Origin of the sequence: Nonomuraea sp. ATR24 (assembly GCF_041950485.1) — a bacterium.
Lineage (GTDB): Bacteria > Actinomycetota > Actinomycetes > Streptosporangiales > Streptosporangiaceae > Nonomuraea > Nonomuraea ceibae.
Map to the genome: position 1 here is coordinate 398469 of NZ_JBGNUU010000003.1, position 57017 is coordinate 455485.

50 protein-coding genes and 1 other RNA gene (1 of these 51 only partly in view) are annotated in these 57017 nt (G+C 73.1%); 29 read left to right on the top strand and 22 right to left on the bottom strand.

The genetic code is table 11. The features are described 5' to 3' along the window. Positions 1 to 16 precede the first annotated feature (16 nt). Positions 17 to 1354, bottom strand: coding sequence for a sensor histidine kinase (locus ACBI99_RS09455; RefSeq protein ID WP_375072106.1), 1338 nt, complete (start codon positions 1352 to 1354; stop codon positions 17 to 19). Between the two features lie 160 nt (positions 1355 to 1514). Between ACBI99_RS09455 and ACBI99_RS09460 the strand changes: the two genes are divergently transcribed. The 3 genes from ACBI99_RS09460 to ACBI99_RS09470 are packed head-to-tail and all read left to right on the top strand — an operon-like array spanning position 1515 to position 5172. Continuing rightward, a complete protein-coding gene (locus ACBI99_RS09460; RefSeq protein ID WP_375072107.1) occupies positions 1515 to 2681 on the top strand; it encodes an acyl-CoA dehydrogenase family protein in 1167 nt (388 codons plus the stop codon). After that, on the top strand, positions 2678 to 3709 hold the full coding sequence (locus ACBI99_RS09465; RefSeq protein ID WP_375072108.1) for an acyl-CoA dehydrogenase family protein: 1032 nt from the start codon (positions 2678 to 2680) through the stop codon (positions 3707 to 3709). Before ACBI99_RS09460 ends, ACBI99_RS09465 begins: the two co-directional genes overlap by 4 nt. Further along, the gene (locus ACBI99_RS09470) at positions 3709 to 5172 is read left to right on the top strand and encodes an AMP-binding protein (protein WP_375072109.1); all 1464 of its coding nucleotides are present in this window, start codon (positions 3709 to 3711) and stop codon (positions 5170 to 5172) included. Before ACBI99_RS09465 ends, ACBI99_RS09470 begins: the two co-directional genes overlap by 1 nt. Here the strand turns inward: ACBI99_RS09470 and ACBI99_RS09475 are convergent. The 6 genes from ACBI99_RS09475 to ACBI99_RS09500 form a co-directional block, all read right to left on the bottom strand. Further along, complete coding sequence (locus ACBI99_RS09475) at positions 5144 to 6271, bottom strand: C45 family autoproteolytic acyltransferase/hydolase (protein WP_219517161.1); 1128 nt, start codon at positions 6269 to 6271, stop codon at positions 5144 to 5146. The genes ACBI99_RS09470 and ACBI99_RS09475 overlap by 29 nt on opposite strands. Before the next feature lie 34 nt (positions 6272 to 6305). Continuing rightward, entirely contained in the window at positions 6306 to 7268 is a 963-nt protein-coding gene (locus tag ACBI99_RS09480) for a YafY family protein (protein ID WP_357587219.1), read from the bottom strand. A 42-nt stretch (positions 7269 to 7310) separates the two neighbouring features. After that, positions 7311 to 8744, bottom strand: a complete 1434-nt coding sequence (locus tag ACBI99_RS09485) for an Nramp family divalent metal transporter (RefSeq protein ID WP_375072110.1) — start codon at positions 8742 to 8744, stop codon at positions 7311 to 7313. Positions 8745 to 8801: 57 nt separating this feature from the next. After that, complete coding sequence (locus tag ACBI99_RS09490; protein ID WP_246646676.1) at positions 8802 to 9512, bottom strand: GNAT family N-acetyltransferase; 711 nt, start codon at positions 9510 to 9512, stop codon at positions 8802 to 8804. A 125-nt stretch (positions 9513 to 9637) separates the two neighbouring features. Next, positions 9638 to 10666 carry a dipeptidase gene (locus ACBI99_RS09495; protein ID WP_375072111.1) on the bottom strand — a complete coding sequence of 343 codons (1029 nt, stop codon included), beginning with the start codon at positions 10664 to 10666 and terminating at the stop codon, positions 9638 to 9640. 74 nt (positions 10667 to 10740) lie between these two features. Continuing rightward, positions 10741 to 12171, bottom strand: a complete 1431-nt coding sequence (locus ACBI99_RS09500; RefSeq protein WP_375072112.1) for a flavin-containing monooxygenase — start codon at positions 12169 to 12171, stop codon at positions 10741 to 10743. Between the two features lie 112 nt (positions 12172 to 12283). Between ACBI99_RS09500 and ACBI99_RS09505 the strand changes: the two genes are divergently transcribed. From ACBI99_RS09505 to ACBI99_RS09540, 8 genes are all read left to right on the top strand, one after another. Then, complete coding sequence (locus tag ACBI99_RS09505) at positions 12284 to 13084, top strand: Nif3-like dinuclear metal center hexameric protein (RefSeq protein ID WP_357587215.1); 801 nt, start codon at positions 12284 to 12286, stop codon at positions 13082 to 13084. Positions 13085 to 13086: 2 nt separating this feature from the next. Continuing rightward, on the top strand, positions 13087 to 13827 hold the full coding sequence (locus ACBI99_RS09510; RefSeq protein WP_219517174.1) for a zinc ribbon domain-containing protein: 741 nt from the start codon (positions 13087 to 13089) through the stop codon (positions 13825 to 13827). Continuing rightward, entirely contained in the window at positions 13824 to 15089 is a 1266-nt protein-coding gene (locus ACBI99_RS09515; RefSeq protein WP_375072113.1) for a bifunctional RNase H/acid phosphatase, read from the top strand. Before ACBI99_RS09510 ends, ACBI99_RS09515 begins: the two co-directional genes overlap by 4 nt. A 147-nt stretch (positions 15090 to 15236) precedes the next feature. Then, an RNA gene (gene rnpB / locus ACBI99_RS09520) (RNase P RNA component class A) lies at positions 15237 to 15641 on the top strand. 42 nt (positions 15642 to 15683) lie between these two features. Next, on the top strand, positions 15684 to 16127 hold the full coding sequence (locus tag ACBI99_RS09525; RefSeq protein WP_375072114.1) for a MarR family winged helix-turn-helix transcriptional regulator: 444 nt from the start codon (positions 15684 to 15686) through the stop codon (positions 16125 to 16127). A 216-nt stretch (positions 16128 to 16343) separates the two neighbouring features. Next, a complete protein-coding gene (locus tag ACBI99_RS09530) occupies positions 16344 to 16820 on the top strand; it encodes a hypothetical protein (protein ID WP_357591606.1) in 477 nt (158 codons plus the stop codon). A 2-nt stretch (positions 16821 to 16822) separates the two neighbouring features. Further along, complete coding sequence (locus tag ACBI99_RS09535) at positions 16823 to 17086, top strand: hypothetical protein (RefSeq protein WP_357591604.1); 264 nt, start codon at positions 16823 to 16825, stop codon at positions 17084 to 17086. Between the two features lies 1 nt (position 17087). Further along, on the top strand, positions 17088 to 17750 hold the full coding sequence (locus ACBI99_RS09540) for an HD domain-containing protein (protein ID WP_375072115.1): 663 nt from the start codon (positions 17088 to 17090) through the stop codon (positions 17748 to 17750). A gap of 2 nt (positions 17751 to 17752) precedes the next feature. On the opposite strand, the gene ACBI99_RS09545 is transcribed toward ACBI99_RS09540, so the two are convergent. Further along, positions 17753 to 18367 (bottom strand): TetR/AcrR family transcriptional regulator, encoded by a 615-nt coding sequence (locus tag ACBI99_RS09545; protein ID WP_375072116.1) that lies wholly within the window; start codon positions 18365 to 18367, stop codon positions 17753 to 17755. A 55-nt stretch (positions 18368 to 18422) separates the two neighbouring features. Between ACBI99_RS09545 and ACBI99_RS09550 the strand changes: the two genes are divergently transcribed. Then, positions 18423 to 19040, top strand: a complete 618-nt coding sequence (locus ACBI99_RS09550) for a maleylpyruvate isomerase family mycothiol-dependent enzyme (RefSeq protein ID WP_375072117.1) — start codon at positions 18423 to 18425, stop codon at positions 19038 to 19040. Positions 19041 to 19119: 79 nt separating this feature from the next. Continuing rightward, positions 19120 to 19782, top strand: coding sequence for a hypothetical protein (locus tag ACBI99_RS09555; RefSeq protein WP_364169368.1), 663 nt, complete (start codon positions 19120 to 19122; stop codon positions 19780 to 19782). A gap of 10 nt (positions 19783 to 19792) precedes the next feature. On the opposite strand, the gene ACBI99_RS09560 is transcribed toward ACBI99_RS09555, so the two are convergent. The 3 genes from ACBI99_RS09560 to ACBI99_RS09570 form a co-directional block, all read right to left on the bottom strand. Next, positions 19793 to 21970, bottom strand: a complete 2178-nt coding sequence (locus ACBI99_RS09560) for a SulP family inorganic anion transporter (RefSeq protein ID WP_375072118.1) — start codon at positions 21968 to 21970, stop codon at positions 19793 to 19795. Positions 21971 to 22303: 333 nt separating this feature from the next. Next, positions 22304 to 23815: a hypothetical protein gene (locus ACBI99_RS09565; RefSeq protein WP_375072119.1), complete on the bottom strand. Its 1512-nt coding sequence runs from the start codon at positions 23813 to 23815 to the stop codon at positions 22304 to 22306. A 198-nt stretch (positions 23816 to 24013) separates the two neighbouring features. Continuing rightward, entirely contained in the window at positions 24014 to 24583 is a 570-nt protein-coding gene (locus ACBI99_RS09570) for a YbhB/YbcL family Raf kinase inhibitor-like protein (RefSeq protein ID WP_357591592.1), read from the bottom strand. Between the two features lie 93 nt (positions 24584 to 24676). Between ACBI99_RS09570 and ACBI99_RS09575 the strand changes: the two genes are divergently transcribed. After that, positions 24677 to 28165, top strand: a complete 3489-nt coding sequence (locus tag ACBI99_RS09575) for a BTAD domain-containing putative transcriptional regulator (protein WP_375072120.1) — start codon at positions 24677 to 24679, stop codon at positions 28163 to 28165. A 35-nt stretch (positions 28166 to 28200) separates the two neighbouring features. Here the strand turns inward: ACBI99_RS09575 and ACBI99_RS09580 are convergent, their stop codons facing one another. Together ACBI99_RS09580 and ACBI99_RS09585 are read right to left on the bottom strand one after the other, a co-directional pair. Beyond that, positions 28201 to 29007, bottom strand: coding sequence for an ABC transporter permease (locus tag ACBI99_RS09580; RefSeq protein ID WP_219507727.1), 807 nt, complete (start codon positions 29005 to 29007; stop codon positions 28201 to 28203). Further along, on the bottom strand, positions 29004 to 29969 hold the full coding sequence (locus ACBI99_RS09585; RefSeq protein WP_219507728.1) for an ATP-binding cassette domain-containing protein: 966 nt from the start codon (positions 29967 to 29969) through the stop codon (positions 29004 to 29006). Before ACBI99_RS09585 ends, ACBI99_RS09580 begins: the two co-directional genes overlap by 4 nt. Before the next feature lie 96 nt (positions 29970 to 30065). On the opposite strand from ACBI99_RS09585, the gene ACBI99_RS09590 reads away from it, so the two are divergent. Further along, a complete protein-coding gene (locus ACBI99_RS09590; RefSeq protein WP_219507730.1) occupies positions 30066 to 30587 on the top strand; it encodes a PH domain-containing protein in 522 nt (173 codons plus the stop codon). 95 nt (positions 30588 to 30682) lie between these two features. Then, positions 30683 to 32350, top strand: coding sequence for a PH domain-containing protein (locus ACBI99_RS09595; RefSeq protein WP_375072121.1), 1668 nt, complete (start codon positions 30683 to 30685; stop codon positions 32348 to 32350). A gap of 261 nt (positions 32351 to 32611) precedes the next feature. Here the strand turns inward: ACBI99_RS09595 and sepH are convergent, their stop codons facing one another. From sepH to ACBI99_RS09620, 5 genes are all read right to left on the bottom strand, one after another. Further along, positions 32612 to 35110 carry a septation protein SepH gene (gene sepH, locus ACBI99_RS09600; RefSeq protein ID WP_375072122.1) on the bottom strand — a complete coding sequence of 833 codons (2499 nt, stop codon included), beginning with the start codon at positions 35108 to 35110 and terminating at the stop codon, positions 32612 to 32614. A gap of 161 nt (positions 35111 to 35271) precedes the next feature. Further along, on the bottom strand, positions 35272 to 36213 hold the full coding sequence (locus ACBI99_RS09605) for a protease inhibitor I9 family protein (RefSeq protein ID WP_375072123.1): 942 nt from the start codon (positions 36211 to 36213) through the stop codon (positions 35272 to 35274). An 87-nt stretch (positions 36214 to 36300) separates the two neighbouring features. After that, complete coding sequence (locus ACBI99_RS09610; protein WP_357591576.1) at positions 36301 to 37578, bottom strand: D-arabinono-1,4-lactone oxidase; 1278 nt, start codon at positions 37576 to 37578, stop codon at positions 36301 to 36303. Between the two features lie 38 nt (positions 37579 to 37616). Continuing rightward, positions 37617 to 38312, bottom strand: a complete 696-nt coding sequence (locus ACBI99_RS09615) for a polysaccharide deacetylase family protein (protein ID WP_246645342.1) — start codon at positions 38310 to 38312, stop codon at positions 37617 to 37619. A gap of 78 nt (positions 38313 to 38390) precedes the next feature. Beyond that, on the bottom strand, positions 38391 to 39596 hold the full coding sequence (locus ACBI99_RS09620; RefSeq protein ID WP_219507736.1) for an MFS transporter: 1206 nt from the start codon (positions 39594 to 39596) through the stop codon (positions 38391 to 38393). 90 nt (positions 39597 to 39686) lie between these two features. Between ACBI99_RS09620 and ACBI99_RS09625 the strand changes: the two genes are divergently transcribed. Next, positions 39687 to 40844: a lytic transglycosylase domain-containing protein gene (locus ACBI99_RS09625; protein WP_375072124.1), complete on the top strand. Its 1158-nt coding sequence runs from the start codon at positions 39687 to 39689 to the stop codon at positions 40842 to 40844. Here the strand turns inward: ACBI99_RS09625 and ACBI99_RS09630 are convergent. After that, the gene (locus tag ACBI99_RS09630; RefSeq protein ID WP_219507737.1) at positions 40835 to 41782 is read right to left on the bottom strand and encodes a ferrochelatase; all 948 of its coding nucleotides are present in this window, start codon (positions 41780 to 41782) and stop codon (positions 40835 to 40837) included. The genes ACBI99_RS09625 and ACBI99_RS09630 overlap by 10 nt on opposite strands. A gap of 56 nt (positions 41783 to 41838) precedes the next feature. Between ACBI99_RS09630 and ACBI99_RS09635 the strand changes: the two genes are divergently transcribed. Both ACBI99_RS09635 and ACBI99_RS09640 read left to right on the top strand, forming a co-directional pair. Beyond that, on the top strand, positions 41839 to 43842 hold the full coding sequence (locus ACBI99_RS09635) for a prolyl oligopeptidase family serine peptidase (RefSeq protein WP_375072125.1): 2004 nt from the start codon (positions 41839 to 41841) through the stop codon (positions 43840 to 43842). Beyond that, entirely contained in the window at positions 43842 to 44639 is a 798-nt protein-coding gene (locus ACBI99_RS09640; RefSeq protein ID WP_219507739.1) for an inositol monophosphatase family protein, read from the top strand. Before ACBI99_RS09635 ends, ACBI99_RS09640 begins: the two co-directional genes overlap by 1 nt. Positions 44640 to 44720: 81 nt before the next feature. On the opposite strand, the gene ACBI99_RS09645 is transcribed toward ACBI99_RS09640, so the two are convergent. Next, complete coding sequence (locus ACBI99_RS09645) at positions 44721 to 44885, bottom strand: hypothetical protein (protein ID WP_219507740.1); 165 nt, start codon at positions 44883 to 44885, stop codon at positions 44721 to 44723. Between the two features lie 199 nt (positions 44886 to 45084). Here ACBI99_RS09645 and ACBI99_RS09650 point away from each other — a divergent pair, with 199 nt between their 5' ends. From ACBI99_RS09650 to ACBI99_RS09665, 4 genes are all read left to right on the top strand, one after another. Further along, positions 45085 to 45738, top strand: coding sequence for a response regulator transcription factor (locus ACBI99_RS09650; protein WP_219507742.1), 654 nt, complete (start codon positions 45085 to 45087; stop codon positions 45736 to 45738). A 38-nt stretch (positions 45739 to 45776) separates the two neighbouring features. Next, the gene (locus ACBI99_RS09655; RefSeq protein ID WP_219507813.1) at positions 45777 to 47045 is read left to right on the top strand and encodes a HAMP domain-containing sensor histidine kinase; all 1269 of its coding nucleotides are present in this window, start codon (positions 45777 to 45779) and stop codon (positions 47043 to 47045) included. A gap of 282 nt (positions 47046 to 47327) precedes the next feature. Then, on the top strand, positions 47328 to 47627 hold the full coding sequence (locus ACBI99_RS09660; RefSeq protein ID WP_049570503.1) for a DUF4193 domain-containing protein: 300 nt from the start codon (positions 47328 to 47330) through the stop codon (positions 47625 to 47627). 15 nt (positions 47628 to 47642) lie between these two features. Beyond that, positions 47643 to 48443 (top strand): hypothetical protein, encoded by an 801-nt coding sequence (locus ACBI99_RS09665; RefSeq protein ID WP_308125866.1) that lies wholly within the window; start codon positions 47643 to 47645, stop codon positions 48441 to 48443. Here the strand turns inward: ACBI99_RS09665 and ACBI99_RS09670 are convergent. Continuing rightward, positions 48432 to 49013, bottom strand: a complete 582-nt coding sequence (locus ACBI99_RS09670; RefSeq protein WP_357591568.1) for a TetR/AcrR family transcriptional regulator — start codon at positions 49011 to 49013, stop codon at positions 48432 to 48434. The genes ACBI99_RS09665 and ACBI99_RS09670 overlap by 12 nt on opposite strands. An 81-nt stretch (positions 49014 to 49094) precedes the next feature. On the opposite strand from ACBI99_RS09670, the gene paaN reads away from it, so the two are divergent. From paaN to ACBI99_RS09695, 5 genes are read left to right on the top strand one after another with little or no spacing between them, the layout of a single operon-like run. Continuing rightward, positions 49095 to 50738 (top strand): phenylacetic acid degradation protein PaaN, encoded by a 1644-nt coding sequence (paaN, locus tag ACBI99_RS09675; RefSeq protein WP_219507743.1) that lies wholly within the window; start codon positions 49095 to 49097, stop codon positions 50736 to 50738. Further along, positions 50735 to 51544 carry a 3-hydroxyacyl-CoA dehydrogenase family protein gene (locus ACBI99_RS09680; protein WP_219507744.1) on the top strand — a complete coding sequence of 270 codons (810 nt, stop codon included), beginning with the start codon at positions 50735 to 50737 and terminating at the stop codon, positions 51542 to 51544. The genes paaN and ACBI99_RS09680 overlap by 4 nt, the downstream gene beginning before the upstream one ends. Beyond that, positions 51541 to 52500, top strand: coding sequence for an MBL fold metallo-hydrolase (locus ACBI99_RS09685; RefSeq protein ID WP_219507817.1), 960 nt, complete (start codon positions 51541 to 51543; stop codon positions 52498 to 52500). Before ACBI99_RS09680 ends, ACBI99_RS09685 begins: the two co-directional genes overlap by 4 nt. A 13-nt stretch (positions 52501 to 52513) precedes the next feature. Next, on the top strand, positions 52514 to 54046 hold the full coding sequence (locus ACBI99_RS09690; RefSeq protein ID WP_375072126.1) for an FAD-dependent monooxygenase: 1533 nt from the start codon (positions 52514 to 52516) through the stop codon (positions 54044 to 54046). Positions 54047 to 54067: 21 nt separating this feature from the next. Further along, entirely contained in the window at positions 54068 to 55501 is a 1434-nt protein-coding gene (locus ACBI99_RS09695; protein ID WP_219507746.1) for a trehalose-6-phosphate synthase, read from the top strand. Here ACBI99_RS09695 and ACBI99_RS09700 read toward each other — a convergent pair. Then, positions 55434 to 55718: a DUF4235 domain-containing protein gene (locus ACBI99_RS09700; protein WP_219507747.1), complete on the bottom strand. Its 285-nt coding sequence runs from the start codon at positions 55716 to 55718 to the stop codon at positions 55434 to 55436. The genes ACBI99_RS09695 and ACBI99_RS09700 overlap by 68 nt on opposite strands. Before the next feature lie 109 nt (positions 55719 to 55827). On the opposite strand from ACBI99_RS09700, the gene valS reads away from it, so the two are divergent. Next, positions 55828 to 57017, top strand: the 5' end (the start) of a protein-coding gene (valS, locus tag ACBI99_RS09705; RefSeq protein ID WP_219507748.1) for a valine--tRNA ligase. 1312 nt of this gene lie beyond the right edge of the window; the window shows 1190 of its 2502 coding nt (coding positions 1–1190); its start codon is at positions 55828 to 55830; its stop codon lies beyond the right edge, outside the window.

A 57017-nucleotide genomic window follows, 5' to 3' on the forward strand; every position in this document is an offset into this window, starting at 1 on the left:
ACAAAAAGGACGAGCATTACGTTTCCCGGAGCGGAAGGCGCAGAACGAACCGAGCGCCGGTCTCGGAATCCTCGATCGTGAGCGTTCCGTGATGGGCGGCGGCGATCTCCCGCGCGATCGGCAGGCCCAGCCCGGTGCCGCCCGCGTCGCGGCTGCGCGAGGCGTCCAGCCGGGTGAACCGGTTGAAGACCATCTCCCGCTTGTCCGGCGCGATGCCGGCGCCGTCGTCCAGCACCTCCAGCATCGCCTGGCCGTCCTTCCTGACGGTGACGATGACCGTGCACTCGGCGTGGCGGTCGGCGTTGTCGAGCAGGTTGGTGAGCAGGCGGGCCAGGCGCAGCCGGTCGCCGGTGACGACCACGCCGGGCTGGACGGTGACGACCACCCGGTGCGCGCGGGGCCTGCGGGTCTCGGCGGTGACCAGCTCGCCCAGGTCCACCGGCTCCAGCCGGGGCGGCTCGCCCGCGTCCAGCTTGGCCAGCGTCAGCAGGTCGCTGACGATCGCCTGCAGCCGGTCCAGGCTGGCCAGCAGCGCCTCGCCGGTCTGCGGCCAGTCGGCGTCGTGCGGGTGCAGCATCGCCTCCTCCACCTGGGCGCGCATGGCGGTGATGGGGCTGCGCAGGTCGTGGGAGGCGTCGGAGGCGAAGCGGCGCTGCTGCTCGGCGGCCTCCTCCAGCCGGTCGAGCGTCTGGTTGGCGGTCAGGGCCAGGTCGCGGATCTCGTCGTCGGTCTCCGGCACCGGCACCCGCATGCCGCTGCGCGTGGCGCTGACGTCGGCGAGCTTGGCGCGGATCCGGTCCACCGGCGCGAGCGTCCTGGCCACCACCCGGGACACGCCGAGCCAGGTCAGGGTCACCAGCCCGGCCGACAGCCCGAACAGGAAGAGCGGCACCTGCGGCGTGACGTACCAGGGGACGGTGGCGTCGCTGACGTACACCAGCCAGTCGCCCTCGGGCTGGTAGACGCGGAAGACGGCCAGCATCTGGCAGCCGTCGGGCAGCGCGGGCACGTCGCAGATGACGTCGACGTGGTTGACGCTGTTGGCGTGCGGCGACAGGTGGCTGATGCGCGGCGCCCCGGTGAGGTGCTCGCCGGCGGCGATCACCCGGCCGGAGGCGTCGACGACCTGGACGCCGTCCATCCCGGAGCTGATCCTGTCGGGCAGCCGGTTCCGCTTGATCATGTGGACGACGTGCAGCGCGTAGTCGACGACCTCGACGCGCTTGTACTCGACGGTCGCGTTGTAGAGCGCGTACAGCACGAAGGAGTTGACCACGACGCAGATCAGCGCCATGGCCAAGCTGGCGAACAGTGCCAGCCGGCTGCGCATGGAGCCGCCGATCCGCGTGATCACACCTCCCCCTCCGGTAATCAGGTGATCACATTAGGTCACGGCAATGCTAATTAGCGGAGATTCAACGACAAATCCCCCTAAAACACCTCCAGATCAATGCTCTGTACGCCCCGCCGCGCGCTGGTTAGAGTAAGTGAGCACTGATTGCCGAGGAGTCGATGTGAATCTCGCTGATTACCGGCGTGCGGCCAGGGACTGGCTGCGGGAGAACGCACCATCGGACGACGAACCCGGCGGCGACCCGATCGCCCGGGCGAAGGACTTCATGGCCCGGCTGCACGACGCCGGCTACTCCGGCATCACGTGGCCGGAGCGGTGGGGCGGCCAGGGCCTGACCCAGGCGGAGGAGCGGGCGTTCGCCGCCGAGGCCAAGGACTACACGCTGCCCACCTACGTCTTCTCGATCGGCCTGGGCATGACCGGCCCGACGATCGTCGACCGGGGCACCGACGAGCAGCGCGAGCGCTTCCTGCGCCCGCTGCTGCGCGGCGAGGAGATCTGGTGCCAGCTCTTCTCCGAGCCGGGCGCCGGCAGCGACGTGGCCGCCCTCCAGACACGGGCCGTGCGCGACGGCGCCGGCTGGGTGGTCAACGGGCAGAAGGTGTGGACGTCGGTCGCCCAGCACGCCGACTGGGGGCTGCTGCTCGCCCGCACCGACGTGGACGTGCCCAAGCACCGGGGCCTGACGATGTTCGTGGTGGACATGCGCCACCCGGGCGTCACCGTGCGGCCGCTGCGCGACATGAGCGGCCGCGCCAACTTCAACGAGATCTTCTTCGACGACGTGCACATCCCCGACGAGCACCGCATCGGCGAGGTGAACGACGGCTGGAGCGTCGCCGTCACGACCCTGCTGCACGAGCGGCTGTCGATCTCCGCCGGCGTCGGCATGAGCGGTCAGCGTGACAACCCCGCCTCGCTGGAGGCGCTGCGCCGCACCCTCGACACCAGCGACCCGCTGGTCCGCGACGAGCTCGTCGAGCTGCACATCCGCACCCGCGCGCTGGCGCTGTTCAACCAGCGGCTGGCCCAGGAGACCAGCGCCGGGCAGTTCCCCGGCGCCCGGGGCAGCGCCGCCAAGCTGCTGCTGGCCGAGCTCTACCTGTTCCAGGCCGACCTGGCCACCCGCCTGACCGGCCCCGAGTCGGTCGTCGGCGACCACCCGCTCGGCTTCACGCTCGCCGCCGCCCCCGGCATGGCGCTCGGCGGCGGCACCAACGAGATCATGCGCAACATCGTCGGCGACCGGGTGCTCGGCCTGCCGCCGGAGCCCCGGGTGGACAAGACCGTGCCGTTCAAGGACCTGAAGGTGGGGACGCAGGCGTGAAGCTCGTACTCAGCCAGGAGCAGCAGGAGCTGCGCGCCGCCGTCCGCGCGTTCCTGGCCGCCGCCTCGCCGCTGCCCAAGGCCCGCGAGGGCTACGACCCCGCCGTCTACGCGCGGCTCAACGGCGAGCTCGGCCTGGCGGGCCTGATCGTCGGCGAGGAGTACGGCGGCGCCGGCGCCGGGTTCGCCGACCTGGCCGTCGCCCTGGAGGAGACGGGCGCGGCGCTGCTGCCCGGCCCGTTCCTGGCCACGACGTTCGCCGCGATCGTGCTGGCCGGCACGCCCGACAAGGAGCTGCTGACCGGCATCGCCGAAGGCCGGATCGCCGCCGCCCTCGTCCTGCCCGGGACCGCGATCCCGCTGCGCGACGGCGAGCTCACCGGCACGCTGCCGCAGGTGCTGTCCGGCATGGACGCGGACGTGCTGCTGGTGCCCGCGACGACGGACGGGGGCGCCGTCCTGACGGCCGTCACACTCGACGGGCCGGGCGTCACGCGGACGCCGCTGGAGACCCTCGACCTCACGCGCGGCCAGGCCCGCGTCGAGCTCACGGCGGCCGCCGCCCGGGTGCTCGGCCCCCTTCCGGACGCCGCCGGCGTCGCCGACCGGCTGGCCGTCGCGCTGGCCGCCGAGCAGCTCGGCGTGATGCGCGCCGCGCTCGACGCCATCGTCGCCTACGCCAAGGCGCGGGTCGCCTTCGGCCGCTACATCGGCTCCTACCAGGGCGTCAAGCACAAGCTCGCCGACATGCACGGCAAGCTGGAGCAGGCCGAGTCGATCGTCCGCTACGCCGCCTGGGCCGCCGACGAGTCGCCCGGCGAGCTGCCGGAGGCCGCCGCGCTCGCCCAGGCGTACGTGGGCCGCGCCTGCTTCGAGGTGGCCCGCGACCACCTGCTGCTGCACGGCGGCATCGGCTACACCTGGGAGCACGACGCGCACCTGTACTACAAGCGCGCCAAGACGGACGAGGTGCTGCTGGGGCCGCCGCGCGAGCACCGGGCCAGGCTCGCCCGCCTGCTGGAGCTGTGATGGACGTCAGCGCCCTGCCCGGCTTCTACGCCATCGCCCAGGCCGACCCCGCCCGGCTCGCCGTCATCGGCCCCGACGGCGCCCGCACCACCTACGGGGAGCTGCTCGCCCTGGTCAACCAGGTGTCCCACGGGCTGCGCGAGCGCGGCCTCGGCGGCGGCGACGTGGTGGCGGGCGTGCTGCCCAACGGCCTGGACGCCGTCGTCATGCTGATGGCGACCGGGCAGATCGGCCTCTACTACGTGCCGGTCAACTGGCATCTGACCGAGGCGGAGATCGCGTACATCGTCGGGGACTGCGACGCCAGGCTGGTCGTGACGGCGGAGGAGGGGACGGCGGGGCTGGCCGCAGGGCAGCCCTCGGGCGCGCCCGGCGAGCGGGCGGCCGGGGCGGTCATGTGGTACACCTCCGGCACCACCGGCTTCCCCAAGGGCGTGCAGCGCCCCCTGTCCGGCGCCGAGCCCGAGGCCGTCGTGCCGCTCTACACGTGGTTCCTCGGCGAGGTCGTCGACCTGCGGCCGGGCGACGGCGTCCACCTGGTGACCTCGCCGATGTACCACTCCGCGCCGTGCGCCCACACGCAGTTCGCGCTGCACCTCGGGCACACGGTGGTGATCGCGCCGAAGTTCGGGCCGCAGACCGTGCTGGAGCTGATCGGGCGGCACCGGGTGACGAACGCGATGATGGTGCCCACGATGTTCCACCGGATGCTGCAACTGCCGCAGGAGGTCCGCGACCGCTACGACGTGTCCAGCCTCCAGCAGGTCATCCACACCGCCGCCGCCTGCCCCGTCGCGGTCAAGCAGCAGATCATGGACTGGTGGGGGCCGGTGCTCTACGAGTACTACGGCTCCACCGAGTCGGCGATCGCCTTCGCCGTCAAGCCGCACGACTGGCTGGCCAGGCCCGGCACCGTCGGCAGGCCCGCGCCCACGTTCGAGGCGCGCGTCCTCGACGACGACGGGAACGAGCTGCCGCCCGGCGAGCCCGGCCTCGTCTACGTCAGGTCGAGCCTCGGCTCGTTCGAGTACCGCAAGGACCCGGCCAAGACCGCCGCCAGCATGCGCGGCGACTGGTACACCCCGGGCGACGTCGGCTACCTGGACAAGGACGGCTTCCTGTTCCTGTGCGACCGGCGGACCGACCTCATCGTGTCGGGCGGGGTCAACATCTACCCGGCCGAGATCGAGGCCGCGCTGCTGGAGCATCCGGCGGTGGCCGACGTGGCCGTCATCGGCGTCCCCGACGAGGAGTGGGGCCACAACGTGGTCGCCCTCGTCGAGCCCGCCGAAGGGGTCACGCCGGGCCCCGGGCTCACCGCCGAGCTGCTGGAGCACTGCGGCCCGCGCATCGCCAGGTTCAAGCACCCGAAGGTGATCGCCTACCGCGACAGCCTGCCGCGCACGCCCACGGGCAAGCTGTCACGCTCGAAGGTCAGGCAGTCCTACCTGGACGGGGAGTGAACACCAGCTCCTCGCTGTAGCCGGCCTCGTCGCCCAGGTAGAAGCGGGTCGACAGGGTGCGGTCGTGCGTGTCGAACACGGTGGTCCAGATCGTGCGCCAGGGCCCCTCCGTGCCCGCAGGCACGGCCACCGAGGCCAGGCTCGCGCGCAGGTCGTCCGGCGACATGAGCACGCCCTTGCTCCGCTCGTACAGCGTGCGCAGCCTGCCGTACGTGCCGAAGCTCGCCTCGCCGTCCTGCGGCAGGTTCATCGGGTCGGGGTTGCGGTGCAGCAAATGGTTGGTGACGCACAGCGGCCCGTCGCCGACCTCGATCACGTGCTCGGTGCCGTCCCGGCCGCGCTCCCACACGAACGCGCCGCCGCGCGCGTCGGCGACCAGGTAGTGCAGCGGGGCGCCGTGGTCGTAGTGCTTGGCGCCGAGCAGCGCCTGCTTGGCCTGCTCGACGTTCTCGCAGGTGTCGACGAGGAACCGGGGGAGCTGCACGCTGCCGAGCCCGACCTGCGGGTCGGCCGTCTCCGGCGGCGTCGTGTGCTCGATGTCGGCGATGAGCAGCATCACCGCCAGCCCGGCCTCGTTGATGCCGTCCATGCAGCCGTCCAGCTCGTTCATCGTGATCACGGTCGAGGCCAGGCCCTCGTCCGGCACCGTGGTGATCACGTACGGGCGCGAGGCGATCGGCAGCTCGCCTGGCGTGCTGTCCCGGCCCATGAACTCGCTGGTCGTCAGCGTGAAGAAGTCGTAGTTGCGGCCCGCCCTGCCGTGCCCGTCGGGGGCCGCCGACGGCGGGCACCACAGCGCCGAGCAGCCCGACCCGCCCGGGATCACGCTCAGGCCGTCCAGCGCCAGCTCGTCCTGCTCGGGGTCGAGGCCGAGCGCCTGCGCCGCGCCGTCCATGCGGGCGTGATGCTGCGGCCAGTGCCGCTCGAACCAGGTGCGGCGGGCCCGGCTCACCACCGGGTCGATCCGCTGCGGCTGCCAGCCGAGCCGCCGCGCCTCCTCGGTGAGCCGCCTGCCGATCTCCTCCTGGGAACCGCCGACGGTCAGGTGGTGCACGGTCTGGAAGTCGCCCCTGCCGCCCGCGATCTGCGTGATTGTCATGACCTCACGATGCGCGCGGGGGCTGACCGCCGTCCTACCGCCCGCTGACCGCGCGCCGGTAGCGCTCTGACAGCTCCCGTACGACCTCCGCCAGCTCCGGCGGGTCCAGCACCTCGAAGTCCAGGCCGAGGAAGCCCACCCAGACGGCCATCCCCGTCAGGTCGTCGCCGCCCAGCCGGAGCAGGCAGGTGGCGTCGTCGACCGGCTCCACGTCCAGCCCGGCGGTCGCGCCCAGCTCCCGCACCCGCTCGGCGGGGGCGTGCACCAGCACCGTGCCCCGGTGGCGCCACATCGCCGTGCTGACGGCCCGTTCCACGAACGCGGCCACGTCGCCGTCCTCCGGCAGCTCGCGCGGCGTGAACCGGGGCCCGCCCGGCGTGCGCGGCGTGAGCCGGTCCACCCGGTAGGTCCGCCAGCCGTCGCGGCCCACGTCGTAGCCGAGCAGGTACCAGCGGCCCCGGCGGTGCACCAGCCGGTACGGCTCCGCGTCGCGCTCGCTCTCGGCGCCGTCGTGCCCGGTGTAGCCGAAGCGGAGCCGTTCGCGGTCGCGGGCCGCGTTCGCGATCGTGGTCAGCACGCCGGGCGGCACCGACGGGGCGGCGCCGGGGATCTGCACGGTGTAGGAGTTCAGCGCGCTGACCCGGTGCCGCAGCCGCGACGGCAGCACCTGCTCCAGCTTGGCCAGCGCCCGCACCGACGACTCCTCGATGCCCTCGACGCCGCCGCCCGCCGCCCGGCCGAGCCCGACGGCCACGGCCACCGCCTCCTCGTCGTCGAGCAGCAGCGGGGGCAGCGCGGCGCCCGCGCCGAGCCGGTAGCCGCCGGACACGCCCGGGGTGGCGTGCACCGGGTAGCCGAGCGTGCGCAGCCGCTCCACGTCGTTGCGGATGGTCCTGGTGGAGACCCCGAGCCGCCGTGACAGCTCGGGGCCGGTCCACTCCCTGTGCGCCTGGAGCAGCGACAGCAGCTTGAGCAGGCGGGCCGAGGTTTCCAGCATGCCGACCAGTCTGCCGCCGATCGCGGAAGGAGCGCTTCCGCGTCAGCCGCCGAACAGCTTGCGTCCCTGCTCGATCAGCGTCAGCACGGTCAGCCCGCCGAAGAAGGCCACCGACCAGACCAGCGCGCCGAGCCGGTAGGAGCGCACCTTGATGGCGTCGGGCAGCGCGCCCCGGTTCAGCACGATGAGCAGGATCGAGTAGACGAACATCATCACGGCCGCGACGCTGCCCGACACCACCAGCAGGATGAGCGGCTGGTCGAAGCCCAGGAGGAGGATCGCGGCGCCGGCCAGCGCCATCGCCCACACGACGTAGAAGTAGACGCGGTTCACCGACACGGCCCGCTCGCGCAGGTAGACGGTCTTGATCGTGTCGGAGGCCAGCCGCGAGGTGTAGTCGACGATGCCCATCGCCGAGGCGAACAGCGCCAGCGCGCCGATCAGCCAGAACAGCACGCCGAACCAGGGCCCGACGACCTCCTGCAGCACCTGGCCCTCGATCCGCAGGAAGTCGATGCTGTTGGCCAGCCCCTCCCGGCCGAACACCGTCGAGTAGGCCAGCATCGACATGAACGCGATCGTCAGGAACGACACCAGCGCGAACGTGGCGCCCTGCTCCACGTTGGCGAAACGCCACCACTGCCGCCAGCGCTCCAGGTTCGCCTTCGTCGGCGCGAACTGGTAGCCGGTGGACGAGGCCGCCTCCTCCTGCCCGGTGACCGGGCTGACCAGGCGGGGCACGTACGCGCCCATGCCGAAGCCCTTGTCGCGGATCCAGTTGCTCTGGCACAGGTTCTGGCCGCCGCCCGCGCCGGCGTAGGCGATGGCGCCCATCACCAGCGCGAACCCCAGGTCGTCGGCGGGGAAGCCGGCGTTCACCGTCAGGCCGCGGCCGAGCTCGACCCAGCTCTCGGCGTTGATCGCGAACAGGATCGCGACGACGATCAGCGTGGCGACCAGCGCGATCTTCACGAAGATCACCCGCTCCAGCGCGGTGTAGATCACCGGCGCGAGCGTCAGCCCGAGCGCGATCACCGCCAGCATGCCGACCGCGATCCAGCGCACGCTCTCCGCGCCGGTGCCGGTCAGGTACGTCACCATCGTCGCCGACGTGGTGACCCAGCCGGGCCACAGGTTCGCGCAGAGCGTCATGAGCACGAACACCAGGCCCCAGTGCCGCCACATCCGGCTGAACCCGGTGAGCGCCGTCTCGCCGGTGGCCAGCGTGTAGCGCTCGATCTCCATGTTGAGGAACCACTGCGTGATGATGCCGATCGCCGCCCCCCACAGGAAGATCAGGCCGACCTGGGAGGCGATGTACGGCCAGAGGATGAACTCGCCGGAGGCCAGCCCGACTCCGGCGCCGACCAGGCCGGGGCCGATGACGCGCCAGGTCGAGCGGGGCGGTTCGGGAAGGTCGCGGACGGTGACGGGAGGCAGGACCCGCGTGGGCACGGTGGGGGTGAAGTCCGTCATGCGGAGCTCCTTGCTGCAGTCCTGATCGCCGCGCTTTACGCGGCTTTCGACAGCTTGTTACCCCCGCTCGACCACGTAATCCCCGTCGTCGGTGAACCCGGTGACGCGGGCGCCCCCGGCGAGCAGCCCGCCGAGCACCCGGCGCGTCGCCAGCCGCCACTCCCGGGCCGCGCCCGGGTCGGCGCGGCGCAGCGTCTCCACGTCGTCCGGCGTGGCCACCAGCACCACCGGCCCGTCCGCGTCGGTGACGACCGGCCGCTCGCCCACCGCGTCCAGCAGCCGCGCCGCCCCGGGCGCGGCCCGGCCGCCGCCCGGCGGCCCGGTCAGGTGCCACACCGCCAGCAGCCGGTCGGAGTCGTCGCCCTCGTTGATCGCGTCGGCCATCGCGCCGTAGAAGCTCTCCAGGTACGCCTCGGGCCGCGCGCCCAGCTTGGCCAGGTTGAACCGGGCGTTCCTGCGCACCAGCGGATCGAACGTCCAGGTGATGCGGTCCAGCCCGCGCCGCAGGCACCAGGCGCGCTGGTGCAGCTTGAGCGCGTAGCCGACGCCGCGCCCGACCAGCGCGCCGGTGACGTGCGAGTGCAGGGCGCGGCCGGCCGCCAGGAAGCCGACCGACGCGCCCACGAGCACGTCGTCCTCGTAGGCGCCCGCCACGTAGCCGCCCGCGTGCGCGAAGGCGATCATCAGCTCCAGCGGCACCGGCACGTTGCCCGGGTCGGGATGCCAGATGTCGTCGAACAGCCGCAGCGCCTGCCGGAACTCGGCCATCGCGTGCAGCTCGCGGATCGCCACCCCGCTCCGCGCGGCGGCCCCGGCCGCCAGGTCCTCGCCGGTCAGGTCGGTCACACCCTCACTGGTCACACCCTGGTCGTACCCGTGCTCGCGCCCGCCTGTCACACGAGCAGCTCGGCGAAGAGCCGGTGCACGTTGCCGCCGAGGATCTTCAGCACGTCCTTCTCCGGCACGCCGCGCCCGAGCAGGCCCTCGGTGACCATCGGCAGCCCCGACGGCCCCTCCAGGCCGGGGATGGCCGCCCGCGTGTCGACGCCCCTGAGCTGCAGGTCCTCACAGCAGGGCGGGGTCAGGTCGTCCATCACCTCGCGGATGAAGTCGGGGCCCAGGCCGACGTGGTCGATCCCGGCCACCGAGGCGACGTGCTCGATGTGGTCGAGCAGGTGGTCGAGGGTCGCCTCGTGCTCGCGCTCGGTGAGGAACGGCGCGAAGAAGTTCACGCACACCACGCCGCCCGTGGCCGCCACGGCGCGCAGCTGCTCGTCGGTGAGGTTGCGGTGGTGGTCGCGCAGCGCGCGGGCCGAGGAGTGCGTCGCGATGAGCGGCTTGGTGGTCAGCTCCAGCACGTGCGCGACGCCGGAGGCGCCCAGGTGGGAGACGTCGAAGACGACGCCGAGCCGCTCCATCTCGCGCAGCGCCGCCACGCCGTGCGAGGTGAGCCCGCTGCAGGTGGCGTCCTCGCCGCTGCCGTCGGCCAGCGGGGTGCGGCCCCAGTGCGCGATCGAGGCCACCCGCACGCCCAGCCGGCGCACCGTGGAGATCAGCTCCACGCTCGCGTCCAGGCCCGGCATGCTCTCCAGCGCCAGCACGAGGGCGATCAGGCCGGCGTCGAGCGCGGCGTCGATCTCCGCCGCGTCACGGCAGAGCCGGACGTGCTCCGGGTTGCCCTCGGCGATCACGTGGGCGCACTCGATCATGCGCAGCGTCTGGCGCAGCGCGCCCTCCGGCCGGTACTGGTCGTCGATGAAGACGGGCAGCACCTGGAGGTTCACGCCGCCCGCGACGAGCTGCGGCAGCCAGCGCTCGCGGAAGAAGCCCGCCCACCGCTCCGGCGGGCGCGCCGAGACGGCCATGAGCAGGTCGTTGTGGGTGTCCGCGACGAGCGCGCGCTGATGCAGGGAGGTCGTCATGCGAGGGACGCTACCGCCCCGGCCATGCCGGTGCCATGTGGCATCGTACGGAAATCGCGGCGCGCGTTGGACGCTCACACCTGCCGGTAGGCCGGGCGCGGCGGCCGGGCCGTCAGGCGGCGGTAGAGCGGTGCCGGACCCGGCCAGTTGTTGGTGACGCGGCCCTCGGCGTTCTTGTACCAGCTCCGGCAGCCATCACTCCACACCATGCGGGCCATCGCCGCGTCGAGCTGGGCGCGCCAGGCCGCCATCGCCTCCGGCCGCACCTCCAGCCGCCGCCCGCCCGACAGGTGCGGCAGGCACGCCATGACGTGCGCCACCTGGCATTCGAGCATGAACACGATCGAGTTGTGCCCCAGGTTCGTGTGGGGCCCGTACAGCAGGAACAGGTTCGGGAAGTGCGGCACCGAGATGCCCAGGTACGCCTCCGGGCCGCCGGCCCACTGCTCGGCCAGGTCGCGCCCGGCCCGGCCCGTCACCCGGATCGGCGCCAGGAACTCGGTGGCGCGGAAACCGGTCGCGAAGACGATCGTGTCGGCCTCGTACGCGGTGGTGGCCGTCTCGACGCCCTTGGGCGTGATGCGGGAGATCGGGTCGGTCACCACCTCCACGCCGGCGCGGCACAGCGCCGGGTAGAACGCGCTGTCGATGATCACCCGCTTGCAGCCGGGCGGGTGATCGGGCGTGAGCTTGGCGCGCAGCTCCGGGTCGGGCACCTGGTCACGTAGATGGCCCAGGGCCCGCTTGCGCAGCAGGTCGCGGCTCCAGCCCCCGGCGAGCGCGGGGTAGAGTGCGGCCTCGGCGTAGCGGAAGATCCACTCCCGGTAGGCGCGCTGGAGCCCCGGCACGAACCGGAACGCCAGCCTGGCCGCCGTGCCGAACTCGGCGTCGGGCTTGGGGATCACCCAGTTGGGCGTGCGCTGGAACACGGTCAGCCGCTCGGCGCGCTCGGCCACCCGGGGGATGAGCTGCGCCGCCGACGAGCCGCTGCCGATCACCGCGACCCGCCTGCCGGTCAGGTCGTGGCCGTGGTCCCAGCGGGCGGAGTGGAAGGCGGCGCCCTCGAAGTCGTCCATGCCGGGGATCTCGGGCAGCCGGGGGCGGTTGAGCTGGCCGACGCTCATCACGACGACGTCGAACGCCTCGCTCTCGCCCCCGGCGGTGACCTGCCAGCGGGAGCCGTCGAAGGCGGCGTCGGTGACCTCGGCGTTGAACCTGATTTTCCGCCTGACGTCGTACTTGTCGGCGCAGTGTTCTAAGTAGGCCAGGATCTCGGGCTGTTCCGGGTATCTGCGGGTCCAGCTCGCGTACTTCTCGAACGAGTACGAGTACAGGTGCGACGGGATGTCGCAGCCCGCCCCCGGATAGCTGTTGTCGCGCCACGTGCCGCCGAGCGCGCCCGCCTTCTCGAACACCGTGTAGGAGCCGATCCCGGCCTTCTCCAGCCGGATCGCCATGCACAGCCCGCCGAACCCCGCCCCGATGATCGCGACCTTCGGTGTCATGCGCCCTCCGCCCGAGTCAGGATTCACTTACATTACGCCCGAAGGGATGCCGCGCCCAGCCCCGCGCTCCTCGTTCGGCCGTAGATCCCGATAGTCTTCCCAGGTGGCTGCTGTGACGCTGACTGACGTGATCGACGTGATCGAGGCGGCCTACCCGCCCGCCCGGGCCGAGTCCTGGGACGCCGTGGGCCTGGTCTGCGGCGATCCCGCCCAGCCGGTGGGGCGGGTGCTGTTCGCGGTCGACCCGGTCGCCGCCGTCGCCGACGAGGCGCTGGAGTGGGGCGCCGACCTGATCGTCACCCACCACCCCCTCTATCTGCGCGGCACCACCAGCGTCGCCGCGACCACCCCCAAGGGCCGGCTGATCCACACCCTGATCAAGCACGACATCGCCCTCTACACCGCCCATACCAACGCCGACGTGGCCAACCCGGGCGTCTCCGACGCGCTGGCCCGCGCCGTCGGCCTCACCGGCGGCCTGACGCCGCTGCGGCCGCTGCCCGACGACCCCGCGTGCGGGCTCGGCCGCGTCGGCGACCTGCCGGAGGAGACCACGCTCGGCGACTTCGCCGCCCGCGCCGCCGCCGGGCTGCCCGCCACCTCGTGGGGCATCCGCGTCGCCGGCGACGTGAGCCGCCCCGTCTCGCGGGTCGCCGTCAGCGGGGGAGCGGGCGACTCGCTGCTGGCCGACGCGCGCGCCGCCGGGGCGGACGTGTTCCTCACCGCCGACCTCCGCCACCACCCCGCCAGCGAGTTCATGGAGGCGGGCGGGCCCGCGCTGATCGACGCCGCCCACTGGGCCACCGAATGGCCGTGGCTCGACGGCGCCGCGTCCATCCTGGCCGCCGGTGGCGTTAACGTTGAGACGCGCGTCTCCGCCGCGGTCACCGATGCTTGGACACGAGGATATTGATCATGAAAGCAGCCCCCGAGGCCCAGAAGAGACTTCTCGATCTGGCCGCGCTCGACTCCCAGCTCGACCGGCTGGCCCACCGCCGCCGCACCCTGCCGGAGCTGGCCGAGATCGACGAGCGGTCCAAGCGGTTCGCCAAGCTCGCCACCGAGGTGATCGAGGCCGAGACCGAGGCGGGCGACCTGGCGCGCGAGCAGGCCAAGGCCGAGAGCGACGTCGACACCGTCCGCGCCCGCGCCGACCGCGACCAGAAGCGCCTCGACTCCGGCGCCGTCACCTCCCCGCGCGACCTGGCGAGCCTGCAGTCGGAGATCGCCTCGCTGCAGCGCCGCCAGAGCGACCTGGAGGAGGTCGTGCTGGAGATCATGGAGCGCCGCGAGGCCGCCGACGCCCGCGTCCGCGACCTGGTGGCCCAGCGTGACGAGGTGGCCGCCGGCCTGACCGCCGCCGAGGCCGGCCGCGACGCCGCGCTCGGCGACATCGGCAAGGAGACCGACGAGGTGCAGGGCCGCCGCGACGCCCTCTCCGGCGAGATCCCCGCCGACCTGCTGGCCCTCTACGACAAGCTCAAGGCCCAGTACGGCGTCGGCGCCGCCATGCTGCACGGCGGCCGCTGCCAGGGATGCAAGGTGGCGCTGTCCATCGCCGAGATGAACCGCATCAAGTCCGCCCCGCACGACGAGGTGCTGCGCTGCGACGAGTGCCGCCGGATCCTCGTCCGCACCCCAGAGTCGGGCCTGTGACCTCCTACCTCATCGAGGCCGACGGCGGCTCGCGCGGCAACCCGGGCCCCGCCGGTTACGGCGCCGTCGTCAAGGACGCCGCCGACGGCCAGGTGCTGGCCGAGGCGGCCGAGGCGATCGGCGTCACGACCAACAACGTGGCCGAGTACCGGGGCCTCATCGCCGGCCTGCGGACCGTGCTGTCGCTGGCCGGCGACGGGGCGCGGGTGGCGGTCCGGATGGACTCCAAGCTCGTCATCGAGCAGATGGCCGGCCGCTGGAAGATCAAGAACGAGGGCCTGCGCCCGCTGGCGCTCGAGGCGGGCAAGCTGGCCCGGCGGCTGCGGATCACCGAGTGGACGTGGATCCCGCGCGCCCACAACGCCCACGCCGACCGGCTGGCCAACGAGGCCATGGACGCCGCCGCCAAGGGCCTGGCCTGGTCCGCGGGCGGCTCCACCGCGGGCGCCACCGCCCCACCGGCGACCGGCGACCGCCCGCCCCGGGTGGACGGCGGCGACCGCCCGCCGCCGGCGGGCAGCGACCACCGCCCGCCGCTGGTGGAGCAGACCGACCTGCTCGACCTGTCCGCCCCCGCCGCCTCCGTGGCCGCCTCCGTGGCCGCCCAGGAGAGCACGCCGGGCACCGGCTGGGCCCCGCCCACCCGCGTGGCCACCTCCCTGCTCCTGCTCCGGCACGGCGAGACCCCGCTGTCGGTGGAGCGCCGCTTCTCCGGCCTCGGCGACGCCGAGCTCACGCCCAACGGCCACGCCCAGGCCGAGGCGGCCGCCGCCCGGCTCTCCCGCGACCCGTACCGGCTCGACGCCGTCGTGAGCTCCCCGCTCACCCGCGCCCGCCAGACGGCCGAGGCCGTGGCCGGGCGCACCGGCCTGAGCGTCGAGGTGGACGACGACCTGCGGGAGGTCGACTTCGGCGCCTGGGAGGGGCTGACGTTCACCGAGGTGGGGCGCCGCTGGCCGGACGAGCTCACCGCCTGGCTCGCCGACCCCGCCACCCCGCCGCCCGGCGGCGAGAGCTTCACCGCCGTGGCCGACCGCGTCGAGCGCGCCCAGCGGCGGCTCATGGAGACCTACGAGGGCCGTACCGTCCTGGTGGTCTCCCACGTGACGCCGATCAAGACCCTGCTGCGCCTGGCCCTCACGGCGCCCCCCGCGGCCCTCTACCGCATGCACCTGGACGTGGCCTGCCTGTCGCTCATCGAGCACTACCTCGACGGCCAGGCCGTGGTGAAGTCGTTCAACGACACGTCCCACCTGCGCTGACCGGTTCCGGTCGTGCCGGGCGCCGCCAGAACACCCGGCACGACCACCGGTGCCTCCGCCCCCCTCAGGCGGTGACGGGTCCATCCCATCGCCTCGATCTTGCTATTTGCTTGCGGTTGGCTTGTAGCTGATAGCCTCACCCACAGACGAGCCGGCCGGGCGGCCGCGTCGGGCCCGCACGGGCCCGCCGAGGAAGGTCCGGGCTCCACAGGGCAGGGTGGTCGGTAACGCCGACCCGGGGTGACCCGCGGGACAGTGCCACAGAAAGCAAACCGCCTCCCGGTTTTCCGGGCGGTAAGGGTGAAACGGTGGTGTAAGAGACCACCAGCGCCCACGGTGACGTGGGCGGCTCGGTAAACCCCACCTGGAGCAAGGTCAAGAAGGGTCGCTCTCCGGAGCGGCCCGCGCGCGCCGTCCGAGGGCTGCCCGCCCGAGGCGCGCGGGTAGACCGCTTGAGGCCGCCGGCAACGGCGGCCCTAGATGGATGGTCGCCCCTCCGTCCCCGGTCACGGGGCCGGAGGACAGAACCCGGCCTACAGGCCGGCTCGTCTCCCGGCGTCCGGTGCCGTGGGCGGGGTGCGGGAGACTGGACGGGTGAGCACCGAGAACGACTCCCGCCCCGCGACTCCCGTGAGCAGCACCTCCATCGTGGTGCTCACCCTGGCGCGGCGGATCGAGACCGAGCTCAACGCCGCCCTCGCGCCGCTCGACCTCACCGTCAGCAGGCTCGGGCTGCTCGGCCACATCTCCGCCATGCCCGGGGTGTCGTTCAGCGACCTGGCCCGGATGTCCGGCATCACCGTCCAGAGCGTCCACGGGGCGGTCAAGGCGCTGGCCGGGGCCGGGCTGGTGCGCGACACGACGGCCCGCGCCGGGTCCGCCTCCGCCATCGAGCTCACCGCCGACGGCGCCCGCCTGCTGCGGGCGGCGCGGGCGGCGGTGCAGGAGGTCGACGAGCGGATGTTCGGGCCCGCGGCCGACCCGATCCAGCGGCAGGTGGGCGACGCCGTACGCGCCGCGTTCTCCGGCCTGGCCTGACCCCCGGCACCTCCGCCGGCGGCACGGTCCCTCCGCCACTCCGGCCCCTCCTTCAGGGCCTCCCCTCCGCCATTCCGGCCCCTCCTTCAGGGCCTCTCCTCCATCACTCCGGGCCCTCCTTCAGGACCTCTCCTCCATCACTCCGGGCCCTCCTTCAGGGACCCTGAAGGTTGTCTGCTAAGTTTCAGGCAACCTGAAGGTCCCTGAGGAGAACTCATGGAAGATTTCCTGCTGTCCGTGCACGTGCTGGCCGCCATCGTGTTCATCGGCGGCTCGGCGGTCGCCACCAGCCTGTTCCCCCGCTATGTGCCGGTCGCCGTGCCCGTGGCGGTGGGTGCGGGCTCGCCGGCGCCGCCGCCGGAGGATCGCAGCCGTGCCGTGGCCGTCGCGCTGCACCGCATCACCCGCGGCTACAGCCTCCTGGGCCTCGTGGTGCCCGCCGCCGGGCTGGTGCTCGCCTTCGCCCAGGGGCGCAGCGGCGAGATCTGGATCACGCTCTCGATGATCCTCACCGCCGCCGCCGGCATCCTGCTGGCCCTGCAGATCTACCCCCGCCAGCGCGACGCGCTCGCCACCCCCGGCGACCGCGACCGGCTGCGCCCGCTGTCCATGCTCGCCGGCGTCTACAACCTGCTGTGGGCCGCCGTCGTCGTCATGATGATCGTGCGCCCCGGCGCCGGCGGGGGTGCGTGACCGTGCTGCTCGCGCTCCGGATCGCCGCCGCCGTCGAGGCCGCCAGCCTGGTGGTCCTCCTCACCAACGTCTTCACCGTGCACCACGACGCGATCACGTCGCTCGGCGGCCCGCTGCACGGCTCGGCCTACCTCACCGTCCTGGTGACCACCATCCTGTCGCCCGCCGTGGCCTCGACCGCCACCCGCTGGCGCGCCGCGGTCCCCGGCATCGGCGGCCTGCTCGTGCTCCGGCACATCCGGCGCACCGACCCCCAAGGAGGCTGACGTGCTCGACACGTACGGGAACCTGACCTTCCCCTGGACCGGGCTGACGCTGAACGCCGTCCGCTTCGCCCGCGACCTGGTGGCGCGCCCGATCTTCAACCACTGCATGCGCGCCTACCTCTACGGGCGCTTCCTCGGCGAGCAGCAGGGGCTGCGGCCCGGCCAGGACTACGACGACGAGCTGCTGCTGCTCGGCTGCGTGCTGCACGACGCCGGGCTGAGCGAGCGCGGCGACGGCGACCAGCGCTTCGACCTCGACGGCGCCGACCTGGCCGCCGGGTTCCTCGCCGAGCAGGGCGTCGCGCCGGAGCGGGTCGAGGTCGTCTGGGACGCGATCGCCCTGCACCTGCACCCGCAGCTCGCCGCACGCAAGCGGCCGGAGATCGCCCTGGTCGCGGCCGGGTCCGGGTACGACCTCGGGCCCGACGGGCCGGCCCTGCCGCCGGGTTACGCCGACCGGATCCACGCCGTGCTGCCCCGGCTGCACGCCGCCGCCGTGCTCCACGACGCGATCGTGGGCCAGGCGGCCGCCAAGCCGCAGAAGGCGCCGCCGTACACCATGCCCGGCGAGCTCGTCCGCCAGGCGACCGGGCAGCGCTGGCCCACCTGGCGGGAGCTGATGGAGGCCGGCGGCTGGGGCGACTACGACGGCTACGAGGGCTGAGCTCACGGCGGGCCCAGGACCTCCGGGGTGAGCAGGGCGCGGGCGGCGGCGGCGAAGTACGGCTCCGGGGCCGTGTCGGCCAGGCCGAGCACGACGCCCTGGCTCAGACCCGTCAGCAGCCCCCTCAGTGCCGTCTTCAGGCGCCGCGCCTGCCGCTCGGTGATCCGGGCGCCGTCGTGCGTCCTGCCGGCCAGCAGCGCCACCAGGCGCTCCTCCTGGAGGCGTACGGCCTCGGCGAGCTTGGGGCGCAGGGCGGGCTCGCGCAGCCCGAGATCCTGGAGGCTGAGCTCGAACGAGAGCCGCGCCCGCGCCTCGGAGTCGTCGCACAGGCGGCGGTGGTGGCGGGCGAAGGCGTCGACCGTCCCGGCGAGATCCAGGTCGGGCGGGAAGGCGCGGGCCAGGTCCTCGTACTCGGGGTCGAGGTAGTCGGTGGCCAGCGCGACCAGCAGGCCGTTCTTGCTGCCGAACAGCGAGTAGACGGCCCCGGTGGTGAGCCCGGCCTGTTCGGCGATCTCCTCCAGCTTGGCGCGGTGACCGTCCCTGGCGACGATCCGGCGCGCGGCGTCGAGCAGGGCGCGCCGGTTGCGCTCCTTCGTCTCCGCCCTTGTCATTCTCATAATCCGATTATTACAGTAATCTCGTTAGGAGTCGACGACCAGGGGGAACGGACCTATGGACATCAGGGCGGCCATCGCGGCCGAACGCCGGGAGCTGGCGGACATGCTGGACGGGCTCTCGCCCGGACAGTGGGACGAGCCCACGCTGTGCGCCGGATGGCGGGTGCGCGAGGTCGCGGCCCACATGTCGCTCGGCTTCCGCTACCCGCTGCCCAGGATGGCGCTGGAGCTCGTCAAGGCCGGAGGAAATCTGAACCGGATGACCGACCGGTGCGCCCGCAAGGACGCCGCCGCCCTGTCCACCGCGCAGCTCGCGGCGGCGCTCAGGGACAACGCGCACCACCCGTGGAAGCCGCCCGTCGGCGGCGTGGCCGCGGCGCTCGGGCACGACGTGGTCCACGGCCTCGACATCACCGTCGCCCTCGGCCTGGAGCGCGCCGTCCCCGAGGAGCGCCTGCGCGTGCTCCTCGGCCAGGTCACCCCCAGGACCACCAGGTTCTTCGGCGCCGACCTGGCCGGCGTCGAGCTGCGCGCCACCGACCTCGACTGGTCCTTCGGCGCCGGCACCCCGCTCAGCGGCGCCGCCCAGGACCTCCTGCTGCTCGCCTACGGCCGCAGGCTCCCGCCGGGCCACCTCCAGGGCCAGGTCCGCGACCGCTACACCGCCGTGTGAACGCTCCGCCGCCCGGATGAGGGGCGATCCGCCCGCAGGCTGACGACCGTCCGCGCCCGCGCTGCCTAACGTTCGCGGCATGCTCAACGACCAAGTGACCTTCAGGCGCGTCTCGGCGGGCCTGCTGCTGATCGTCGCGCCGCTGCTCCAGGCCGTGGCCGTCGTCGTCGACCCCGGCACGTGGGGCGACGACCGCGAGGCGGTCAGCTTCGGCGACAACCCGGCCCTCGCCCAGACCCAGTCCGTGCTCTACCACTGGAGCTGGATGCTCATGGCCGTGGCCGCGTTCGGGCTGGTCCACCTCACCCGGCGCAAAGCCGTCACGCTCGGCCACGTCGCGGGCGCGAGCACGGTGATCGGCTACCTGTCGCTGTCCGGGCTGCTGCTCAGCGACCCGGTGGAATGGTGGCTGGGCCAGCGGCACCCGCCGGAGGAGGCGCAGCGCATCCTCGACGAGATGCTCGGCCTGCCGGGCGTCACGTTCGGCTTCCAGCTGCCGTGGATGTTCCTCGGCTTCCTCGGACTGCCTGTGCTCGTCGCCGCGGTCTGGCGGGCGGGGTTCGTCGGCTGGTGGGCGCCGGCGCTGGTCGCCGCCGGCTACGTGGGCTCCTTCACGGTCTCGTACGGGCCCCTCACCGTGATCTTCTGGACCGTGCCGGTCGTCGCACTCGGCTGGATCGGCGTGCGCATGCTGCGCATGGGCGACGAGGCGTGGGCCGCCTACTACCCGGCCCGCGCGTGAATGACGTGATTCAGCTCTTGACCGTGAGCGACGACGGCGCCGGCGGCAGGATGTGCACCCGCGCCGAGCCGATGTCGAAGTAGAGGCCCACCAGCTTCAGCCGCCCCGCCCTGACCTGCTCGTCCACCTTGCGGTAGGTGCGCAGGTTCTCCAGCTGCTGCTGGACGTTCACCCGGCACAGCACGTCCAGCGCGCCGCCGTCGAGCCGGTCGCCCTCCGTCTCGATGAACCTGGCCAGACTGTGGTTGCCGTGCCGCAGCCAGCGCCGCATTCCCGGCAGGCTGCCCGCCTTCACCCCGCCGCTCAGCAGCCCGGCCATCGCCCCGCAGCCCGAATGCCCGCACACGGTGATGGTGTGCACGCCCAGCACCTGCGTCGCGTACTCGATCGCCGCGCTCACCGAGTCGTCGTTCGGCTCGGCGCCCCGGCGCGGCACCAGGTTGCCGATGTTGCGCACGGTGAACAGGTCGCCGGGGCCGCTCGACGTGATCAGACTCGGCATGATCCGCGAGTCGGCGCACGTGATGAACAAGTGCGTCGGCTGCTGCTGCTTGCCGGCCAGCTCGCTGAGGATCGGCCGCACCAGCGGCGCCGTACGCCGGTGATATTCCCGCGCCCCCACCGTGAGCCGGCAGTCGGCCGGGTGCAGCGGCAGCATCCGGTGCGGCTTGCGGCGGCCCCGGTGCGACCACGGCAGCCACGACCGGTCCGGCGGGCGCGCCGGCGTCTTGGCCGGGTACATGCGGGCGCCGCTGGCCGCCAGGGTGTACCACTCGTCGTGCAGCTCGTCGATGTCGACGGTGCCGCCCGACCTCTCGTGATCCAGCCGCCAGGAGTGGATCGCCTCGAACGCCGCGTTGTCCATGAAGTCGATGTTGAGGTCGAGGTCCACCGACGCACCGGCGGGGATGGCGCGCAGCTCCTGGGTGAGCCTCGGCACCCCGAGGAACGTCAGCGAACCCGAGATCGTCGCGTGGTGCCGCCCGCCGGCCTCCTGCCGCGTCCTGACCGTCACCCACGTCAGCCGCCGCAGCGCCAGCAGCGCCGCCAGCGCCAGCCCGAACAGCACCCCCTCGGCCAGCCCCAGCACCACCACACCGGCCATCGTCACCATGTAGACCGGGACCTCGCCGTGGCCGTGCACCTTGCGCACGTGCCCCAGGTTGACCATCTGCACGCCGATGAACACCAGCAGCGCCGCCAGCGCCTCCATCGGGATCAGCTGGATCGCCCAGCCGAAGCCCAGCGCGAACAGCAGCACCCACACGCCGTGCAGGATCGCCGACATCCGGCTGCGCGCGCCCGCCTTCACGTTCGTGGTGCTGCGCACGATCACGCCCGCGAGCGGCAGGCCGCCCAGCGCGCCCGCCACCATGTTGGCCACGCCCTGACCGGTCAGCTCCTGGTCCAGGTCGCCGCGCGGGCCCTTGTGCATGCTGTCGACCGCCACCGAGCACAGCAGCGACTCCACCCCGGCCAGCAGCGCCAGAAGCAGCACGGCCGCCACGATCACGTGCCAGTCGCCCTGCGGCAGCACCGGGAACGACCACTCGGTGAACGTGCCGGACAGGTCGATGCGCGTCACGTCCCAGCCGAACGCCCACGCGCTCAGCGAGGCGAGCACCAGCGCGGCCAGCGGCGCCGGCACCGCCTTGACCGGCTTCGGCAGCCTGCTCCACACCGCCAGCACGGTGATCATGAGCAGGCCGACCGCGATCTTGTGGCCGTGCAGCTCGGCGAGCTGGCCGGGCAGCTCCACCAGGTTCGCCATCGCCGAATACTGCGGGCTGCCGCCCAGCACGACGTGGAGCTGCGCGAGCGCGATGACCACGCCGACGCCCGCGAGCATGCCGTGGATCACCGCGGGGGACACCGCCAGCGCCGCCCGCGCCGCCCGGAACACCCCCAGCACGAGCTGCACCGCCCCCGCCAGCAGGGTGATCATGCAGGTGGCCCGCCAGCCGTAGGTGTGGACCAGGTCCGCCACCACCAGCGACAGGCCCGCCGCCGGGCCGCTCACCTGCACGGCCGAGCCGCCGAGCGCCCCGGCCACGATCCCCCCGACCACGGCCGCGATCAGCCCGGCGGCGAACGGGGCGCCCGAGGCCATCGCGATCCCCAGCGAAAGGGGCACGGCGACCAGGAACACCACGAGCGAGGCGGGCACGTCGTATCGGAGCGTGGCCATGACGCTACTCTTCGTGACGCGGAACATGCGAAAACCCTAATGCCGCTGGGGCCGCGCGTGAGACGTGCACCCCGGGTTTTACCGAAGGGCCACGAACCCTCGGCCTTCGAGCCCGGGAGGAACCGCTCCCTGACGGGACAGTCCGCCGCTCCCCGACGGACGCTCCGGCCGTCGCTGGCGGACGGTCCCGCGTCCCTGGCGGACGGTCCTGCCATCCCCGACGGACGTTCTGCCGTCCCTGGCGGGTGGTCCGGCCGTCCTGACGGGACGGTCCGGCCGGACGCGCGAGATCCCCGCCCTGGGAACCAGGACGGGGATCTCGGCCGCCGGACGTCAGCGGTAGTAGTCGGGGAACTCCTGCTCGGGAGTCGGCCGCGGGCGCGGGGCGGGCCTGCCGCCCGGCTCGGGCGCGCCGTAGCCCGGCCACCCGGCGGCCGGCGCCGGCGGCTCCGGCCACGCGGCCTGACCCGGCTGGGTCATCGCGGGGCTGGTGAAGTCGCCCGTCTCGTACGCGTAGGACTGCCCGGGGACCTGCGCCGGAGGCGGCGCAGACAGCACGTCGTCGTAGGCCGACACCGCGCGGGCGGGCGCCGTCGGGGTGCCGGTGACGGGCGACGGGCCGGTCAGCGCGTCGGAGTCGTCGGCCACCGCCCACCCGGCGCGCACCTCGTAGGAGGCGGGGTAGGCCGGCTGCTGCGGCTCGAAGGCCGGCCAGGAGCCGCTCGGGGTGGAGGCGGGGCCCGGGTCGTCGAGGATGTCGGGAGAGGCCGCCCAGGAGCCGGACGTGGTGCCCGGGGAGGAGATGCCGGAGGAGGCGCCGGGAGGGGCGGGCCATCGGGAGTCGAGCGGGCCGGTGGAGCCCTGGGCGGAGCCGCCGTTGTAGGCCGGGAACGGGTCGCTGGTCGGGGCGCCGTGGATGGGGGAGGCGGGCACGGCGGTGAAGGCGCCCGTGGAGGCGGCGCTCGTGGCGGGGAACGAACCGCTCGACGGCGAGGCCGCGGCCGGGAAGGAACCGCTCGACGGGGAGCCCGCCGCGGGGAAGGAGCCGCTGCCCGGGTAGGAGCCGGTCGGCTCGGGGCGGGCCGGCGGCACCGGCTGGGCGCCCGCGCCGAGGATGGACAGCACGTCGGCCGTCGGGGCCGCGAACGTCATCGTGCGCTGGTCGGCCAGGTCGGCGCTGGAGCGGGCGGGCCGCTGCACCGGCTCGACCAGGTCGGCCAGGCCCGAAGCGGCGGCGGCCGGAGCCGGGGCCTTGGCGGGCCGCTGCGGCAGCGGCGCCTGCACGGTGGCGGCGTTGGGGTCGGCGGCGACGGGCTCGCGCTTGGCCCGGCGCGAAGGACGCTCCGGGCGCCCGGCGGGCCGCTCGGCGGCGGGCCGGTCAGCGGGCCGGTCAGTAGGACGGTCGGCGGCGGCGGGACGCTCGGCAGGACGGTCGGCGGCGGGACGCTCGCGCTCGACCGGCCGGGAGGCGCCCTTGCGCGCCGCGACCGTGCCGCCCGCGCCGAAGCCGCCCTCCTCCGCGTCGCTGCGGATGTTGGCCCAGAACTCCTCGTCCTCGTCGTCGGAGTGCGGGTTGCCCCACTCGTCGACGCCACGCTTGCCACGCTGACCCGTACGCACCGGTTTGGGCTTCGGCTCGTCGATCGGGCTGAAATCCGGGCTGAACTTGCTCATCCGCGGCTCGTGCGCGGCGAACTCGTCCGTCGACCGCGCGTGCGTCTTCTCCTCCTTCTCGGCCATCTCCTTCAGCCGTTCGGGAGGGAGAGAGCTCTCCCGCCGGTTCATGGAACGCATGCCCAGTGCCACGACGACGAGCACGAGGAGCACGACAGCGACCAAGCTCACGATAACCGCGGTCATTGCACCACCCTCAAAGCCATGGCCTCCCTGTGGCACCGGTGAGATCGCGCGGCCATCGACGCGATCTGCCCCCTTTGATCACCAGCGCCTAACAATTGGATCTGATTCTGGCGGACTACGACGAGCGTTGTCACACCCTAAGTGAAGAATTGGTAACCAGTACTACCGACTGCTTCCGGGCTGTCACTCAATGTCGACCGCCGTGAGCCGTCCGCGGGCAATGGTCTTGTCCGCGATCTCCTTCAAGATCGTGGAAAGCGGAGCGTCCTTCTCGGACTCCACCTTCCCGCTCAGTGTGTAGACACTGAAACGGTAGCTGCCCTTGTCGTCGCACGGGGGCTGATAGCCCGTCTTCCCTCCGGTGACCACCGCCTGACCCGAGCCCTCCGGCGGGCTCTCCGAGGCCCCCGGCCCCAGCTCGGTCGTGGTCGCCGGGATGTTGTAGATCACCCAGTGCACGGCAGGCTCGGCCTGGGTGTGGGAGTCCACCACGATCGCGATCGACTTCGCGTCGGGCAGCGGACGGCTCGACCAGCGCAACGCCGGGCTCCCCGCGGTGCCCTTGCAGGAGTGCTGGCGAGGCAGCGGCTTGCCCTCGCGAAGATCAGGCCCGGAGACGTTGATCCGCGCGATGTCGCTGGCTTCGGACCTTCCGAAGACGGTGGCGCACCCGGACAAAGCGAACGCGCTCGCCACCGCTGTCACCATGACGGCGATGCGTCGCACGCGTCCAGCCCTGTTACGCAGCCCCATGCCGGATGATGCTACGCGCGTCTCGGCGGTGCGCCGACCGTTTCGCCAGGGTCGGTGGCCGGTGGAGGGCCCGAAATCCGCCACAATCGAGGGATGGAGCGGGACACCAGCATCACCTTCGCCGTCCTCGGCCCGCTCGAGGTCCGGCGAGACGGCGAGCTCGTCGAAATCGCGGGACGGCGCCTGCGCACCCTCCTTGGCCTGCTCGTTCTCGACGCCGGCCGGACCGTTCCAGTCGAACGCCTCGTCGCCGGGATCTGGGACGACCGCGAACCCGCCGCCGTCGCCAACGCCCTCCAGGCGCTCGTCTCCAGGCTCCGCACGGCGCTCGGAAAAAACTGGGCACGCCAGCTCGTGGTGGCCGATCCGTCCGGGTATCGGCTGATCGCGGATCCCGATCAGGTGGACGCGCGACGCTTCACCGTCCTCGCCGGGCAAGGGCACGCCGCCCTCGCCGCCGGCGACCCCCGCACCGCCGCCGCCCTCCTGCGCGAATCCCTCGCCCTGTGGCGCGGCCCCGTCCTCGCCGGCCTCCCCGGCTGCGCCGCCGGCCCCGCCGCCCACCTGGAAAGCCGCCGCCTGTCGGCCGTCGAGGACCGTATCGAGGCCGACCTGCTCCTCGGCCGGCCCGCCGGCCTGCTCGACGAACTCGCCGGCCTCCTCGCCGCCCACCCCCTCCGCGAGCGCCTGCACGCCCAGCGCATGCGCGCCCTCCACGCCGCGGGCCGCCGCGTCGAGGCCCTGGCCGCGTACGAGGAAGCCCGCCGCACCTTCCGCGACGAACTCGGCGCCGACCCCTCGCCCGCCCTCACCTCCCTCCACCTCACCCTCCTCCGCGACGCCCACCCCACCCCGGAAACCACGCACACCCGGGGGAGCATCCCGGACCTCCCGGAAGAGCCCCCCGCCCCGGAAGCCCCCCACCCCGAGAGCCTCCAAACGGAAGCCGCCCGTCCCCCCGGCACCGAGCCACCCCCTCCAGCCCCGCGCCCCTCCAGCCCCACTCTCCGCCCACACCCCTCCGGCGAGGGCGCGCACCTTGCGGAGGGGGCGGCTGCTCACAGTGGTGCCCCCCGCCCAGGAGGCGCAGCCCGTGCCGAGGGGGTGTGGGCGGGGGAGGGCGGATCGGCCCGGGTCGGCGGGGTGGGGGCGTTCGAGTACGAGGGGGGCAAGCGGGGGAACGTGCGGGCGCGGTTGACGAGCTTCGTGGGCCGGGAGCAGGATCTCGCCTACACCGCAGGGCTGGTGGGCGGGCATCGGCTGGTGACGCTGATCGGTCCAGGCGGGGCGGGGAAGACGCGGCTGGCCACGGAGGTGGCCGGGAGAGTGGGGCTGCCCGACGGGGTGTGGCTGGCCGAGCTCGCGCCCGTACAGGACGAGGCGGGCGTGGTGCAGAGCGTCACGAGCGCGCTGGACGTGCGTGACGCGTTGCCGCAGGCGGCCGGGCTGGGCGTGACGGAGCCGCTGGACCGGCTGGTGGCGGCGCTGCGCGGCAAGCGGCTGCTGATCGTGCTGGACAACTGCGAGCACGTGGTGGAGCAGGCGGCCCGGGTGGCGGACCGGGTGCTGGCCGACTGCCCGGGGGTGCGGATCCTGGCGACGAGCCGGGAGCCGCTGGGCATCACCGGCGAGGTCACCTGGACGCTGCCGCCGCTGGGCCTGCCGCCGGCGGGGACGGGCGCGGACGAGGCCGGCGCGTACCCCGCCGTGCGGCTGTTCGCCGAGCGGGCCGCCGCCGTGCGGCCCGGGTACGAGGTGGGCGCGGACACCGAGGCGGTCGTGGCGATCTGCCGGGCGCTGGACGGGATGCCGCTCGCGATCGAGCTGGCCGCCGCCCGGCTGCGGTCGATGTCCGCCTCGGAGATCGCCTCCCGGCTGGGCGGCGTGGGCCAGTTCCGGCTGCTCAGCAGCGGCAGCCGGACGGCCCAGCCGCGCCACCAGACGCTGCGGGCGGTGGTGGAGTGGAGCTGGAACCTGCTGGACGAGCAGGAGCGGGCGCTGGGGCGGAGGCTGTCGGTGTTCGCCGGGGGCGCCGGGCTGGCGACGATCGAGCGGCTGTACGGGGACGTGCTGGAGCCGCTCACCCGGCTGGTGGACAAGTCGCTCGTGGTGTTCGACGGCGGACGCTATCGGATGCTGGAGACGATCCGCGCGTACGCCCACGAACGCCTCGCCGAGTCGGGCGAGCTGGAGGACGTGCGCCGCAGGCACGCCCATCACTTCACGGAGCTGGCCGAGGCGGCCGAGCCGGGCCTGCGGACCGGCGCGCAGCTCGACCGGCTGGCCGAGCTGACGGCGGAGCACGAGAACCTGACGGCCGCCCTGCGCTGGGCGACCGCCACCGCCACCGACAGCGCCGGCGCCGCCGCGTCCGGCGGGGGAGCGGCGGCGGTGGCGTTGCGGCTGGTCGGGGCGCTGGGCTGGTACTGGTGGCTGCGCGGCCACCGGCTGGAGGGCGCGCTCAGGGCGCGCGAGGTGCTGGAGGCCACGCCCGGCGCGCCGGGACCGGCGCGGGCCCTGGGCCTGGCCGTGTACGTGCTGAACGGGCTCGGCACGATGCTGTCGTGGGAGGAGGCGGGCGAGGCCCAGGCGGAGATCGGCAGGCTCAAGGGCCCGCCGCCGTACCACCCGCTGGTGGCGATGGTGGGGCCGATGTTCGTGATGTTCGGCGCCACCCAGCCGGAGGCCGAGCAGCTCATGGCGGAGATGGCCCGCCACCCGGACCCGTGGGTGGTGGCCGCGGGGCAGTTGTGCGGCGGGCTGGCCCACTACGCGGCCGGGCGCATCGAGGAGGGCGAGCGCGACTACCTGGCGGCGCTCGACGGCTTCCGCGCGGCCGGTGACCGCTGGGGCGCCGGCACCGCCCTGGCCGGCATGTCGGACGTCCTCCTGCTGCGCGGCGAGAGCACCCGGGGCATCGCCGTCATGCGGGAGGCGCTGCGGGTGATGGACGAGCTGGGCGCCCAGGACGACACCGCGTACATGCGGGCCAGGCTGGCGCTCGGGCTCAACCACCTGGGCCACCGGGCGGAGGCGGAGGAGATGCTGCGCGAGGTCGTCCGGCTGGTCACGGAGAACGGCGACCAGGTGGGCGAGGCGGGCGTGGTGGGCGCGTGGGGCGAGTTCGCCCGCCAGGACGGCGACCTGGCCACCGCCCGCGAGCTCTTCGCGCGGTCCGCGGAGATCATGGAGCGGGCGCGCGGGGTGCCGCTCCAGATGGTCTCGGCGGTCAACGCCTCCCGCGGCCTGCTGTCCGTACAGGAAGGCGATCTTCCCGAGGCGCGGCGGCTGGTGGCGCTCGGGCTGGAGCAGGCGGCGCAGTCGGGCGACGCGCAGCTTATCGGCATCGCGGTCATCGCCTGCGCCGCCGTCGCGCTCGCGGCCGGGCGGGCCGAGGACGCCGCCGCGCTGCTGGGCGGGGCCGAGGCGGTCAAGGGCATCGCCGCCGTCGTGGACTTCGACCATGTACGGATCACCGGCGACACCGAAGCCGCGCTCGGGGCGGCGGAGTTCGGCCGCCACCTCGCGCGCGGCCGCCGGATGGACCGGGACGCCGTCATCGCCCTCGCCCTGCGGGTCTGATCCGCGAGACCCGGAACCGGGCTCGCGGGAGCCGGTCAGAGGCGGGTGCGGAAGACCCTGATGGCCAGCGGCGCGAACACCACCACGAAACCCGCCGACCAGAGCAGCGACACCAGCGCCGGGGAGGCCACCTCGCCGCCGATCATCAGCCCGCGGATCGCGTCGGACAGGTGGCTCACCGGGTTGACGTCGGACCACGCCTTCAGCCAGCCCGGGAACGTGTCGGGCGACACCAGCGCGCTGCTGGTGAACGTCAGCGGCATCATCACCGAGAAGGCCACCATCTGCACCTTCTCCGGGCTCGACGCCTTGAGCCCGATCAGCACCGACATCCACGACATCGCCAGCGCCACGATCACCAGCAGCGCCAGCGCGCCCAGCAGCCCGGCCACGCCGGTCGTCACCCGGAACCCGAGCGCCATCCCGAACCCGACCAGCAGCGCGAACGCCCACACCTGCTTGAACGTGTCGGCGATGACCCGCCCGGCCAGCGGCGCGGTGCGCGCGATCGGCAGGCTCCGCAGCCGGTCGAAGACGCCCTTGGTGATGTCGGTGTTGAGCCCGATCGCCGTGGACAGCGTGTAGAACAGCGCGTTCTGCACGAGCAGGCCGGGCAGCGCGAACTGCAGGTAGTCGCCCGTCGAGCCGGAGATCGCGCCGCCGAACACGTACGTGAACAGCAGCAGGAACATGATCGGCTGGATGCTGAGATCGAGCAGCTCCCACGGGTTGTGCTTGATCTGCACCAGGCTGCGCCACGCCAGCGTCATCGTCTGGCTGACCGTGGCGCCGGGGCTCACCCGCCTCGGCGGCGCGGGCAGGGAGGCGGTGGTCGCGGTCATGCGTAGGTCTCCTCGTCGGTCTTCTCCGGCTCCTCGGCGCGGTGCCCGGTCAGCGCCAGGAACACCTCGTCGAGGCTGGACTTGCGCAGCGCCAGCTCGGTGGCCACGATGCCGAGGTCGTCGAGGCGGCGCACGACGGCGGGCACCACGGCCGGGTCGCGCACGGCGGCGGTGACCTTGCCGCCCGCGATCGCCGGGGTCTCCTCCACGACGTCGGTGACGACCTTGGCCACCAGCTCCAGCTGGTGCTCCTCCATCGGCCGCACCTCCAGCACCTGGGCGCCGGTGGTGGCCTTGAGCTGGTCGGAGGTGCCGGTCGCGATCACCTTGCCATGGTCGAAGACCACGATGTCGTCGGCGAGCTGGTCGGCCTCCTCCAGATACTGGGTGGTGAGCAGGACGGTCACCCCGTCGGCCATCAGGCCGCGCACCACGCCCCACAACTCGGTGCGGCTGCGCGGGTCGAGACCGGTGGTGGGCTCGTCGAGGAACAGCACCTTCGGCCGGCCCACCAGGCTCGCGGCCAGGTCGAGCCGCCTGCGCATGCCGCCCGAGAACGTCTTGGCGGCCCGCCCCCCGGCCTCGGTCAGGTCGAACCGCTCCAGCAGCGCCGTCGCCTCCCGCCGCGCCTCGCTCCGGGACAGGCCGAGCAGCCGGCCGATCATGATCAGGTTTTCCACCCCGGTGAGCATCTCGTCGACGGCGGCGTACTGCCCGGTGAGGCCGATCAGCGACCTGACCTGGTGCGCCTGGCGGCCGATGTCGTAACCGAGCACCGAAGCGCGCCCGGCGTCGGGCACCAGCAGGGTCGCCAGGATGCGCACGGCCGTGGTCTTGCCCGCGCCGTTGGGCCCGAGCACGCCGAGCAGCCGCCCGGCCGGCACGGCGAGGTCGACGCCGTCGAGCGCCTTGGTCTCGCCGTAGTGCTTCACCAGGCCTTCGGCTTCAATCGCGTATCCCATGGGCATCACCCTGCCCGACGCCACTGACACTTTGCCCACACGCTCCACCGGCCGCTGACAGATCGCTGACATGGGCGCGAGCCCTAAGCTGGAGTCGTGAACTCAACTGGCCCGCTCCGCGACCCGGCGAACCGCGTCTCGCCCAGAGCCCGCGGGCTCTGGCTGCTGGAGGCGCTGATCGGGTTCGTGCTGCTCGTGGGCGGGTCCATCCTCGTGGGCGGCTGGGTGGGCGGCAGCGGCTGGTCGTGGGTGCCCGGCTGGTTCGCCCGCGCGCCGTGGCTGCTGCCGGTCGTCGTGGGCGTGCTGACGACGCCGTTCCTGGTGGCGGAGCCGTTCGTGCGCTACGCGGTGCACCGGTGGGAGTTGTCGGGAGATGTCGTCTACGCCCGGCAGGGGTTCCTGACCCGGGAGTGGGTGTTCGTGCCGGTCAGTCGCATCCAGACGGTCGACAAGGGACAGGGGTGGATGGAACGGATGCTCGGGCTGGCGACCCTGGAGATCCGCACCGCCTCGCACGCCGGGTCCTCCACGATCAAGGGGCTCGACTACCAGGTGGCGGCCGGGCTCGCCGAAGAGCTCGCCCGCCGCGCCGAGCAGCTCAGGGACGACGCCACGTGACCGGCGCCCCGCCGCCGCCCCCTCCGCCGCCGTCCCTTCCGGAGGGTCCCGCGGGCCCGCCGCCGGAGGGGCCCGGTACGTTCCCGCCGCCCCGGGTGCCGCTCAGGCTGAGCCCCAAGGTGCTGCTCATCGACCCGGTCCGGATGCTGCCGTCGCTGCTCGTGCCGCTCGTCGGCGTGCTCGTCGTGGGCGGCTTCTCCGGCCGGTCCTACCTGTGGGCTGCGCTGGGCCTGGTCGGCACCGTGGTGTTCGCGGTCGTCCGCTGGGCCACGTTCACGTACGAGATCATCGGCGACCGGCTGGAGATCAAGCGCTCGCTGATCAGCCGGTCGGTGCGGACGATCCCGCTCGAACGGGTGCGCGGCGTCGACGTGTCCACCCCGCCCATGCACCGGCTCCTCGGCCTGTCCGTGCTGAAGATCGACACGGGGGCGAGCGGCGGCGACGGCGAGGCCACGCTCGACGGCGTCACCCGCCACGAGGCCGAACGCCTCAAGCCCGTCCTCCTGCGCCGCGCCGCCGCCGCCCGCCACGCGCACCCCGGCCCGGACGCCGCCGGTTCCGGGACGGCTACCGCTGTGCCCGAGGGCGCCCTCGACCCCGCCGGGCCGGGCGCCGTGCCGGAGCGGCCGCACGAGCCGGAGGAGCGCGTCATCACCGCCGTCCCGCGCCGGTGGCTGCTGTACGGGCCGCTGTCGGGGGCCTACCTGCTCACCCCGTTCGCGCTGGCGGGCGGCGCGGTGGGGCTGGCGTTCCAGTGGGGGGACGAGCTCGGGTTCGGCAGGGACGCCGCCTGGACGGCCGGCACCTGGCTCTGGGAGCACCCGTGGCTGCTCGTGGCGATCGCGGTGCTGCTCGTGGTGGCCATGCCGTTCGTGGGCGGCGTGATGTACGCGGTGTTCAACTGGGACTTCAAGCTCAAACGGCGCGACGGCTACCTGGTCGCCGAACGCGGGCTCGTCAACCGGCGCAGCGTGTCGCTCGAATCGCGGCGCGTACGCGGCTACGAGATCGCCGAGGGCCTCGCCGAACGCTGGGCCGGCGTCGCCAGGGCGTGGGCCATCGTGACCGGCCTGGGCGACTCCGAGACGCGCGGCCAGCTCCTGCCGGTGGTGCCCCGGGCCGTCGCCCGCCAGGTCACCAGCAACGCCGTCGGCCCCTACCGGGCGGAGCTGCGCCCCCATCCGCCGGTGGCGCGCAACCGGCGGCTGTTCCGCGCCGTCTTCCCGTGGCTGGCCGTCGCCGCGCTCGCCACCGCGGCCGCCGTGCTGACCGCCTCGCTGATCTGGTGGATCGTCCTGGTGCTGGCCCTCCTGCTGGCCGCCGTCGGGGTGCCGCTCGGGCTCGACCGCTACCGGTCGCTCGGCCACGGCTACGACGGCGAGCGGGTGACCGTCCGCGGCGGGTCGTTGCGGCGTACGCAGGCCGTGGTGGAGCGGCGCGCCGTCGTGGGGTGGCGGCTGCGGCAGACCTGGTTCCAACGGCGCGCCGGCGTCGTGACGCTGACGGCAGGCGTGGGCGCGGGCCGGGGCGGCTACTCGGCCGTCGACGTCTCCGAGGCCCAGGCCAGAACCTTCCCGGCCGAGGTGACGCCCGACTGGCTGGCCCCCTTCCTGGCACCCGTATCCGAGAGGCGCGGGGACCTTTCTGAGCGGCAGAGGGACCTCCCCGAGCGGCACGGGAACGGCCCCGAGCGGCACGGGGACCTCCCCGAGCAGGACGGTGAGAGCTCTGACAGCCCGGACGGCCCGGGAGGGTCCTGAGGGCCGGTCAAGCGGGGCGAGCGGCCAGCCTGGCGGCCACGGGCCGGTCGATGGGCGGCGATGACGGCCGCCGGCCTGGAACGCCTCGTGAGCCCGGACCCCGCCGACGACCTCGCCTTCTTCGACGAGCTGCAACCGTCCTGACCGCGCCCGTTCTTGGTGGATCCGGGGGGGCGAAGGAGGTCGCTTACGGCGGGTCTGCGACCGGGTGGGGCCGTCGTCCAGCTCCACCCGGTCGTCGTTTCGCGCGGATGTGGCGGGTCAGTCCTGGCGGCGGGCGCCGAACATGATCTCGTCCCACGTCGGCACCGAGGCGCGACGGCCCCGCGAACCCTTGCGGGCCTGCCGGGCAGCCGGGGCGGGCGGGGGAGACGGGACCGGCACCGGCGGCTCTTCCTTGGCCGCCGGCTTGTCCTTCGCGTCCTCCTCGCTCGGCCGTGCCGCAGGCACCGGCTTGGGCCCGGGCTTCGGCCCCGGCTTGGGCGCCGCCCCCTTGGCTTCGGCCGCAGCCTGTACGTCAGGCTCGGCGGGCGTGGTGGAGGCGGTGGCCTCCTCGGGCTCGCTTCGCACCTCGGGCTCGGCGGGCTCTTCTGTCTTCGCGGCGGTGGGCTCCTCGGCCTTGGTGGCGTCCGCCTGTGCGGGCTCGTCGGCCTTGGCCGCGACCGGCTGTGCGGGTTCCTCGGCCTGTGCGGGCTCGTCGGTCTCGGTGACGACGGGCTCTTCTGCCTTGGCGGCGGCTGGCTCCGCAGGCTCCTCCGCCTTGGTGACGTCGGGCTGCGTGGGCTTTTCGGCCTCGGTGGACGCGTCGGACTTGGCGACGGGCTCCTCGGCCTTGGCCGCCTCGGGCCGTGCGGGGTCGTCGGCTGTGGTGGTGACCGGCTCGGCGGGCTTGTCCGGCTCGGTGGCCTGTGCGGCCTCGGGCTGGGTGGGCTCCGGGGAGTCCTCGGTCTTCGCGGGCGCGGTGGGCTGCGCGGTGGCGGGCTCCGGGAACTGGGTGGCCGGCTTCTCGGCGGCCTCCGGCGCTGGTTCCGGGGTGGCGGCGGCCTCGGGCGCTGCGGGTTCCGGGGTGGCGGCGGCCGTGGGGGCCTCGTCCTGGGTTGCCTCGGCCGGGGTGGCGGACGGGGCCGGGGCCTCCTGGGCAGGGGGCTTCGGCTGGTCCGCTGTGGTGGGCGGGGTCGCGTCGGCGCGGGCGCTCTCTTCCTGTACGGGGAGAGCCGGGGCAGCGGGGGCCGGTGCCTCCGGGGAGGCGGTGGCCGCCTCGACGGGGGCCGGGGCAGCGGCGGGCGTTGCCGGAGCGACATCCGGCGTTGCCGGGGCGGCATCCGGTGTTGCCGGTGCGGTGTCCGGGGTGGCGGGAGCGGCTGCCTCGGCGGCCGGCGTGGGCGTGGGCTGGGACGGCGTTGCGGCAGGCTCGGAAGTGGTTGCCTGAGGCGCGGTGGTGTCGCCGGTCGCCGGTGAAGGCTCCGGGGTGGCGGGCTCGGTGGGCGTGGCAGCCAGCGGGGCCGGGGCCGGCTCCTGGGGGGCGGCCGGTGCCGTCGCGGGCTGGGCCTGCGCGGGAGCCTCGGTGTCCGGGGCTGGGATGTCGGCGGCCGGGGGAGCCGCAGCGGCGGCGGCGGGCAGGGACGGGACGGGAGTGTCCTCGGGCTGCGCGGAGGACGGTGAGGCCGATGGCGGCAGGAAGGAGGGCGCCGACGACCTGTACGGCGACGGCGTCTCAGGCGACCGGCTCTCGGCAGGCGGCCGGGGTTCGGCAGGCGACCGTGACTCGGCGGGCGCGTACGGCTCGGCCGAGGGCGACGACGCGGCAGGAGACGACGCGGCAGGCGACGGCGGCGCGGCCGGTGGCGGGGTGAAGGAAGGCTGGGGGTCGGGGTCGCGGGTGGGGCGGGGGGCGTAGAAGGACTCGGAGTCCGTCGCCCGTGACTGGCCGAAGTCGGGCAGCCAGGGTGAGGAGCCGGCCCGGCGGTGCGGGTCGGCGGGGCGGGTCTGGCCGGTCTCCCGGGCGGGGTCGCGCGGCGGCTGCCGGTCGAACGGCGCCTCCAGGGCGGGCTCCGGATCGGGCTCGTTGCGGATGACCGAGGGGAACGGCAGCGGGTCGGAGGCCAGCGGCGGCACCGGCTGGAGCTTGGCGACGCGGGGCGTGAAGGGCGTGACCGTGGTGTCCTCGGTCACGGGGTCGGGGTCGAAGTCGGCGGACGACAGGCGCAGCGCCTCGTCGTCGTGCGGGGTGACGTGGCGGCGGCGCGGGTCGAAGAGCCATTCGGCGTGTCTCGTGTGACCGTTCCACACGTAGCCGAGCTTGACCCGCCACAGGCCGTCGTCGCGCTTGGCGGAGTCCCAGTCGATCTCGTCGGTGGGCACGCCGCGGCGGTTGAGGCGCTCGGCGACGAGCTCGCCGAGGGTGGGGCCGGGCGAGGACTCGCCGGGCATGCGGACGGTGACGCGCTGGGCCTGCTGGGCGACGTACTCGCGCTCCTGGAGGACCGGGCCCTCGAACCAGCGGACGCGCTCGACCGGGATGCCGGCGGTCGCGGCGATCTCTTCCGCGGTCTCACCTGCTCGGATGCGGGCCTGGATCTCCTTGGGACGCAACGGGCTCTCCACTTCGATCTCGTACTGGCCGAGACGGGAGAAGTTGCCGCGGACGGCAGCACGGAGCCGGTCGTCCACGGGGAGCGTGAAGCGTGTACCCCGTCCGGCAGTCGCCAGCACGAGGTAGGTGCCGTCCTCACTCACCGCGACGAGTCGGAGCTCCTGCATGCGAGTCCCTTCGTCAGCGTCGCCATTCTTCCCCCGGACCCTTGAGTCTCTCGCGTGTGCCGGTTGCCTGCCAGCACCGTACCCGGCATGTCCGAACATCGCCTTCCTGGGATAGCCCGGAGGCGATGTGACGCCGGTCACATTTGACGAATCCATCCCCTTCAGAGCCCACCGGTGCGCAGGAGGAGGTTAGAGCTCCTCGACGGATTCTGGCGAATCGCGCCGCGCACCGACGGGCACTTGAGCCAAGTCGCCAGATCCGCCGGATTTGCGCCCGGATGGGACTCCAGGTATCCGGCTGCGGCGCCGGCGAGATGGGGTGCGGCGGCGGTGTAGGCGGGTTCGCCGGGCGCGGTCCGGCAGGCGCCGGGGCCGGTGGCGGTGACGAAGACGCCGGATCTGACGAGGGCGCGCAGGGCGGTGGTGAGGGCAGGGGAGCCGGCGGTGTCGAGCGGGACGCTGGTGACGGCGGGGCCGCGCGCGTGCCGGCGCACCCAGTCGAGCCCGGCGAGCACGTCCGAGAGCCTGCCGGCGCCGTGGCAGCCGACCGTCCGCACGGAGGCGATCCTGGCGTGGGGCGCGGTGGCGGCGACGGCGCGGGCGGCGCGGGTGCCGTGCCCGGTGCAGTCGTGGCCGGTGCCGCCCGTGGCGTCGAAGGCCCGCCAGGCGCGGTCGCCGAACCGGTCCACGTCCATGCCGCTGCCGACCACGTACACGGTGACGCCGCGCCCGCCGGGGGTGCGGGCGGGGGTGGCCGCGCGCCCGGGAGCGGGGCGGATGGCGCGGTCGGGTTCGAGGGCGAGCACGCGCGGGTCGGCGCGCAGCTCGGCCTCCTCGGCGGCGTTGAGCACGGTGGCGAAGCCGGGCAGGGCGGCGGTGTAGTAGCGGCGCACCCGCCAGCGCACCTCGCCGACGAGGTCGCGGGCGGCCGCCCGGTCGCGCGCGGTGACGATGTACGGGTGCGCGGGCTCGGCGTGGCGGGGCCGGGCGGCCAGGCCGGAGGCGGGCGTCATGAGGGGGACAGCGGTGGTGACGGCCGTCGCGGCGGCGGTGACCACGGCCGCCGCGAGGTACAGGGAGGGCAGGCCGAATCGTCGGGGCACGAGCGAAGAGGGTGCCGCCCGCGGGCCGCTCACGGAGTGCGGGACACGCGATCCCGTCGATTCGCCAGCCGGTTCTTTACCAAAGGCTTAGCCGAGGACGGTGTCCAGGTAGGCGTTGGCGAACAGGCGCCCGGGGTCGAGCCGGTCGCGCAGCGCGGTGAAGTCGGCGAAGCGCGGGTAGACGGTGGCCAGGTAGGCGGCGTCGCGGGTGTGCAGCTTCCCCCAGTGGGGCCGTCCGCCGAGCCGGGTCATGATCTCTTCGACGCCGGCGAAGTAGGCGGGGTTGGGCGTGGGCCGGTAGACGTGGCAGGCGAGGTAGGCGGTCGGCCGCCCGTACGCGGTGGACAGCCACGCGTCGCTCGGCGGCGTGACGCGGACCTCGACGGGGAAGGTGATCTTCCAGTCCGTCCGCTCGATCAGGTCGCGGGTCTCGCGCAGCGCCTGGCCGAGCCGTTCGCGTGGGATCGCGTACTCCATCTCCAGGAAGCGCACGTCCCGCCGGGCGGTGAAGATCTTGTACGAGGTGTCGACGGAGGCGGAGTCGCCGAGGGCGGCGGCGCTGACGGCGTTGATGCGCGGGATCAGCGCCGGGACGCGGGCGCCGGCGGCGCACGCGGCGCCGAACAGCGTGTTCTCCAGGAAGACGGCGTCGAGCCAGTGCCGGAACGCGCCGGGCGGGCTGGCCGGTCCGGGGTGGCGGTTGTTGGTCTTGACCAGGCACGCGTCGGTGTGCGGCAGCCAGAAGAAGTCCAGGTGCTCGTTGCCCGAGGTGAGCTCGTCGAGCGAGTCGAGGATGCGGGTCAGCGGCATCCGCCGGCGCTCGTTGCGCAGCAGGAACGCGGGCTCGACGCGGAAGGTGACGGAGGTGAGCACGCCGAGCGCGCCCAGGCCGACCCGGGCGGCGTCGAACAGGTCCTCGCCGGGCCCGGCGGTGGTCACCGTGCCGTCGGCGAGCACCAGCTCCAGGGCGGTGACCTGGTCGGCCAGGCCGCCGGTGTCGCGGCCGGTGCCGTGGGTGCCGGTCTGGATGGCGCCCGCGACGGTCTGCTCGGTGATGTCGCCCATGTTGGCCAGGGCCAGGCCGCGCTCGCCGAGCAGCTCGTTGAGCGTGCGGAGCGGGGTGCCTGCCAGGACGGTGACGCTGTCGCCGTGCCAGGAGACGACGCCGGTCAGCCCGTCGGGGCGGAGCATGAGGCCGTCGGTGAGGGCCACTCCGGTGAAGGAGTGGCCCGTTCCCACCATGCGCAGCCGCCGCCCGCTCGCCGCCGCGTCACGCACGGCCCGGACGACGTCGCCGGTGGAGGTGGGGACGCGTACCTCGGCGGGTTCGATGGCCTGGTTCCCCGCCCAGTTGATGAAGGCCACGCGCACACCCCTGTCGTCCGACTAAACGCGAACGATACTCACTTATCCCAGCCCTCGGGGAGGGGGAACGTGTCACCGGCTTTCAGATTCTCGTGCTTGACGATGTCGCTCACCTTGACGAGGTGGTAGCCGTTCTTCTGCAGCGTCCGGATGATCGACGGCATCGCGTCGACGGTCTGCTTCACCCAGTCGTGCATGAGGACGATGCTGTTCTGCTTGGCGACCTTGAGCGTCTGCTTCTTGATCGCCTCCTCGTTCTTGGAGCTCCAGTCGGCCGAGCCGCCGGTCCACAGGATGATCGGCATGCCGAACTCGGCGGCGACCTCCGACGTCGTCAGGTCCGACATGCCGTACGGCGGACGCAGCAGCTTGGGCTCGACGCCCGCCGCCTTCTTGATCTCGTCGTTGGTCCGCTGGATCTCCGAGCGGATCGCGGGCGCGGTCAGCTTGGTGAAGTCGGGGTGCTTGTAGCTGTGGTTGCCCAGCTCGTGCCCCTCCGCGACCATCCGCTTGACGTAGGAGGGGCGGCTCTTCACGTACTGGCCTTCGAGGAAGAACGTCGCCTTGGCGTCGTACTTCTTCAACGTGTCGAGCAGCGTGCCCGCGTACTTGCCGGGGCCGTCGTCGAAGGTCAGCGCCACGCACTTGACCTTCGTGCAGTCGACCTCCTCCTCGGCGGGGGCCGCGAGCGCGGGGGCGGGAGCGAGGGCGACCGTGACAGCCGCGATGGCCAAGAGTGAACTGAGATGTCGGGACATAAGCAATGTTTCCAATGTGATGGATGTTGCGAGGGATGTCTCGACCGTAGCGGATCAGCTCTTGGCCGGTGAAGGCGCTTCGGGAAGTCTCAGGAAACCCGAACCTGCGAGCCCGACGACGACGGCGAAGACCGCGGCCCCCAGGGAGAAGGCGTAGGCGTCGGACGGCCCGTACAGCTCGGTGAGCTGACCGCCGGCCCAGGCGCCCAGCGCGACGCCGAGCCCGATCGCCGTCGAGATCCACGCCATGCCCTCGGTGAGCAGCGACGACGGCACCAGGCGCTCGGTGAGCGAGAAGCCGGTGATGAGCGTCGGCGAGATGGCCAGCCCGGCCAGGAACAGCCCGGCCGCCATGACCGGCACGCTCCCGATGAACATGATCGGCAGCAGCCCGACGACGAACACGCCCAGCGAGCGGACGAACCGGCCGCGCAGCGAGATCTGCCAGTGCCGCGAGCCGAACCACAGGCCCGACACCATCGAGCCGCCCGCGAAGGCGGCCAGCAGGAACCCCGACATGCCCTTCGCACCGTGCTCGGTGGCGAAGGCCACCGTGATGAGGTCCACCGACCCGAAGACCGCGCCGAGCCCCAGGTAGACGCACGACAGCAGGGCGATGCCGGGGATGAGGATCGGGCTGCCGCCCCCGCCGGTCCTGACCGGCTGGATCGGCGGCTGGGTGCGCCGCTGGAGCGCGAGCGCGAGCGAGCCGGTGAACATGCACACCAGCGCCACGACCAGCCCGGCGAACGGGTTGACGGCCGTGGCCAGCACGGTGACCAGGGCCGGGCCGGTGACGAAGATCACCTCGTCGATGACCGACTCGAACGCGAAGGCCGTGTGCAGCTTGGCCGACCCGCTGTGCGCGTGGGACCAGCGGGCCCGCACCATCGAGCCGAGCGACAGCGACGTGGCCCCGACCAGCAGCGCCGACACGTACAGGGTCCAGTCGGGCAGGCCGAGCCCGGCGCTGAGCATGAGGGCGGCGAGCGCGAGCGCGTTCAGGGTGGCGAAGGGGACGATCACCCGGCTCTGGCCGAACCGGTCCGTCAGCCGCGCCGACATGGGGGCGGCCACGGCGAAGGCGACGTTGCAGGCCCCGGCCACCGCGCCGGCGACCGCGAAGGAGTCCGTGACGCCCTCGATGAGCAGCACGACCCCGATGCCGAGCATGGACATCGGCATCCGGCCGACGAAGCCGGCCAGCACGAAACCCTTGACGCCGGGCCCTTTGAACAACCCCCGGTAAGGCCCGACCATCCGCGTTTCTCCTTACTGTGCCGACACACCCTCGCGCATCATCTGTCCGGATCGCAACCTATTTCCGGCACGTGGGTTAACGTGTGCCGCGTGTCCGGTCTTCCCTCTTTGCGCGGCGCACTGCTCATGGTCGCCGCGGTGCTCACCGTCACGCTCGCGGCCGCGGGCGTCGTGCTGCTCCTGGGCGAGGACCCGTTCGAGACGACGACGGCGCCGCCGCCCCGGACCGTGCGGCGGGAGACCCCCGCGCTCGACAAGCTCGTTCCCACGACGGCCCCTGTCAAGGACTTCGGCCAGGGCGGCGCCGGTGTCACGCCCACCCCGCCCCAGGTGCTCGCCATCGCCCCCGGCACCGTGCCCCAGCAGGCCCGCCACCGGCTCGCCGCGCTCAAGCACGTGCAGAAGGCCCTCGTGGTCGACGCCGGCTCGGTCAAGGTGTCGGGCACCGGGCTGAACCTGCTCGCCGTCGACCCCGCCGACTTCCGCTCCTGGACCCCCAAGGTCGTCGCCGACCAGCCCGGCGTGTGGAGCGCGCTGGCCCGGGGCGAGGTCGTCGCCGACTCGGCGGCCATGCGCAAGTACGGCCTGACGCTGGGCGCGTACTACCAGGTGGACGGCGGGCCGAGGCTGCGCGTGGGCGCGTCGGCCCCGCTCGGGCTGACCGGCGTCGACGGCCTGGTCGGCGCCGACCTGGGCCGCACCCTCGGCATGGCGCAGGGCGTGGCGGTGCTGCTGCACGGCAAGGAGGGCGGCATCAGCGAGAAGGGCGTGCGCAAGGTGCTCGGCAAGGGCAGCCAGGTCGTCATGCTGGGCGCCGCGCGGCGTACCGAGGCCAAGCGCGAGCAGCCCGCCACGGCCACGGCCGCCCGGCCCGGCAGCTACCTGGAGCTGTACAAGCAGTCGGCGACCCGCTGCCCCGGCCTGTCGTGGACCGTGCTGGCCGCGATCGGGCAGGTGGAGAGCGGGCACGGGCGCAACAACGGCCCGTCCAGCGCGGGCGCGCTCGGGCCGATGCAGTTCATGCCCGCCACCTGGAAGGCGTACGGGGTCGACGGCGACGGGGACGGCGAGCGCGACATCTGGAGCCCGTACGACGCGGTGCCGGGCGCGGCGAATTACCTGTGCAAGACGGGCGCCGGCCAGGGCGGCGAGAAGCTGCGCAAGGCCGTGTGGCACTACAACCACTCGTGGGACTACGTGAACAAGGTCCTGAGCATCGCCGAGGCCTACGCCCGCGCCTACGCCTGACGGCGGCGCGGGGCCGGGCAGCAGGTCAGCGCGCAGGCGACCGGCTCGGGCTCGTCCATCAGCTCGCGCACCATCCGCACGAACGCCGGATGGGTGCCCGCGGTCGCCGCCCGCTCCATCGGCAGCCCGATCTCGGCGGCCACCTGACGGGCCTCGGTGTCGAGGTCGTAGACGACCTCCATGTGGTCGGAGACGAACCCGATCGGCACCAGCACCACCGAGCCCGCGTCGACCTGACGCAGGTGGTCGCAGACGTCCGGCTCCAGCCACGGCACCTGCGGCGGGCCGCTGCGCGACTGCCACACCAGGTCCCAGGGCTCGTCGCGGCCGAGCGCCTCGCTGACGAGCCGGGCCGTGCGGCGCAGCTGCGTCTCGTACAGGCCGCCCGCCGGGCCCGCGGTCTCGGCCATCGTGACCGGGATGCTGTGGGCGGTGAACACCAGCCGGGCGTCGTCGCGGCCCAGCCGCTCCAGCGCCTGCCGGGTGTGGTCGGCCATCGCCTCGACGAACGACGGATGGTCGCCGAAGTGGCGCATCTTGACCAGCTCGGGGCCGCCCTCGAAGGAGATGCGGGCGATGTCCTCGTAGTACTGGCGGCAGCTCGAATAGCCGGCGTAGGCGGAGGTGGCGAAGACCGCCGCCCTGCGCACCCCGTCGCCGGCCATCCGCTTGACGGTCTCCTCGCCGAACGGGTGCCAGTTGCGGTTGCCCCAGTAAACCGGCACGCCGGCGATCGGGCGCAGGGCCTCGACCAGGTCGCGGCACTGCTGATTGATCGGGCTGACGCCGCCGAAGCTCTGGTAGTGCTCGGCGACCTCCATCAGCCGCTCCCGGGGCACCCCGCGGCCCCGCACCACGTTCTCCAGGAAGGGCAGCACGTCGTCGGGGCCCTCGGGACCGCCGAACGACAGCACCAGCAGCGCGTCGTAATCTCCCACGTGAGCAACCTTATGCGCGCGTGCCCGTGGTCCTCTCACGAGGTAGGTTCGGATGGGTGACCGCATTTCACGACATTCGCGATTATGTCGCGATCCCCCGAGTTCTCTCCCTGAAGCTCTCACCCGACGGCTCCCGTCTCGTGTCGGCCGTGCAGTCGCTCAACCCCGACGGCAAGTCGTACGGGACCGCCCTGTGGGCCGTCACGCCGGACGGCGAGCCCGACAGTGGGCCCGGCAGCGAGCCGTACCGGCTGACCAGGTCGGCCAAGGGCGAGACCCAGGCGGTCTTCACCGCCTCCGGGGACCTCCTGTTCACCTCGGCCCGCCCCGACCCCACCGCCAAGGACGACGGGGACGAGACGCCCGCCCTGTGGCTGCTGCCGCGCCAGGGCGGCGAGGCCCGCCAGGTGGCGAGCCGCCCCGGCGGCATCGGCGCCGTCCGCACCGCCGGCGACGTGGTGGTGTTCGCCTCCGACGTGCTCGACGGCGACGAGGCGGACGAGGAGGAGCGGCGCAAGGCGCGCAAGGACGCCGGGATCAGCGCCATCCTGCACGAGGGCTACCCGGTGCGCTACTGGGACCACGACCTCGGCCCCGGCCGCACCCGGCTGTTCACCGGCAGGCTCGGCGCCGACCGCCTGGAGGACGTGCGCGAGCTGACCCCCGAGCCCGGCGAGGCGCTGCGCGACGCCGCCTTCGAGCTCACCCCCGACGGCCGCACGGTGATCACCACCTGGCGCGTCCCGCTGTCGGCCGGGCAGAGCCGGATCGACCTGGTGGCCGTCGACGTGGCCACCGGCGAGCGGCGCACGCTCCTCAGCGAGGAGGGTCACGACTTCGGCGGCCCGCTGGCCGTCTCGCCCGACGGGACCAGGCTGGCGTGCTCGCGCGAGCGCCACACCGACCTGGACGTCTCGGCCCGGGTCGAGCTGTGGATCGCCGACGTGGCCACCGGCGAGGGCGGCCCGCACGCCGGCGACCTGTTCCCGATGGACGTGGCCTGGGCGCCCGACTCCTCGGCCGTCTACCTGGTCGCCGACTTCCGCGGCCGCCGCCCGGTCTTCCGCGTCACCCCCGGCGGCGGCGAGGCCGTCCGCGTCACCCAGGACGACGCCTCCTACCTCGGGCTCAACGTCTCGCCCGACGGCGGGACCGTGTACGCGCTGCGCAGCGGCATCGCCCTCGCGCCCGCCCCGGCCCGCGTCGACGCCGGCACCGGCGAGGTCACCGACCTGCTCTCGCCCGTCCCGCGCCCGGAGGTACGCGGCACGCTCACCGAGATCACCGCCACCGCCGACGACGGTGCCGAGATCCGCGGCTGGCTCGTCCTGCCGGAAGGCGCCTCGGCCGAGTCGCCCGCGCCGTTCCTGCTGTGGATCCACGGCGGCCCCGTCGCCTCCTGGAACGACTGGCAGTGGCGCTGGCAGTCGTGGATCATGGCCGAGCACGGATACGCCGTGTTGATGCCGGACCCGTGCCTGTCCACCGGATACGGTCAGGACATGATCGACCGAGGCTGGGGCGACTGGGGCCCGCGCACCCAGGCCGACCTCGACGTGATCGTGGACGTGGCCCTGGCCAGGGACGACATCGACGCCGAGCGCATCGGCGCGATGGGCGGCTCGTTCGGCGGCTACATGGCCAACTGGATCGCCGGCCACAGCGACCGCTACCGCGCCATCGTCACGCACGCCTCCCTGTGGAACCTCGACCAGTTCGCCGGCACCACCGACGCCTCCGCCTACTGGCAGCGCGAGTTCGGCGCGCCCGGCTCCGACCGCTACGCCCGGCTCTCCCCGCACCGCGCGCTCGACAAGATCAGCACCCCGATGCTCGTCATCCACGGCGACAAGGACTACCGGGTGCCGATCGGCGAGGCGCTGCGCCTGTGGTGGGACCTGCGCCGCTCGGAGGTCGAGTCGAAGTTCCTCTACTTCCCCGACGAGAACCACTGGATCCTCAAGCCCGGCAACGCCGTCGCCTGGTACGAGACGGTCCTGGCCTTCCTCGCCCAGCACGTGCTCGGCCAGGAGTGGAAGCGCCCGGACTCGGTGGCGTGATGACGGACTTCCTGCGCCTGGCCGAGGACATCGCCCGCGAGGCCGGCGACATGCTGCTGGCCAAACGGCCCACGATGTCCGTCGAGCCGGGCGCGGTCCAGACCAAGTCCAGCCCCACCGACGTGGTCACCGCGCTCGACCGGGCCTCGGAGGAGCTCATCCGCGAGCGCATCCGGGCCGCCCGGCCGGACGACCGCGTCCTGGGGGAGGAGGGCGGCGAGGAGGGCGGCGACGGCTCCGGCGTGCGCTGGGTCGTCGACCCCATCGACGGCACCGTCAACTTCCTGTACGGCCTGCCGGACTGGGCCGTGTCCATCGCGGTCGAGGCCGGCGGCCGGATCGTCGCGGGCGTGGTGAACGTCGCGCCGCGCGGCGAGGTGTTCACTGCGGCGCTCGGCGAGGGCGCGTGGCTGGGCGGCGAGCGGCTGCGCGTCAACCCTGCGGCGCCGCTCGGGCAGGCCCTGGTGGCCACCGGGTTCGGCTACGACGCGGCGCGCCGGGCGGAGCAGGCCGCGGCGCTGACGGCCGTGCTGCCCCAGGTGCGCGACATCCGGCGCGGCGGCTCGTGCGCGGTCGACCTCTGCTCGGTCGCGAGCGGCCGGGTGGACGCCTACTTCGAGCGCGGCGTCAACTACTGGGACCACGCCGCGGCGGGCCTGGTGGCGGCCGAGGCCGGGGCCAGGGTCGGCGGGCTGCGCGGCCGGCCGGCCAACATCGACCTCACGCTCAGCGCCGCACCGGGGCTCTTCGAGGAGCTGCACGACCTGCTCGCGCCGCTGCACCCCGAGCGCGACTGACCCTGCGGCTGACCCGCGACCGACCGGTGCCGAGCATGCGACGGCCGGAGCCCCTTGCCCGGGGCTCCGGCCGTCGGTGGTTCAGCGGGGCAGCGGGACGCCGTGATCGTCGGCCAGGCGGCGCAGGTCTTCGATCTCGGCGGTGAGCGTGTCGGCGAGGTAGTCGTCGCCGGAGCTCCTGGCTTCGCGCAGGCCCTGGTAAGCCTGGTTCAGGCGGCTTTCGATCGTGGTCGTGAACTCGCCCATCTCACCTGCTCTCTCGGGGTCCGTTCTCGTGGGGGCGAAAGGTGTTTGGCTGGTGTACCCAGGCATCCGCGGTCCCGAAACATGAAATTGACTGTCGCTTGTGTCACCGCTGTCCTGGCGGGCCCGCACATGCCTTACCGTGCGCTTATCGAGGCTGTGGGCAGAATGAGGCACCACGATCGGGAAGAGGTGTACCAGGGTGCGAGTGCTGGTGGTCGAGGACGAGCGGGTGCTCGCCGACGCGATCGCGACAGGGCTGCGACGCGAGGCCATGGCCGTCGACGTCGCCTACGACGGCGGCGGCGCGCTGGAGCGCACCTCCTACATCGACTACGACGTGATCGTCCTGGACCGTGACCTGCCGGTCGTGCACGGGGACGAGGTGTGCCGCCGCCTGGTCGAGCAGCGCACCGCCTCGCGCATCCTCATGCTGACCGCCTCGGGCGACGTGGACGACAAGGTCGAGGGCCTCGGCCTGGGCGCCGACGACTACCTGGCCAAGCCGTTCGTGTTCATCGAGCTGGTCGCCCGGGTACGTGCCCTGGGCCGCCGCTCGGCCCCGGCGCTGCCGCCGGTGCTGGAGCGCGCCGGGATCCGGCTCGACCCGGGCAAGCGGCTGGTGGAGCGCGAGGGCAAGGAGATCGTGCTCACCAAGAAGGAGTTCGCCGTCCTGGAGGAGCTCATGCGCGCCGAGGGCGCCGTGGTCAGCCAGGAGGACCTGCTCGACAAGGCCTGGGACGAGAACATCGACCCGTTCACCAACGTGGTGCGGGTGACCATGATGACGTTGCGCAAGAAGCTGGGCGAGCCTCAGGTGATCGAGACTGTGCCTGGAGTTGGGTACAAGTTGTGACGGAACGGCCGGACCGTGCGTCGGCGCCGACGCATCCGATGATCAGCCCGCACTCGGAGCGGAAGGGGGTGCGCCCGCAGGCGCCGCCTCCTCAGGGGCCGCCCGCCTGGGACGGTCCGCCCCCGCCGTCGTCGCCGCCGTCCTCGCGCTCCACCATGGAGCGTGTGAAGGAGCTTCCCGGCAGGGTCAGCATCCGCTGGCGACTGACGATCACCTACAGCGCGCTCGTCTTCGCCGCCGCCGCCGTGCTGCTGTTCTCGGTGTACGCCATCGTGGGCAACGCGATAGACGACGCCTGGCCGACCCTCGACACCGGCGGCTGGCTGAGCCAGGCCCAGGAGCAGCAGACGCAGGCGATCTGGGACGCGGCGAGGCTTGACGCGGTGGCCAGGGCGCGGGACGCGCTGGTGCAGAGCTCGTTCATGGCGCTGGCCGGAGTCGGCATCCTGGCGCTCATCATCGGCTACTTCGTCGCCGACCGGGCGATGCGGCCCGTGGCGCAGATGACCGCCTCGGCGCGCAAGCTGTCGGAGAGCACGCTGGCCCACCAGCGCATCGACCTCAAGGGGCCGGACGACGAGCTCAAGGAGCTGGCCGACACCTTCGACGACATGCTCACCCGGCTCAACGTCGCCTTCGACGCCCAGCGCCGGTTCGTCGCCAACGCCTCCCACGAGCTGCGCACGCCGCTGACCATCAACCGGACGGTCCTGGAGATCGCCCTGTCGGACCCCGAGGCGTCGGAGGACCTCAAGGCGCTGGGCCGTACCCTCCTGGAGGTCAACGCCCGCAACGAGAAGCTGATCGAGGGCCTGCTGCTGCTGGCCAGGAGCGAGCGCGAGCTGGCGGTGCGCAAGCCCCTGGACGTCCGGGAGGTCGCCCAGACGGCGGTCGACCAGGTGCTGCCGTTCGCCGAGCAGCACGGGGTGACATTCACCACCGAACTGGTCAGCGCGCCTACCGTGGGCGACCCGGTTCTGCTGGAACGCTCGATCAGCAACCTCCTTGAGAACGCGGTCAAGTACAACATTCCCGAAAACGGAAAAGTCTGGATCCGGACGGGAATGGTGGACGGTGCCTTGGTTGTTCAGGTGGCCAACACTGGGCAGCACGTCCCGGCGTACGAGGTGAACAGCCTGTTCGAACCGTTCAGGAGGCTCAATGCCGATCGGGTGGATTCGGCCAAGGGAGCGGGCCTTGGGCTGTCCATCGTCCGCGCCGTGGTGCAGGCGCACGGCGGCAACGTCAACGCCGTCCCACGGGAGGGCGGAGGTCTTGTGGTCACCATGAGGCTTCCAAGACGTTGATCGGCGTGTTGCCCTGCACGGGGCGTCTCGTTCGCGTCGCACATGTGGTTGGATGTGCCGTCGAACACGGTGGGGCATGACGCCAAGGCTGTGGGTTCGGCCATATTTGGCTAACCATTGCCGGACGCGTCACGCCCTGGCGTGTTGGGAGGTTCGCCGTCCGTTCCCGCGGGGTACCGATGGGAAATCTCCCCGGCGGAACGGGCACAAGACGGGCCTCCCGGACGTTAGAAGACGCGCGACGAGCGCGACGACATATTTGATGAGGGGGATGGAGTAATCATGGCTACCGACTACGACAGCCCGCGCAAGACAGACGACGATCTTGGGGAGGACAGTCTCCAGGAGCTTCAGGCGCGGCGCACCGACAAGTCGTCCGGCAGCATCGACATCGACGAGACCGATCTGGCCGAGTCGCTCGAACTGCCCGGCGCCGACCTGTCGAACGAGGAGCTCAGCCTGCGCGTGATCCCGCGCCAGGCCGACGAGTTCACCTGCGCGCGCTGCTTCCTCGTGCACCACCGCAGCCAGCTGGCCTCCGAGAAGAACGGTCAGCAGGTCTGCCGGGAGTGCGCCGCCTGATAAGGAGGCAACCGCGTGGCCGCACCTGAAAAGGATCAACAACCAGGCGACGAGGTCGCCGCCTCCGAGTCGGAGGTCGGCGAGCTCGTGGGCAGGCTCACCGCACCCGGTGAGCTCGAGCCGGCCGAGCGGCGCAGGCTGCTCGGCCGACTAGCCCGTGCCCTGTCCACGGGCGCGAGCAAGGCCAGGAAGAGCGGCGCGGGCCGCGGTCGCTGGCTGGCCGACGTCTTCCTCAACATCGCCCCCCGCATCCCCATCAGGGACCTGCACACGCTGTCCGAGCACCACCAGGGGCTGACTGGCGAGGAGCTCGCCGACGACCTCGTCCGCACCGCGCAGAAGGCCACGATGACCGTCGGGGCCATCGGCGGGGCGCTCGCCGCGGCGGAGTTCGCCGCCCCACCCCTCCTCCTCTCCGCTCCCGCCCAGCTCGTCGCCGAGACCATCGTCGTGGCCGCCATCGAGGTCAAGCTCCTGGCCGAGCTGCACGAGGTCTACGGCGTGCGCGTGCAGGGCACCGGCGCCCAGCGCGCGGTGGCGTTCACCGCCGCCTGGGCCAAGCAGCGCGGCGTCGACCCGCTGGCGCCCGCCTCGGTGACGCTCGCGCTCGGCGCGGCGACCAAGACCGCGCTGCGCAACCGGCTGATGCGCACGCTGGGCCGCCACCTGACCACGCTGGGCCCGTTCCTGACCGGCGCCGTGGCCGGGGGAGCGCTCAACCGGATGGCCACCAAGAAGCTCGGCGAGGCCATCCGCAACGACCTGCGGATCAAGAGCCCGCTGCCGCCGGGGGAGCGTCCCGAGCTAAACCCGTAGCCCGCCGAACGTCATCGCGACCAGCGCGTCGGCCAGCTCGCCTGGCGAGCCGCCGCGCCCCGGCCGGTACCACTCGGTGATCGAGTTGACCGCGCCGAACAGCAGCCGCGTCACCAGCGCCGGATCGAGGTCCGGCCGGATGCTCCCCTCGGCCGCCGCCTCCTTGACCAGGTGGCTCACGAACGCGTCGAACTCCCGCCGCCGCTCCAGCGCCCGCTGCTCGGTCGCGCTGTTGCCGCGCACCCGCAGCAGCAGCGTCACGTACGGCAGCCGCTCCACCAGGATGCGCACGCTCTGCCGCACCACCCGCTCCAGCCGCTCGATCGCCGGGCCCGAGGCGGCGCGCTCGTCGGCGACCAGCGCGGTAAGCCCGTCGAGCGCCCGGTCGAGCGCCCGCGCGAGAAGCTGCTCCTTGCCCGGCACGTGGTAGTAGATGGCGGACTTGGTGACGCCGAGCGCCCTGGCCAGGTCCTCCATGCTGGTCCCGTCGTAGCCGCGCTCGTTGAAGACGCGCACGGCCACGGCGAGCACGGACTCCGGGTCATGTCCGCGTTTGCGTTCGCGTTCCACGCAAGTCTTCCTTGTCAACTGACCGAATGTTCGGTAAACACTCAACCGTCCGGTCGTTCCCTGTCAAGAGGGTGAACAACGATGTTCGAACGCAACCGCGAAACCCTGGACCAGGCCCTGACCGCCGTCGCCCGGCGCGCCTACTGGAGCGCCTACCCCGAGTCGCCGAGCCCCCGCGTCTACGGCGAGGGCGCGGCCGAGCGGGGCAAGGAGGCGTTCGACAGCCTGCTCGGCAAGCCGTTCCCGCTGGAGCAGCCCGGCGAGCGGATCGGCGCCGAGCGCTCGCCGTACGGGATCGACCTGGGTGTCACCTACCCGCGCACGCCCGCCGGCGAACTGCTCGACGCCGCGCGGGCGGCCATGCCCGCCTGGCGCGACGCCGGCCCCGAGGCCCGCGCGCTGGCCTGCGTGGAGATCGTCCGCCGGATCAACGAGCGCAGCTTCGAGCTGGCCCACGCGGTGCAGCACACGACCGGGCAGGCGTTCGTGATGGCCTTCCAGGCGGGCGGCCCGCACGCGCAGGACCGCGCGCTGGAGGCGATCGCGTACGGCTACGCCGCCATGACGGCGTCGGCCGCCACGGCCCGCTGGGAGAAGCCGGGCAAGGGCGAGCCGGTCGTGATGGACAAGCGGTTCACCGTGGTGCCGCGCGGGGTCGCGCTGGTCATCGGCTGCAACACGTTCCCGACCTGGAACGCCTACCCGGGGCTGTTCGCCTCGCTGGTCACCGGCAACCCCGTCGTCGTCAAGCCGCACCCCCGGGCGATCCTGCCGCTGGCCATCAGCGTGGGCGTGGCCCGCGAGGTGCTGGCCGAGGCGGGCTTCGACCCGGCCCTGGTGCAGCTCGCCGTCGAGGAGGGCAGGGGCCTGGCCGTCGAGCTGGCCACCGATCCCCGGGTGCGGGTGGTCGACTTCACCGGCTCCACCGAGTTCGGCGACTGGCTGGAGCGCAACGCCGGGCAGGCGCTCGTCCACACGGAGAAGGCCGGGGTCAACACCGTCGTCGTCGACTCGACCGGCTCCTGGCGCGGCATGCTCGCCAACCTCGCGTTCTCGCTGTCGCTCTACAGCGGGCAGATGTGCACCGCGCCGCAGAACATCCTGGTCCCCGCCGGCGGCATCGACACCGACGAGGGGCACAAGAGCTTCGACGAGGTCGCCCGGGGCCTGGCCGCGGCGGTCGACCGGCTGCTCGGCGACGACGCCAAGGCCGTCGAGCTGACCGGCGCGATCGTCAACCCGGACGTGCTGGCCAGGGTCGAGCAGGCGCCGGAGCTGGGCGAGCCGGTCCTCGCGTCGCGGGCGATCAAGCATCCTGCGTTCCCCGACGCGGTGGTGCGCACCCCGGCGATCGTCCGCGTCGGGCCCGAGCGGGCCGACGTCTTCGGGCGCGAGCACTTCGGGCCGATCTCGTTCGTCGTCCCGACCGACTCCACCGCCGCGAGCCTCGACCTGCTGCGCCGCACGATCGCCGAGCGCGGCGCGCTCACCGCGTCGGTCTACTCCACCTCGGAGGACGTGCTGGAGCAGGCCGAGCGGGCCGCGCTCGACGCGGGCGTCAACCTGTCGTGCAACCTCACCGGCGGCGTGTTCGTCAACCAGTCGGCCGCCTTCTCCGACTACCACGGCAGCGGCGCCAACCCGGCCGCCACCGCCTCGCTCACCGACCCCGGCTACGTCGCCGGCCGCTTCCACGTCGTCCAGTCGCGCCGCCCCGCCTCATGAGGATCGGCGTCATCGGCGGCGGCCGCATGGGGGCCGGGATCGCGCAGGTGTTCTTGGCCGCCGGCGACACCGTCACCGTGCAGGAGCCGCAGGCCGACGCCGCCCGCGAGCGGATCGTCCACGGGCTCGGCGTGGCCGAGTCGCGCGGCGGCGGCAGCCGGGCGCGGGCGCTGGAGCGGCTGGCCTTCGGGCCGGTCCCGGCCGACGCCGACCTCGTCGTCGAGGCCGTGCCGGAGGACCCGGCGCTCAAGGCCGTAGTGCTGGGCGAGGCCGAGTCACGGCTGGGGCCCGGCGCGGTGCTGGCCACCAACACCAGCTCGCTGTCGGTCACCGAGCTGTCGGCCGGGCTGGAGCGGCCCGGCCGCTTCCTCGGCCTGCACTTCTTCAACCCGGTGCCGGTGCAGCGGCTGGTGGAGATCGTCGTCACCGCCGCCACCGAGCCCGCCGCCCTCGACCTGGCCCGCGCCTGCGCCGAGCGGCTGGGCAAGACGAGCGTCGTCGTCAACGACTCGCCCGGCTTCGCCACCAGCCGGCTGGGCGTGCTGCTCGGCCTGGAGGCCATCCGCATGGTCGAGGAGGGCGTCGCCTCGGCCGAGGACATCGACACCGCCATGACGCTCGGCTACAACCACCCGATGGGGCCGCTCAAGCTCGGCGACCTGGTGGGCCTGGACGTGCGGCTGGCCATCGCCGACTACCTGCACGCCCGGCTGGGCCCGCGCTTCGAACCGCCCCGGCTGCTGCGCGAGATGGTCGCCGAGGGCAGGCTCGGGCGCAAGAGCGGGAAGGGGTTCTACACGTGGTGAGCAGACCGTTCGCCTCCTCGGCGGACCTGGAGGACAAGCAGCGCAGCTTCGAGGACCTGGGCGGCGGCGTCCACGCGCTCACCGCCGAGGGCGACCCCAACGTCGGCGCCGTCGAGGGCGAGGACTTCCTGGTCTGCTTCGAGGCCATGGCGACCCCCGTGGCGGCCCGCGAATGGCTCGCCCTGCTGCGCGAGCGCACCGACAAGCCGGTGCGCTACCTGGTCCTGTCGCACTACCACGCGGTCCGGGTGCTGGGCGCCTCGGCGTTCGGCGCCGACGCGATCGTGGCCCACGAGAAGACCGCCGAGCTGATCGAGGAGCGCGGCGAGCAGGACTGGGCCAGCGAGTACGGGCGGATGCCCCGGCTGTTCAAGGACCCGGCGTCGATCCCCGGCCTGACCAGGCCCACGGTGACGTTCGGCGACCGGATGACGATCGAGCTCGGCGGCGACCGGGGCCGGGTGGAGCTGCACTACTGCGGGCGCGGCCACACCGAGGGCGACCTGGTGGCGTGGCTGCCCCGGCAGGGCGTGCTGTTCGCCGGCGACCTGGTCGAGTCGCAGGCCGCCCTCTACACCGGCGACGCCTTCCACCGCGACTGGGCCGGGCCGACGCTGGACCGGGTCGCCTCGTTCGGCGCGACGACGCTGGTCGGCGGCAGGGGAGCGGTGGCGCGCGGCAAGGCCGAGGTGGACGCGGCGATCGGGCAGACCCGCGACTTCCTGGCCGTCATGCTCGCCGAGACCGGGCGGGTCCGCGAGCGCGGCGGCACGCTCAAGGACGCCTTCGAGGCCGTGCACCGGGCGCTCGCCCCCCGCTACGGCTCCTGGCCGATCTTCGAGCACTGCCTGCCGTTCAACGTCTCCCGGCTGTGGGACGAGCTGGACGGCGTGACGCGCCCGCGCGTGTGGACCGCCGAGCGCGACCGGCAGGTCTGGGCCCAGTTGCAGTCCTGAAGGGAGCCTCTCGTTGGCCGAGCCGCAGGTCATCGTCGTCGGCGCGGGCCCGGTCGGGCAGAGCGCGGCGCTGCTGCTGGCCCGCTGGGGCGTGCCGGTGCTCGTGCTCGACCAGCGCGAGCGGCGCGACGCCACCGGGTCGAGGTCCATCTGCCAGCAGCGTGACGTGCTCGACATCTGGGCCGCCGCGGGCGCCGGGCGCATCGCCGAGGAGGGACTGGCGTGGACCACCGCCCGCACCTACTACCGGGGCGAGGAGCTGTTCTCCTGGACGTTCGGCGGCCAGGGCCCGCTGCCGCCGTGCGTGAACATCTCCCAGGCCCGCACCGAGGAGATCCTCGACGAGGCCATCGCCGCGCAGCCGCTGATCGAGGTGCGCTGGGGCCACCGGGTGACCGGGATCGAGCAGGACAGTGGCGGCGTCACCGTGCGGTGCGGCGAGCGCGTCCTGCGCGCCCCGTACGCGGTCGTGTGCGCGGGGGCGCGGGCGCAGGAGCTGCGGCGGGCGCTCGGCGTCACGTTCGAGGGGGAGACGTTCGGCGACCAGTTCCTCATCTGCGACATCCGGGCCGACCTGCCGGGCTGGGAGCACGAGCGCCGCTTCCACTTCGACCCCGAGTGGAACCCGGGTCGGCAGGTGCTCGTCCATCCGTGCCCGGGGTCGTCGTACCGGATCGACTGGCAGATCCCGCCGGACCACGTTCCGTCCGCGGAGGAGGTGGACAGGCGGATCCGGCAGGTGATCGGCGGGCGCGACCACGAGCTGCTGTGGCAGTCGACCTACCGCTTCCACGCGCGGGTGGCCTCCCGGATGCGGGCCGGGCGGGTGCTGCTCGCGGGCGACTGCGCGCACCTGGTGGCGCCGTTCGGGGCGCGCGGCCTCAACTCGGGCGTGCCCGACGCCGAGAACGCGGCCTGGAAGCTGGCCTTCGTCCTCCACGGGTGGGCGCCGGAGGAACTGCTGGAGAGCTACCACGCCGAGCGGCACGCGGCGGCGCTGGAGAACCTGGAGGTGACCGGCGCCACCATGCGCTTCCTGGCGCCCCGCACCGAGGAGGAGCGGGCCCGGCGGCGCGCGGCGCTCGCCAGCGGGCGGCCCGAGCAGGTCGACTCCGGCCGGTTCGCCGAGCCGTTCTGGTACGTGGACTCGCCGCTCACCACGCCCGAGCCCACCCGTCCGTTCCGGGGCCGGCCACCCAGGGGATCGCCGTGCGAGCCCGCGCCGGGAGTGATCGTGCCGGACGTGCCGCTGCCCGGGGGACGCCTGCGCGAGCACTGCCGCGATGGATTCCTGGTACTCCTGGGTGAAATGTGCGATTCGGGTTTGTTTGCCCAGGTCTTGGGCAAGGTCACCTTGGCGCCGCTCGCCGTACGCGAGCTCGCGGAGATGGACGGGACCGGCACGCTCGCTGAGAGGCTCGGCGCTGGACCTGGCGAAGCATGGCTGATCAGGCCGGATGCCCACATCGCCGCGATCATCCCCCACGCGGGGCCCGAGACGGTGGCGGACGCCGTGAGACGCGCGTCGCGTCTCGCGTACCAATGAGCCTTTGGGAGGAGATCTCGGGTGGTTGGCCGTAGTTCGTTTCTGATCGTCGCGAACCGGTTGCCGGTGGACCGGACCGTCGACCCGGACGGAACGGCCTCGTGGCGCAGAAGCCCCGGCGGGCTGGTCACCGCCATCGCGCCGGTCATGCAGCGCCGCCACGGCGCCTGGCTCGGCTGGCACGGCGCGGCCGACGAGGAGCTGGAACCCTTCGAGCAGGACGGCATGAGCCTGATCCCGGTGCCGCTGTCGGCCGAGGAGGTCGAGCTCTACTACGAGGGCTTCTCCAACGCCACGCTCTGGCCGCTCTACCACGACGTGGTCGCGCCGCCGATCTTCGAGCGGCCCATGTGGGAGACCTACCGCGCCGTCAACGAGCGCTTCGCCGCCGCCGCGGCCGAGGCAGCCGAGGAGGGCGCCGTCGTCTGGGTGCAGGACTACCAGCTCCAGCTCGTGCCCGCCATGCTGCGCAAGCTCCGGCCCGACCTGCGCATCGGGTTCTTCCTGCACATCCCGTTCCCGCCGGTCGAGCTGTTCTGGCGGCTGCCGTGGCGCAGGGAGCTCGTCGAAGGGCTGCTCGGCGCCGACCTGGTCGGCTTCCAGCTGCCCGGCGGCGCCTCCAACTTCCGCCGCCTGTGCCGCCGGCTGCTCGGCGTCCCGTACAAGGGGAACGAGATCTTCCTGGAGGACCGGGTCGTCACCACGCAGGCGTTCCCGATCTCCGTCGACTTCGGCGAGCTTGACTCCCTCGTCCGCGAGCCGAACATCATCTCCCGGGCCAAGGAGATCAGGGCCGAGCTGGGCGACCCCGAGCACGTGCTGCTGGGCGTGGACCGGCTCGACTACACCAAGGGCATCGGCCAGCGCCTGGAGGCGTTCGGCGAGCTGCTCAAGGACGGCCGCATCGCCCCCGGCGAGGCGACGTTCGTGCAGATCGCCACCCCGAGCCGCGAACGGGTCGAGGAGTACAGGCGGCTGCGCGACGACATCGAGCTGCAGGTGGGCCGGATCAACGGGGAGAACGCGGTCTTCGGCGGCCAGCCGATCCAGTACTTCCACCAGTCCTACGGCAAGCAGGAGCTGGCCGCGCTCTACCTGGCCGCCGACGTCATGGTGGTCACGCCGCTGCGCGACGGGATGAACCTGGTGGCCAAGGAGTACGTCGCCTGCCACCACGACCTGAGCGGCGCGCTGGTGCTCAGCGAGTTCGCCGGGGCGGCCGACGAGCTGCGCCAGTCCTACCTGGTCAACCCGTACGACGTCGAGGACGTCAAGCGCCAGATGCTGGCCGCGATGCGGGCCACGCCGCACGAGCTGGCCCGGCGCATGCGCACGATGCGCCGCCGGGTCGCCACCTACGACGTGGACCGCTGGGCCAGCGAGTTTCTCACAGCTTTGGAGACGCCTGCTTCAGAGCCCGCCACGAGTCATAGCGCTTCTTGGCGGTCCGGTTGACCACGATCTGCGCCACCGACATGCCCACGCCCATCACGACCGCGTAGCCGATCGCCTCACCCATGTTGACCTCGGGCGAGTCGGGATCGACAGGAGGCTCCTTGCCCGTCGCCTTGACCCAGGCGTAGCCGAGGAGCTTCCTGGCCGCCCACGCGGTCACCAGCCCCACCAGACCGCCGACCACCCGCCAGGCGACATCGGGCTTGTCATCAGCCATCCGACCTTCTCCCTTCCCCTTTGTAACGAACACTAGTCTCTACCGCTTCTGCGCCCGCCAAGCCGTACCATAAGGAGGCATGACTCAGCAGCGACTACGCCATGCCCTCATGCCCGAGAAACCGACTCTCGACGGCTTGGAGCAGGTATGGGTAGCCCGCTGGGACGAGCAGGGCACCTACCGCTTCGACCGCACGAGCCCGCGTGAGCGGGTCTACGCGATCGACACGCCGCCGCCCACCGTCTCCGGCTCGCTGCACGTCGGTCACGTCTTCTCCTACACCCACGCCGACATCATGGCCCGTCACCAGCGCATGCTGGGCAAGTCGGTGTTCTACCCCATCGGCTGGGACGACAACGGCCTGCCGACCGAACGGCGGGTGCAGAACGTCTACGGCGTGCGCTGCGACCCGTCCCTGCCCTACGACCCCGGCTTCACTCCGCCGGACAAGCCGGGCAAGCGGGAGATCTCCATCTCGCGGCGCAACTTCGTGGAGCTGTGCCACAAGCTGACCGAGATCGACGAGCAGGCGTTCGAGGAGGTGTGGCGGCGCGTCGGCCTGTCGGTCGACTGGTCGCTGCTCTACACCACGATCGGCGACGACTCGCGGCGCGTGTCGCAGCGGGCGTTCCTGCGCAACCTGGCGCGCGGCGAGGCCTACCTGGCCGAGGCGCCCACCCTGTGGGACGTCAGCTACCGCACCGCCGTCGCCCAGGCCGAGCTGGAGGACCGGGAGTGGCCCGGCGCCTTCCACCGGATCTCCTTCTACGGCGAGAAGGGCCCGGTCTGGATCGAGACGACCCGGCCCGAGCTGATCCCCGCCTGCGTGGCGCTGGTCGCCCACCCCGACGACGAGCGCTACCAGCCGCTGTTCGGCACGTCGGCGCTGTCGCCGCTGTTCGGCGTCGAGGTGCCGATCCTGGCCCACCACCTGGCCGAGCCGGACAAGGGCTCCGGCATCGCGATGATCTGCACGTTCGGCGACATCACCGACGTGACCTGGTGGCGCGAGCTCAACCTGGAGACCCGCCCGGTCATCGGCTGGGACGGCCGGTTGCTGCCCGAGCCCCCGGAGGGCGTCGAGCCCGGCCCGTACAAGGAGCTGGCCGGCAAGACCGTCCACAGCGCCCGCGAGCGGATCGTGGAGCTGCTGCGCGAGTCCGGCGACCTCGACGGCGACCCGCGCCCGGTGCAGCGCACGGTGAAGTTCTACGAGCGCGGCGACAAGCCGCTGGAGATCGTCACCACCCGGCAGTGGTACATCCGCAACGGCGGGCGCGACGAGGCGCTGCGCGAGCG

Bases quoted from the DNA above. Each gene is read 5' to 3' on its own strand.
- ACBI99_RS09470 (WP_375072109.1), top strand. From the start codon at position 3,709: ATGGACGTCAGCGCCCTGCCCGGCTTCTACGCCATCGCCCAGGCCGAC.
- ACBI99_RS09475 (WP_219517161.1), bottom strand. From the start codon at position 6,271: ATGACAATCACGCAGATCGCGGGCGGCAGGGGCGACTTCCAGACCGTG.
- ACBI99_RS09480 (WP_357587219.1), bottom strand. From the start codon at position 7,268: ATGCTGGAAACCTCGGCCCGCCTGCTCAAGCTGCTGTCGCTGCTCCAG.
- ACBI99_RS09485 (WP_375072110.1), bottom strand. From the start codon at position 8,744: ATGACGGACTTCACCCCCACCGTGCCCACGCGGGTCCTGCCTCCCGTC.
- ACBI99_RS09490 (WP_246646676.1), bottom strand. From the start codon at position 9,512: ATGGCCGAGTTCCGGCAGGCGCTGCGGCTGTTCGACGACATCTGGCAT.
- ACBI99_RS09495 (WP_375072111.1), bottom strand. From the start codon at position 10,666: ATGACGACCTCCCTGCATCAGCGCGCGCTCGTCGCGGACACCCACAAC.
- ACBI99_RS09500 (WP_375072112.1), bottom strand. From the start codon at position 12,171: ATGACACCGAAGGTCGCGATCATCGGGGCGGGGTTCGGCGGGCTGTGC.
- ACBI99_RS09510 (WP_219517174.1), top strand. From the start codon at position 13,087: ATGAAAGCAGCCCCCGAGGCCCAGAAGAGACTTCTCGATCTGGCCGCG.
- ACBI99_RS09530 (WP_357591606.1), top strand. From the start codon at position 16,344: ATGGAAGATTTCCTGCTGTCCGTGCACGTGCTGGCCGCCATCGTGTTC.
- ACBI99_RS09545 (WP_375072116.1), bottom strand. From the start codon at position 18,367: ATGAGAATGACAAGGGCGGAGACGAAGGAGCGCAACCGGCGCGCCCTG.
- ACBI99_RS09550 (WP_375072117.1), top strand. From the start codon at position 18,423: ATGGACATCAGGGCGGCCATCGCGGCCGAACGCCGGGAGCTGGCGGAC.
- ACBI99_RS09555 (WP_364169368.1), top strand. From the start codon at position 19,120: ATGCTCAACGACCAAGTGACCTTCAGGCGCGTCTCGGCGGGCCTGCTG.
- ACBI99_RS09560 (WP_375072118.1), bottom strand. From the start codon at position 21,970: ATGGCCACGCTCCGATACGACGTGCCCGCCTCGCTCGTGGTGTTCCTG.
- ACBI99_RS09570 (WP_357591592.1), bottom strand. From the start codon at position 24,583: ATGGGGCTGCGTAACAGGGCTGGACGCGTGCGACGCATCGCCGTCATG.
- ACBI99_RS09575 (WP_375072120.1), top strand. From the start codon at position 24,677: ATGGAGCGGGACACCAGCATCACCTTCGCCGTCCTCGGCCCGCTCGAG.
- ACBI99_RS09580 (WP_219507727.1), bottom strand. From the start codon at position 29,007: ATGACCGCGACCACCGCCTCCCTGCCCGCGCCGCCGAGGCGGGTGAGC.
- ACBI99_RS09585 (WP_219507728.1), bottom strand. From the start codon at position 29,969: ATGGGATACGCGATTGAAGCCGAAGGCCTGGTGAAGCACTACGGCGAG.
- sepH (WP_375072122.1), bottom strand. From the start codon at position 35,110: ATGCAGGAGCTCCGACTCGTCGCGGTGAGTGAGGACGGCACCTACCTC.
- ACBI99_RS09620 (WP_219507736.1), bottom strand. From the start codon at position 39,596: ATGGTCGGGCCTTACCGGGGGTTGTTCAAAGGGCCCGGCGTCAAGGGT.
- ACBI99_RS09640 (WP_219507739.1), top strand. From the start codon at position 43,842: ATGACGGACTTCCTGCGCCTGGCCGAGGACATCGCCCGCGAGGCCGGC.
- ACBI99_RS09645 (WP_219507740.1), bottom strand. From the start codon at position 44,885: ATGGGCGAGTTCACGACCACGATCGAAAGCCGCCTGAACCAGGCTTAC.
- ACBI99_RS09655 (WP_219507813.1), top strand. From the start codon at position 45,777: ATGATCAGCCCGCACTCGGAGCGGAAGGGGGTGCGCCCGCAGGCGCCG.
- ACBI99_RS09660 (WP_049570503.1), top strand. From the start codon at position 47,328: ATGGCTACCGACTACGACAGCCCGCGCAAGACAGACGACGATCTTGGG.
- paaN (WP_219507743.1), top strand. From the start codon at position 49,095: ATGTTCGAACGCAACCGCGAAACCCTGGACCAGGCCCTGACCGCCGTC.
- ACBI99_RS09680 (WP_219507744.1), top strand. From the start codon at position 50,735: ATGAGGATCGGCGTCATCGGCGGCGGCCGCATGGGGGCCGGGATCGCG.
- ACBI99_RS09700 (WP_219507747.1), bottom strand. From the start codon at position 55,718: ATGGCTGATGACAAGCCCGATGTCGCCTGGCGGGTGGTCGGCGGTCTG.